We start from the raw sequence: 55,902 nt of genomic DNA, 5'->3' as shown, positions 1-55,902 counted from the left end.
TGCATTTGATTGCTCATACCCAGCCCCGAAGTAGCAAAACGCAACAGGTAGTACGCGCCTATCTCAAAGAGCACAAACAACCCCGCCCCGGTCAGGAAGGCCAACGGCCCTGATTTCTGCGATACGTCGGCCATAGAATAAGTAGTTGAGCAAGCGCAGTAAGTAAGCTGAATAATTGGGCGAATAATTACTTAGCTACTCTTCCGCAGTACTTCGGCCGTACGAGTGCGGATGTAGAGCTCTTCGACCTTGGCCCGTGCCCAGGGCGTGCGGCGCAGAAACGTGAGGCTGGATTTGATGCTGGGATTCACTGCAAAGCAATTGATACGGATGCGGCGGTCCAGCTCGGGCCAGCCGTAAGCCGCCACCAAATACTCTAGAATTTGTGCCAGCGTAACACCATGTAACTCACGGATCAGGTGGCCGGATTCGTCGCGGGCATCGGGGAGGTTGGGCAGATCGGGCATGAGGGCAGGTAACTTGTGTTGGTAAAAATGCGAAAAAGCCAGCGTCTTTTGGGTACATCGGCCGGGTGTGGGCACCACGCACCCTTGCCCGGGCGTTACCTTTGGCAACCTGCCACCACTTTTTATGACTGTTTCCCGCCGTTCTCGTTCCGGCTCCCGTTTGTTGTGGCGCCGGGCGCTTTTCTTGGCCGCGCTGGCTTTGTTGGTTGGTGGCCTAGCTTTTTACTGGCGCCACCAGCGGCAGTTGCACCGTTACATTCGCCGCACCTACGCCTCTCTCATCAGCCATCAGCTTACCGGCCGCGAGAAAACACCCCTACTGGCCGGCTACTCCGTTCACGGCATTGATGTATCGTCATACCAAGGCCGCATCGACTGGAAAGAGGTGGCCGAGCACCGGGTGCGCTTTGCTTTTATTAAGGCCACGGAAGGCGTAACCCTGCGCGACGCCCGCTTTAAGCGCAACTGGCAGGGAGCCCAGGCTGCCGGTATTTACCGCGGCGCCTACCACTACTTCCAGCCCAACTACGATGGGGCAAAGCAAGCTGACCTGTTTACCCGCACCGTGCCCTTGGCCCCCGGCGACCTTCCTCCCGTACTGGACGTAGAACACGCCGAGTTTCATGATGTGGCCCAGATGCGGCGCGGGGTGGCTATCTGGCTCCGGCTGGTGGAACGCCACTACGGCGTCCGGCCCATTCTCTATTCCAACTACAGCTTCTACAAACGCCACCTAGCCGGCCACTTCGATAAGTACCCGTTGTGGCTGGCCCACTACGAAGTGCCGCAGCCTTCCCTACCCCGTGAGAAGTGGATAATCTGGCAGCACTCCGATGAAGCCTACGTGCCCGGTATCCGGGGTACTGTTGACTTTAACGTATTTCAAGGCAACTTTCAGCGTTTGTTAGCCCTGCGCATTCCGCCGCGGGCTACCACTGCTCCCAACTAATTTGCCCGCTTTCATGCCTCTTTCCGCTCTGTTTTCCCGCTCTCAACTCTTCTGGCTCCTACCCCTTGCAGCGGCCGCAACCTCTTGTGCTGGTGGGCCCGGCGCTTACACCCAATCTGGCAAGGCCTCTTACTATGCCGATAAGTTTGAGGGCCGCAAAACAGCCAGCGGAACCGTATACCGGGCCGGCAAGCGCACCGCCGCGCACAATACGTTGCCCTTTGGCACCATCGTGCGGGTAACCAATCCACGCAACCACCGCTCCGTAAAGGTGAAAGTCACCGACCGGGGGCCGCACGCCAAGGGCCGCGTCATCGACCTTTCCCGTAAGGCGGCTCGTAAAATCGGTATCGTGGATGCCGGAGTTGCGCCCGTCGAGCTGAAAGTTGTTCGCAAAGCCCGCTAGCCCCTACCCCCTTCACTGCCGCCAACCTATGCGTATTCGTAAAAAAGTCCAGTGGATTATTCCGGTCGAGGCCGACCGTTTCGCTCAACTCGGAGCCTTTGTGAAAGCCGCCGAAACTCAAGGCTGGTCGGAAGCCGAAATTCAGTTTGTGATGGATGAGATTGTAGAAGCCCGCGACGAGGCCGAGGTAAACCTCATTTTCCAGGATTATACCCAGCCCATTCGGCGGTAACGCAAAGCGGGGCAGCCCGGCCTTTACTTGCCGCACTGCCCCGCCATCGGGATGTACTAAGCAGCCTGCAGGCCGCTAGTTCTTCTTTTTGGCTTTCATTTTCATCTTGCCGCCGTTTTTCGAGAGCTGCATCAGGCTGTCCTGCTCAGCTTTCATTGCCTTGGTGGTCAGCCGGCCGGTCAAGGACATATAATCGCCTTCTTGGAGGGTAGTGGTAGTGCCGTTGGCCATGGTTACAGTGCCATCGGCCATAATTTTAGTACCGTTTACGAGGGCTGTCTCAGTGGTCAGGGGTTCGGTATGGGCGTCGCGCGTTACCATCACCTTGCCTTCCTTCACCACAAATCCGTCCTTCATGGTTACGCCCGCAGGGGCGGCCGCTTTGGCGCGGGGCTGCACGGGGCGGCGGGGTGGCAGTTTGGTTTGAGCTTCGGCACTGAGGGTAGCGGCACCCGAAAAAAGCAAGGCCGCCAGTAGCATACGATAGACTTTCATAAAGGGGTAGAAGTAAGAGAAATGCAGGTGAAGTCATTTGGTTTTAATATACGGACTCTGCCCGGTATTTGGGTGTACCGCCCCGGTAACCCCGCCGGGTTTTGCTGCGTTTTACCAGATATCCTATAGCCTCGGCCGGTGCGTGCCGCGGGCTCTTTTTCCGTTTCCCCTCGCCCCGTGGATTACAAAGACTACTACCAGGTTCTGGGCCTTGAAAAAACGGCCACCAAAGACCAGATCAAGAAGGCCTACCGCAAGCTGGCCCGCCAGTATCACCCCGATGTGAACCCCAACGACGCGGAAGCCGAGCGCCGTTTTAAGGAAATCAACGAAGCACATGAAGTGCTCAGCGACGATGAGAAGCGTCAGAAGTACGATCAGTTGGGCGCCGACTGGCAGCGCTACCAGCAGGCCGGCGGCGGACGCGGAGGGCAAGGCGGCGGACGCGGAGGGCAAGGCGGAGGCGGCTTCGACTGGTCGCAGTACGCGCAGGGTGGTGGCTTCAGCAGCGGCACCGATGATCCGTTTGGGGGCGCGGGCTTCTCTGATTTCTTCAGTTCGATGTTTGGGGGCATGGGTGGGGGTAGCAGCACTCGTGCCCGCGCCGGCCAAGATTTCCAGACGGAGCTAGAGCTGACCTTAGAGGAAGCCTACCACGGCGGGCCTCGCACGCTCAACGTCAATGGCAAAAACCTGCGCATCACTATTCAGCCGGGGGTAGAAGACGGTCAGACCATCCGGCTGCGCGACCAGGGCGGACCCGGCCGCAACGGCGGCCCCAGCGGCTCGCTCTACATCACTTTCCGCATTCAGCCCGATGCCCGCTACTCCCGCACTGGCAACGACCTGACCATGGACGTGCCCGTAAGCATTTATCGAGCCTTGCTGGGCGGCGAGCAGGTAGTAGAAACCCTGTCGGGCCCAGTGAAAATTAACATTAAGCCCGAAACTCAGAACGGTACCAGGCTACGTCTGCGCGGCAAAGGCTTTCCGGTGTACCGGCAGCCCGGCCAGTTCGGCGACCTGTATCTGCGCCTGACCCTGACGCTGCCCCAGAATCTGTCGGAACAGGAGAGGACCCTGTTCCGGCAGCTAGCCGAGCTGCGCCCCTAATGCCGGAAGGTTAGCGCCTTCCTATCCCGAAACCGTCCTTCTCTTGCTATGGAAACGCATATTATCACCCTCACCTTCCGCCAGTGTGCTACCCAGTACGGCCTGAGCGAAGACGATGTGCGGGAGTTTGTGGACTTGGGCCTGCTCCATCCTGCCCCCGATGCCCCGGAGGTCCTGCACGAAGAGCCCGAGCACATTGCCCGCCTCGCCCGCCTGCACCAAGAGTTGGGTCTAAGCAAAGACAGCCTGGAGGTGGTAATGGCCTTGCGCCAACGCCTGGCACAGGCGCAGCTAGAATTGGCTCAACAGCGGGCCCGCGTGCGGCAACTGGAGTTGTTCCTGCGGGGCTCCAGCCCGTTGCTCGACATTGAAGCCCGGTAGATCCAAAAAAAGTTACACTACTGTTGAGCTTGGGCAGAACGTAGAAATACGGCGTTTTTGGCAGAATTTGAAGGCAACGTTGAACGAAGGCGGGCAACTTTTCCCATAAAGGCGGGTATAAAGTCCCAGTTTGGCCCCTGGTGCCACTCCCATCTGCCACCTTTTTTCACGTTTATATGCCTCCACGCATCCCCATCTCCAAGGTGCTTACGCTTGGGCTTTCGGCCTGGGCTTTGGCGCCACTGGCTTCGCACGCACAAACTGCCGACCGCAAAACGGCTATTGGCATCAATGTCAGTGCCATGCAGTACAAAGGCAACTTCGGCTCCGATTACTGGAACTGGAGCGAAAACAAGTACGCGCCCGGCATCACCATCAGCCAGTATCTGAGCAAAGGCCTTGACCTGCAGCTGAGTGGCAATTATGTGGAGTTCAAGAAGACTGCCCCCGCAGGTGCTCCTTACTTCGGGAGCAACTTCGCTACCAACGTGGTGAATGTGAACCTGGGTCTGAAATTCAAGCTGCTCAAAGAAGAGTCGTTCCTGCGCCCCTACCTGCTGGCTGCTCCGGGCTGGACCTACACCAGCCGTGAAGGCACCCTATTCCGCAACAACAGAACCGAAAATATTGCCAAGGATCAGAGCTACTTCGACCTGTTTGGGGCCGCTGGTCTTGACTTCCGCCTGGGCGAAGCCGTGCACTTGTTTGTCCAAACCGGCCAGCACATTCCGCTTAATGCCAACATTGATGGCGACCCTGCCCACGACGACAATGCGTGGGACGACAAGTTCCTGCAGCACACGGTGGGCCTGAACGTAGCGCTGGGTAAGGTAAAAGACGAAGACAACGACGGCGTACCCGACCGCAAGGACAAGTGCCCTGGCACGCCGGCTGGCGTAGCTGTGGATGCTAATGGCTGCCCCCTCGATGGTGACGGCGACGGTGTTCCGGATTACCAGGACAAGTGCCCCACCGAGAAAGGCCTGGCCGCGCTGGAAGGCTGCCCCGACCGGGACGGTGACGGTGTACGCGACGGCGACGATAAGTGCCCCGATACTCCTGGCAAAGCCGAACTGCAAGGCTGCCCTGATTCAGATAATGACGGAGTAATCGACCAGAACGATAAGTGCCCTGATACCCCCGGCGGCGTGAAAGTTGATGCCAACGGCTGCCCCATCGACTCTGATGGCGACGGTGTGCCTGATTACCAGGACCGCTGCCCGCAACGCCCAGGTCCGGCCTCAAACAAAGGCTGCCCTGAAATGAAGGTAGAGGAGAAGAAGCGCCTGCAGGAAGCCACCAAGTACATCCAGTTCGAGTTCAACAAGGCTACCTTGAAGCCGATTTCGTTCCCGACCCTCGACGGTCTGGTGCAAATCCTGAATGACTACCCGGATTACTTCCTCGGTATCTCGGCTCACGCCGATAACGTGGGCAACGACGACTACAACCTGCGTCTCTCGGATGAGCGTGCTGCTTCGGCTCGTGCTTACATGCTGCGCAAAGGCATTCCCGAGAACCGCATCGTGTCGCACGGCTACGGTGAAAGCAAGCCGATTGCTCCGAACACTACAGAAGCTGGTCGCGCCCTCAACCGCCGCGTAGAGTTTGATGTGTACCTGCCCGGTGACCCGAACCCTGCCGAAACCAAGTACGGCCCAGCTCCGGAAATTCCGGCTGCTCCGGTGAAAGCCGCCGCGCCAGCTAAAAAGGCTCCGGCTAAAAAAGCCCCAGTCCGTAAGGCTGCTCCGCGCAAGTAGTAACTTTCGGTTACAGATAACAAAAAGGGCCCGCTCAGTTGAGCGGGCCCTTTTTGTTATTGATCGGAGCACATTTCAAACCGAGTTCTTCATGCAGACGCCCCACAGAAGCTTATGTGCCAAGGTTACTATACTACCCCTAACCTTCGAGCTAAAGCATCAGACATACTTTGGATGACGGCTTTTTGCTGCTTGCTACTACCCTTTACACCCACTCAAAACAGAAGCAATAAGCAGAGCTTCCGGGTTGTAAAGTTTGCTACCCCACATCTACCAGCAAAGCCAGCATGAGCCCGGCGAGGGTTGCAACCAGCTTGCGCAGGTTGAGGCTATGGTCGGGGCTGGTTTCGAAGAGAATGGTGGTGGAAACGTGCAGGAAGTTGCCGGCTACCAGCCCCAGTAAGGCGGCATACAGGCCGCCCGTCAGGAGCTGCTCCAGCACCACGAAGTTGCTGACCACAATACCTGCTGGCCCGGCTACGGCAAATAGCAGCAGGTAGGGCAACGCCCGACGAAAAGAGCCCAGTCGCAGCAGCAAAGCTGCCATTAGGGCAAATGCGGCTGGAATATGATGCAGCGCTACCCCCGCCAGAATGGCGTAGAAATTCTGGCTTATGTCGCCAGCTGCGGGCGTCTTCACCAGAATGCTACCCTCCAGAAAGGAATGCAACACCAGCGAGAACAGCAGCAAAAAGGGCACGCGCCCAGCATGATCTGTGTGGTGGTGTACGTGCCCGTGCTCTACGCCTTGCGAGAAAACTTCCAGCAACATTTGTCCGAAGAACCCGGCCAGTACAAAATATCCTACCCGATGGCCGGGCAGCATCTGCAGGGCCTCGGGAAGCAGGTGAGTAACGGTAAGCGTGAACAGGTAAGCTCCGCTAAAGGCTAGCAGAGGCTTCATCCAAGTGGTGCGGGCGGTTGGAACCAGGCGGGTAAGCCAGCCGGCCCCCAGCACGGTCAGAAACAACGCAAAAACAGCAAACCACATAGAGCGTAAAGAGGGGAATAGGGTAGCAGAAGGAGAGGATGATCCACCGGAAGGCAGGAGCCCAGTGATACGAAGCAGTACAACAGCTGCTAACCCGCCGGGTTTATTTCTCGCATCACCACCTCAGGGCCATTCTCTTATTTTTTCAGCACGAAGATCATGCGGGGGCTGGTAGCGGCTTCAAAGGGCCTCAAGTGGTAGTCGCCCAGCACTTCTACCAGCCGTAGGCCCGCCATCTGGAAGTATTCTTCAAACTGCTCCCGGCTCAGGGCCCGCACCCGCTCCTCGAAATACTGCTCTTGCTGCTGCTCATCACGGAAACGAATTTCCTTCACGATAAAGCCCTGCTGGAAATGTCGGTAAAGCTGAAAGTCGGTGTCTTCTACACGCTTGGTTTCGTGGGCTACCAGCTGTTGCACCGTCAACTCAGTGTTCATAAAGTCAATAACCATCTTTCCTCCCGGTCGCAGGGCCGCGGCTGCATTGCGCAGGGCTACTACGTTGTCCGTTTCCTGCTCGAAGTAGCCAAAGCTGGTAAACAGGTTCAGCACAAAGTCAAACGGCCCCACAGACAGCGGCTCGCGCATATCATGGACCTGGAAGTGCAGGTGCTCGTGGGCAAATTGCCGGGCGTATCGGATGCTCGCGGCTGAGAGGTCTACCCCCGTTACGTCGTAGCCCTGTTCGCTGAGGTAGAGAGCATGGCGGCCCTTCCCGCAGGCCAGGTCCAGCAAGCGCGCTCCAGGCTTGGGATGCAGATACGTCAGCAGCTGAGCCAGAAAAGACCGCGCCTCCTCGTAGTTGCGGTTACGATATAACCGGTGGTAGTAAGGAGAGTCAAACCAAGTGCTGAACCATTCTGCGGGCGGAGCTGATGGCATAAGGAAGGGTAGGGAGTACAATAAAAAAGGGCGTATAAGCGCCCTTTTCACGGTGGTCAACAAAAGCAGAGAGCTCATATTTGCAACATTGTTGCAAATATGAGCTCTCTGCTTTTCAAATCAAAGCTCGGTGCTTTGCTTAGCGGCAGGGTTAGGCTCCAGGTCCATGTCGCAAACGGGGCACTTGCCGGGCTTGTCGCTGGCGCTACCCTCGCAGCCCATGGGGCAGATGTAAGCAGCGGCAGCCACAGGCTGAGCCGTGCTGTCGGCGGGAGCAGCCGTAGTTTCAGTGGCGGTAGCCTGCTCGGTAGGCTTGCTTTGGCAGCCCGCCAAGAGCATACCAGCGCTTACGAGTACAGCTCCTACCCCCGATTTCCAGGAAAACGTCATCATACCAACTAGAAACCCAGATTAGTGCTGAGGCTCAGCCGACTCCGACTTCTGGTCGCTGGTGGCCTTTTTGTCGGTGCTAATGGCTTCGGGGCTATCCGTATGGGTAGCATCCTTGGCGTTAGCCGTGCGGGCTTCTTCAGCCGTCACCCGGTCGCGCTGATTTGGCTCATCCAGGGTTACCTCCGAGCTGATGGGGCGCTCAATGGCACCGCCTTTCGACTGGTCAGCAGCTTCCGAGGTGTGCTGATCGAAGTTGTCGGAGGAGCGGCTGCCGGGCTCCACCATATCCAGCGACACTTTTTTATCCGGGCGCCAGTCCGAAGGTTCGCTGCTGCACGCGTTCAGGGCTAGCGTAGCCAGGGCCAGAGCGGAAAGTACGAGTTGCTTGCTCATGAGAAGGAAAAGTATTCTGTAGAAGAAGTAATGACGAAAAAACAAAGGCCGAAGTTAAGGCCGGGTATTATGCAGCGGCCGTGCCCCCGCCGGGCAGCAGGTTCTTACGGCGCAGCATGGCATCGAACAGCTTCTGGTCGTTGGGCGAGTTGAAGATGCGGTCCGGTACCTGCAGGAAGATGGGCGTATCGAAGGTTTTGGCCATCCATAACCGCCAGCCTTTCAGCTCCTGGGGAAGCTCTGGGGCGCGTAGGGAAAGCAAATAGCCATCGGCTTCCCGCTTTACGTCGCCAATCATGTCCCAGGTCAGGCGCATGCCTTCTTTTTCATTGCGCCGGAGTACAATCTGCTTGTTGTCGAACTCATAGCCCAGCTTTTCAAAGAGGGGCTTAGTTTGCTCCACCTGCGTCACGCCGGTTACCTGGGCCGAACGGAATAGCACGTACAGCAGCGTGAGGAGCAGGGCACCGGCCAGCCACCACCACGAGGGCCAGATAATAGCGGGCAGCAAGCCAATAACAAATGGAATGAGGGCATACCACCACTCCCGGCGCCACACCCGAGCCATAGCCAGTTTGGTGTAGGTGTCGGTATCGAGCTGGTGCTTTTTGGTGCGGATAGCCAGCGGCGAAGCGCCTTGCTGCTGTTGCTGCCGGTAACCGCCGCGTTGGTTGGGAAGTTGCATTGTAGTTAAGTTGTCAGTTGCCAGTTGGCGGTTGCCGGTTGTTAGTAAAGAAGCTACTGACAACCGGCAACCGCCAACTGGCAACTCATTAAAACGCTTTCAGGCTCATATCGAGGCTGCGGATGGAGTGGGTTAGTGCTCCTACAGAAATGTAATCGACGCCAGTAGCGGCTACGTCGGCAATCGTTTCTTCGGTGATGCCTCCACTGGCTTCCAGGGGGTAGCGCCCTGCCACCAGTGCCACCGCCTCGCGCAGCTGGGTGGGGCTCATATTGTCGAGCATGATGCGGTCAATGCCGCCAGTATCGAGGGCTTGCTGTACTTCGGACAGGTTGCGGGTTTCGATTTCAACGGGCAACTGCCGGCCGGTGCGAGCCAGGTAAGCACGCGAAGCCTCAATGGCTTCGCGGATGCCGCCGGCATAATCCACATGGTTATCCTTGAGAATAATCATGTCGAAGAGGCCGTAGCGGTGGTTTACGCCGCCGCCAATCAGCACGGCCCATTTCTCGCACATCCGGAAGTTAGGCGTTGTCTTGCGGGTATCGAGCAAGCGGGCCTTGGTACCAGCCAGCAGGCTGGTCAGGCGAGCAGTGTGGGTTGCAATGCCACTCATCCGCTGCATGCAGTTGAGCACCAGCCGCTCAGCAGTCAGGATGCTCTGGGCCCTACCCTCCACGGTAAAAGCAATATCGCCGTGCTTCACCCGGGCACCATCCTCCAGCCGGGGCTCAATATGCAGGTCGGCATCCACCTCTCGAAAAATGAGGCGGGCCAACTCTACCCCAGCCAGCACCCCTTCATCCTTGATAAGCAGGTGGGCACGGTTTCGCGCTTCAGCCGGGATGGACGACAGGGCCGAGTGGTCACCGTCGCCGACATCTTCGGCCAGCGCCGTGCGGATAAAGGTAGATAGAGCTTCCGGGGTGAGGTAGGGGGTTGTCTGCACGCGACAAAAATAGTCAAAAATGCCCCCACTTGCCCACTTGTCCTTTGGCACCTCGCGCAGCCGAAACTATTGCCGTGTAAGGGGTATCCATTCCCTGCTCTGCCAATCCGCCGTTGGGGCCACCGGCCCCGTGTGCCAGCCTTGCAAGCCCTACCGAAAACCTAACTCCCTACCCCCTGGCGCTAGTTAAACCATTCAGTAGGCTATTAGCACGAAGCCAGCCAATCAGGAGGCTGCAGCGAAGAGCAGGGCTACCAAAGTCTGGAGCACAAAAAAGCGCCACCCGGACGAATCCGCGCGGCGCTGGGAGAAACCAGTGGAAGGAGAAGTTAATTCTCCTTAGTAAAGTCGATGGTGGCAATTTTCATACTGCCGCCCGCCGATTTCATTTTCACGAACATGCGGTAGGCACCATCTTTTCCGGTGTATTTGCCCACGGCATAGGGCGTTCCTTCGTTGCTGCCGCCGTAGTGGATAAAGTCAAAGGATGCCGGTGAGTGTTTGGCGAAGAAGTCCTTCATCACAAACTCAGCCTGGGTAGCACTATAGCTCTGCTTGTCGCCGTCGAAGCTCAGCTCCACGCTCGGAGCAAAGAACTGGGCCAGGTCGCGGGAGGAGGAGCTGCGGATGGCATTGCGAACCGGCCCAAATGCTTCACCCTGGGCCAGGGCACCCACCGACAGCAACAAGCTCCACACTAGGGCGAAGGCTAAAAAGAAGTTGCGTTTCATGTTAGTGTAAAGAGTACATCATAGGCCTGCACTAAAACTATGCCAACCCTTCCCGGTTATAGAATTAGGTTATTTACAGGCAAGCCTGCCTGCCAAGTTAGGGAAAATGCGGGCGTTTCAGCCCATCTAGGCTATCTTTGCTGCCATGAACAAACAGGTATTGTTGGTGATTCTGGACGGCTGGGGTCTGGCGCAGAATAAGGAAGTATCGGCTATTGATCAGGCGCGTACGCCGTTCGTCGATTCACTGTTTCAGCGCTACCCCCATAGCCGCCTGCAAGCCTCCGGTGAGGCCGTGGGCCTGCCCGATGGGCAAATGGGCAATTCCGAGGTCGGCCATATGAACATTGGGGCCGGCCGGGTAGTGTACCAAGATCTGGTGCGCATCAATAAATCTATTCGGGAGCGGAAGTTGGGCAGCATGCCTGCGCTGGTGAAAGCCTTCGAATACGCCCGCCTCAACCAGAAGCCGGTGCACCTGATGGGTTTGCTCTCCGACGGCGGCGTACACTCCCACATTGAACACCTAAAAGCGCTGTGCACACTGGCCCACGATGCGGACGTGCACAACGTGTTCATTCACGCCTTCACCGACGGCCGCGATACTGACCCTAAAGGCGGCGTCAGCTACGTCAACGACTTAGAGCAGCACCTGCAGCGTGGAGCTAGCGGTAAAATCGCCTCCATTGTGGGCCGCTACTACGCCATGGACCGCGACAACCGCTGGGAGCGGGTGAAAATAGCCTATGACTTGCTGGTGAATGGCAAGGGCACTCCTTCCCAGAACCTCATTCAGAGTATGCAGGACTCCTATAAAGAAGGAGTAACCGATGAGTTCCTAAAGCCGATTGTAAAGGTAGGCGCTGACGGGCAGCCGCTGGCCACTATCAAGGAAGGCGACGTAGTGCTGTGCTTCAACTTCCGCACCGACCGGGGCCGGGAAATTACGCAGGCTCTAACCCAGCAGGATTTTCATGCTTTCGAGATGCGTCGGCTGAGCCTGCACTACCTCACCATGACCAACTACGACGCCACCTTTACTGGTGTCACACCCATTTTCGAGAAAGATAACCTAGAGGAAACCCTAGGCGAAGTGCTGGCGGCGAACCACAAAACCCAGATTCGCATTGCCGAAACCGAGAAGTACCCGCACGTTACGTTCTTCTTCTCAGGAGGCCGCGAGGTAGAATTTGAGGGGGAGAAGCGCATCATGCGAGCCTCGCCTAAAGTGGCTACCTACGATTTGCAGCCCGAGATGAGCGCCTACGAATTACGCGATGCACTGGTGCCGGAGTTGCAGGCTAAATCAGCCGACTTCGTGGTACTGAACTTCGCCAACACCGATATGGTAGGCCATACGGGGGTATTCGAAGCGGCGGTAAAGGCGGCCGAAGCGGTAGATGAGTGCACCCGGGGGGTAGTAGAAGCGGCTTTGGCCTCCGACTACGCCTGCATCATCATCGCTGACCACGGCAATGCCGATATGATGATTAACCCAGATGGTACGCCCAATACGGCTCACACTACCAACCTGGTGCCTTGTATTCTGGCCTCCAACGACTACCGCGGTGCCTTGGCTGATGGCAAGCTGGGCGATATTGCGCCTACCGTGCTGCAGCTTATGGGTCTACCCCAACCGGAGGTTATGGGCGGCCAAAGCCTGCTCCGCCCCGAAACCACCTCGCATGCGTAGCTCTTTCTGGATGGTTAGCACGGTAGTACTTCTCTCGGCCTGTGAGCCTGGCGAGGATGCTACCGTGCGCACCAACCCAGCTAACCGAAAACCAGAGTATTTCAACTTGCTGAGTTTCTTGGAAAAGCAGGAAGCTTTGCTAAACCAACGCAAGCCCGCCGTAGAGAAGCAGGTAGTCCTCCGCGACGGTCATCAGGAAACCACCCGCGTTGCTCAAACCGATTGGGTCAAAGAGCTGCAGATTTTTCAGCAGGCTGATATCAATAAGCCTGCCCTGCGAGGCTTATACAAGGTTGACTCCGTTACTACCCCTGAAGGATTAGTGCGACGTAGCTACCACCGGCAGCCAGGCACTGAACACCCCGTAGAGCAGCTCACGGTAGTTAGCCAAGGGGGTAGTGTACAGGAACTGACTGCCACCGTAGCCCAGGACAACCCGTTGGTGTACTCAGCCAAAACCATGACGCTACGCTGCCAAAATGGGCAAATCAGCAGCTACCAAGTCAGCGGCGTGCAGAAACTAGTGCTGTTCGATTCGGTGAGGTACGCGGTTCGGAGCCGGGTCCTGTAATATATGGATCTACTATATTACTGGACTAATTTCCATACTACTATTTACCTGCTAGCGGCCCCGTTAGCTATGCTCCTTAACAGAAAGCTGTCAGGAGGATTTCAAGGAGAACAAGCTATTATGAATCGCTTGTTTGCGGTGTCAGCTTTATATAGCCTAGGCTCTCTACTGTTCGAGATTTTCCGCGCTTGGTATTCGCAGATAGAATTCGAGCAGTACGCCTTCATTAACCGCGCTGCTGGCCCGTACTGGTGGGCATTTTGATCAATCCTTGTCGCCTACGGGCTGGCACAATTGTTCTGGCTGCGGAGGCTGCGGAATAGTAATGTAATAGCGGTGGCCTGTGTTCTATTACAGATGATAACTTTATTGTTCCCGCTGCTGATACGCTTTCTGCCAGGTCCCGACTACCTGCCCAGTAGTTGGATGATGTTTTCTTATACCCAACTATTTATAGCGCCTTTGGCTTTTCTTTTTCTACTGGAAGCTTGGCTCCTCCGCCGGCTTATAGCTTGGCTGCGACCTGTTCAATCCACGTAAGGCTCTACGTGTACTGCGCTCAGCTTGCCACTTTGGTAGATAACGGAAACGTAGTTGGTACGCTCTGTATCACCTATGCGCACTTTGTCGGTGGTAGCGGCGGCGGCGCGGCAGGCAGGCTCCAGGCGGGTGCGTAGACGGCGGCCGTAAGCGGGCTGGAAGTTGGTGATGGTGGCGTCGCGTAGCATATCTTTTTCCGGAGCCCGGTAGAACTCAAATACGTTGCCTTGGTGCCGCACCAGCAGAATAGTATCAATCTGTCCTGCTTCGTGCAGGTTTTTGAACGGCTTACGCCCTACTACCCGGCCGCCGGCGGCCAGTAGTTCTAATACAGTAGGTTCCTCGCCAAATGGCTGTCCTGCCAGCGAATCATTTGTCAGACGCACTACCCGGCTTGGTACTGGAGCAGTTGCGGCTGGCCGCGTTGTGCGGGGCTGCTGCCCAGCTGCCTTGCGCGTCGGTTTGCCCGTTCCTTCTGTATCGGTACCGCATGCACCCAACATCGCCGCATAGAGCGAGACGGCTGAAACAGCTTTGGCAGACGAGATAAGTAAGGCGGCAAACATGGTAAGCGGGCTTTCTGCCCTATACGCAAACTTCGGGCGCGCAGACTGATTATCAGTGCTTATTCCGTTCAATTTGTGCCATTTGCCTGCCAAAAGGCTTTATTTCCCCATAAGGGTAGCCAGCACCCAGCGTCGCCCGCCGTGGTTGCGATGCTCGCCCAAATAAATTCCCTGCCAGGTACCCAGCGCCAGCTCACCCTTGCTGATGGGCACACTCACGGCGTGGCCCAACAAGCTCGCTTTGATGTGCGCGGGCATGTCGTCGGGGCCTTCCAGAGTATGGCGGAAGTAGGGAGCATTTTCCGGCACCGCACGATTAAAGAACTGCTCGAAATCGTGGCGGACGGTAGGGTCCGCGTTTTCGTTGATGCTGAGGCTGGCAGAGGTATGCTGGATGAAGAAATGGGCAGTACCGACCTGTAGTTGCTCCAGCTCCGGCAGCTCGGCTACCAACAAATCCGTAATCAGGTGGAAGCCCCGGCTGACGGCCGGCAGGCGCAAACGTTTCTGAATAAACTGCATACACTGAGCTAACTACGGGTTCTTCCGCTCGAAGGCCCCGATATCGGCCGGGCTAAGGCGGGGGCGATTCAGCAAATCAATGGTGAGATTGGGCAATGCGGCGGCCTTGTTGCTAGCCGGCGAGAGAGTATCGAGCTGGTAGTCGTACGATTTGCCGCGCTTGCGGTAAAAAGTGCTCCGAAACAAATAGTTAGGCCCCTCCAGCGGGTTCAGAATGTTACCGTTCTTGTTCTGTGCCAATGGGCCGCTACCTGCATAAGCTTTGGTGCGTAACACGCTGTTGCTGATGCTAATATTGCCCGCGTACTGTTCGCCATTTCTAAAGATTAGTTCCTCACCGTTGAGGTCGTTTCCCCACACAATGGAGTTGCGCATCAGCAGGCGAGGTGCCAGGGGCGGGCGAGGCTCCTCATTTACCTCAATGGCATTAGACAGCCAAAATGTAGGCCGTTGCCGGTTAGCCTGAATGGTATAGTTGGCAATGGTGCAGTAATCAAATTGATACGTGCCTCCCTGAACGCCAAAAACTGCGTACTGTTCGCAGTTAGTGATAAGCGTATTACGGACTGTGTAATCGGCTGACACTCCCAGAATAGCGGCGCCCTCTAGCCCAAAAGTCAACCCGGAACTTGTGATGGCCTGCTTGGCGCTCGATATATTCTGAATGGTTGAATTCTCAATGGTGATGTTCGGGAAGGGGCGCTGGCTGTTGGGATTGATGGCCAACAGGCCGAATGTGCTGTTCTTGATTTCAGCGAAGCGCACCACGTTGTTCTGGCTGCCCGGCAGAAACCAGATGCCGCCCCACTGCCCAGGAGTGTTAGCATACATCTCCTCGCGCCGGTCGCCCTGAAAGCGCACGAAGTTGCGGTCATCAAGCTTCAGTTCGCCGGTGGGCTTGTAGTTGGGGTTCACTAGCAGCTGCCCTGCTACCAGCAAGGCCGCACCCGCATGAGAGTAGATTCGTGCCCCTGGCTCAATAGTCAGCGACTTACCTGCTGCTACCCGCACGTAATTGAAGATAACGTGGGGTTTATCGGACTTCCAGATCTTATCCTCTGTAATTTCTTCTCCATTGTGGAAGTAAGCATTCTGGCCGTAGCTCACCACTTTCACTTGCTGGTCGTTGCCGTTGGTGCGGAAGCGCAAGTCGTCTACCAGCAGGAAAGGTTTCAGGTCGTTGGGCGTGGGGTCGACGGTAGCACGAATCAGCACCAGCAGGCTATCCTTACCCCTGATTTCTACATCGCGCGCTGTACTACCAGCATCACCGTTGATAAGCAGACTGTAGGTGATGCCGGGCTGGTTCTGCAGGCTGATTTCCGACACGCGCACGGCCCGCGGGTTGCGGTTGTACACCCACAAACGCTTGCTTACCGTACCCACCGTCACGAAGACGGTATCGAACTTCACCGTATCGAGAGAGAACTCCAGGCGGGCGCTGCTGTCGGTAGTAACGATGTCTTCTTTCGGCTCGCAGCCGGGTAGCAACACCGTGGCAGCTGAAAGCAGCAGAAGCAGCGGGAGTAAAAAGCGCATAGCAGACAACCTATATAAAACAATATGCTGAGCTCCGGGCGGCCCCCTACCCCTCGCTACCCTTTGAAGGTAACAGGGAGGTAGAGAGGCCGTCCGGAGCTCAGCATAACGAACGTGTTAAAAACGCCTTTAGTACGATTACGCTACCCCTTCCTTCAGGCGCTCAGCGCTTTCAGCAATGCGCAGCTGCTCCACGAAGTCATCAATGTTACCGTCCATTACGGCACTCAGGTTGTACACCGTGTAGCCGATGCGGTGGTCGGTTACGCGGCCCTGAGGATAGTTATAGGTGCGAATTTTATCGGACCGGTCGCCGCCACCAATCATGCTCTTGCGGGCCGCGCCTTCGGCCTCGTTCTTCTTGGCCAGCTCGATTTCATACAAGCGGGAACGTAGTACCTGCAGGGCTTTATCGAAGTTTTTGAGCTGCGACTTCTGGTCCTGGCACTGGGCCACAATGCCGGTTGGAAGGTGGGTCAGGCGCACGGCCGAGTAAGTGGTGTTTACCGACTGTCCACCAGGTCCCGATGACATAAAGAGGTCTTTACGCACCTCATTCATGTCAATTTCTACGTCGAGCTCTTCGGCTTCGGGCATTACCACCACCGAGGCTACGGAGGTATGGATGCGGCCCTGGGTTTCGGTGGCCGGCACCCGCTGCACGCGATGCACCCCCGATTCAAACTTAAGCTTGCCGTATACGTCCTCGCCCTTCACGGCGAGGATAATTTCCTTGTAGCCCCCGGAGGTGCCTTCGGTGGCATCTACCAGCTCCATTTTCCAGCCCTGCTTTTCGGCGAAGCGCATGTACATGCGCTGCAGGTCGCCGGCGAAAATAGCAGCCTCGTCGCCACCAGCCCCAGCCCGGATTTCCATGATAATATCCTTGGAATCGTTGGGGTCTTTGGGAATCAGCAGCTCTTTAATAACAGACTCCAGACGCTCCTGCTCGGGGTAGAGCGTTTCCAGCTCATCCTTAGCCATCTGGCGGAAATCTTCGTCTTTCTCGGTAGCAATTACCTCCTTGGCGCCGTCGATATCGGCCAGCACCTTCTGGTAGGCCTTGTATTCCACGACGATTTTGTTCAGGTCCTTGTATTCTTTGTTGAGGGCCTTAAAGCGTTTCATGTCGCTCATGGCTTCGGGCTGGGTAAGCTGCTCGCTCACGTCCTCAAAGCGCTTTTGGATGGCCTCCAGTTTATCTAGCATCTTGGCTTCGGAAATTGTATTGGGAGTGCAAAGGTACGGAAACGAAGCTGACCATAAGCAGAGCTAAACCGCTTGGATTAGAAGCAATAATGCTTCCTCCAATCAGGCCAAGTTACAGCTATAATACTGCTCGGCAGTAGTTGGCCAGCTATACCGTTTTTTAGGAGATACTGTGTTGGTATCTCAAGCATAGCAACCCAAGCACTCTAGATTGAAAAATTAAATTATTTCTATCTTAAACACTTAGCCTTTAGAAAAATTCCTACTTTACCTCCTCAACCCGCACGTATGGTCCTCTGCCGAGTCCTTTTTGTTTCACCCCGCCCCATGGTGGCCTGCTTGGCTACCCTGACAGGAACAACCGTGACAACAACCCGCTAAGCGGGCTGCGGAACTCCTTACGCTTACATAACTCACGCAGCCCGCTTCGCCGGAAAGCCCCTACGGGAGCTACCGGGCCGATGCGGGCTTTTTCTTGTTCTTTTCTCTTGTCTTGTTATTGACTGGTATGCAGGTTCTTAAGTTCGGAGGTTCGTCGGTGGCTTCGGCCGATACTATTATGCGCGTACTGGAGCTGGCGCAGGCCGCCGCCCGCCACGAGCCAACAGTGGTAGTGGTATCGGCGCTGAGTGGCGTGACGGATGCCCTGATTAGCGCCGGACGGCTAGCAGCCGCAGCCGATGCCAGCTACCGGGAGCAGTTGCAGGAGTTGGAGCAGCGCCACCTAACGGTAGTGCGGGAGTTGCTACCCCTCACGGGCCAGAGTAGTTTACTGAGCTTTGTGAAGGCTCACTGCAATGAGCTAGAAAGCATTTGTAACGGCGTGTTTGCCCTCGGCGAGCTGTCGGCGCGCACCCTCGACCGGCTGGTGAGCTACGGGGAGTTGCTTTCGTCGGGGGTGGTAGCGGCGGGACTGGCGGCTCAGGGCACGGCCCATCAGTGGCTCGACAGCCGCCAACTGATCCGAACGAATGCCCGCTACGGTCATGCCGCCGTGGACTTTGCTACCACCAACCCCCAGATACAAGCCGCTGTGAACGGTGCCGAGGTGGCCCTGTACGTGGCGCCGGGCTTTGTAGCCGCGGCGCCAGATGGCAGCACTACCACGCTAGGCCGCGGGGGCTCCGACTATACGGCCGCCATTTTCGCGGGGGCATTGGGAGCCAGTCGGCTGGAAATCTGGACGGATGTAAGCGGTATGATGACTGCCGACCCACGCCTGGTGCGCGCCGCCCGGCCCATTTCGCGCATCAGCTACCAGGAGGCCATGGAGTTGTCGCACTTTGGGGCCAAGGTGCTGTATCCGCCTACTATTCAGCCGGTCATGCGTCAAGGCATTCCGCTCTGGATCAAAAATACATTCGTGCCCGAAGACGCCGGTACGCTGGTGGAAGTAGCGCCGCCCGCCAACCACGCCATCGTGCGGGGCATTTCCAGCATCGGGCCGGTGGCATTGCTACGGTTAGAGGGTAGCGGCATGGTAGGCATTCCGGGCTTCTCGCGGCGGCTATTTGCGGCCTTGGCTCAGGAACAAGTCAACGTGATTCTCATTACTCAAAGCTCATCAGAGCACTCCATTTCCGTGGCGGTGAGTGCGGCCGAGGCACTCCGCGCCCGCCAAGCTGCCGACGCAGAGTTTACTTCGGAAATAGCAGCCGGCCGCCTCGACCCACTGTACTGCGAAGATGAGCTGGCCATTGTGGCGCTGGTAGGCGAGCAGATGAAAAACCACCCTGGCATTAGTGGGCGACTATTTGGGGCGCTAGGGCAGAATGGGGTAAACATCAGGGCCATTGCTCAGGGCTCGTCGGAGAAGAACATTTCCACAGTTATTCGGCAGCAGGATGTGCGCAAAGCCATTAACGTACTGCACGAAACGTTCTTCGAGGCCACTACCCGGCAAGTGAACGTGGTAATAGCCGGGGTAGGCAATGTGGGCGGCAAGCTGCTGGAACAACTGGCCCGGCAACAGCCCTGGCTGCGCGAGAAGCTGCGCCTGAACCTACGGGTGGTAGGCTTAGCAAACAGCCGGCAATTTGTGCTCGATGAGGAAGGCATAAACCTCGCGAACTGGCAACCCGCCCTGGCAGCCGGTCCCGCGCTTGACCTGGCGGCTCTAACGCAACAGCTTTTGGCGCTGAACCTGCGCAACACGGTGTTTGTGGATGTGACGGCCAGCGCCGACGTAGCGCAGGTGTATGCTGATCTATTGGCCCGCAGTGTGGGGGTAGTAGCCTGCAATAAGGTTGCTGCCTCCTCAGAATACGAGAACTATGCTCAGCTTAAAGCACTGGCCCAGGAGTTCAACACACAGTTTTTGTTTGAAACCAACGTCGGCGCAGGCCTGCCCGTCATTGGTACGCTGGGCGATTTGCTGCGCAGCGGCGACGAGGTGCGGCGTATGGAAGCTGTACTGTCGGGCACGCTGAACTTCGTGTTTAATAACTACGATGGGTCGCGGCCGTTTGCGGAGGTAGTGCGCCAGGCCCAGGCCGAAGGCTACACCGAACCCGACCCGCGCCTCGACCTAACCGGCGTAGACGTGGCCCGCAAAATCCTGATTCTGGCCCGGGAAGCCGGCCACGCCCTAGAAATGAACGACGTCGAGAACATCTCCTTCCTACCCCCCTCCTGCCTGGAAGGCGACGTACCGGCCTTTTACGAGCAGCTGACGGTGCACGAGCCACACTTCCGCGCCCTGTATGACGCCGCCGCAGCCAACGGCGAAAAGCTTCGGTTTGTGGCCAGCTTCGTGGATGGAAAGGCCCAGGTAGGGCTGCAGGCCCTACCCCCCTCCCACGACCTATACTCCCTGCAAGGCAAGGATAACGCCGTGCTGTTCTACACCAACCGCTACGTGGAGCAGCCGCTGGTTATTAAGGGTGCTGGCGCGGGCGCCGAGGTAACAGCCTCTGGGGTCTTTGCCGATGTGCTCCGGGCCGTGCAGTCGTAACCATTGCCGGTCCATGCCTCGTTACTGAAGCACGCGTTGCGGTAACGCTTGCCCTCATGATGCGCAAAACCAAGGCTTTGCGTTCCATCTTTACTTCTGCTACATGCCTTTTTCCTTTGAACCCATCACGGTACTGGCCCCCGCCACCGTTGCCAATGTAGTATGCGGATTTGATGTGCTGGGGTTTGCCCTGGCGGAGCCCCACGACGTGATGCAACTACGCCTGACCGAGCAACCGGGTGTAGTGCTTATTCATGAAGATGACTTCGACCTACCCACCGAACCTTCGCGCAACGTGGCTGGGGCGGCATTGCTGGCCATGCTGCGGGCGGTGCCCGAGGAGGTTGGGGTAGAAGTGCGCATCCGCAAAACCATTATGCCGGGCAGTGGTATTGGCAGCAGCGCGGCCAGCGCCGCCGGAGCCGTAGTAGGCCTGAATACGTTGCTGGACAACCGATTCAGTAAGCCGGATCTGGTGATTTATGCCATGTACGGCGAGGAAGTGGCTTCCGGCGTCCGGCATGCCGACAATATAGCGCCGGCCATTTACGGGGGTGTCACTCTGATTCGGGCGACCATTCCGGCCCCTGATATTGTACCGCTGGATGCTCCGCCCCTATTCGTGACGGTGGTGCACCCCCAGATTGAAGTTAAGACCGCCGATGCCCGCAAAATTCTCAAGCAGGAAGTACCCCTACGCGACGCCATCCGGCAATGGGGCAACGTAGGCGGGCTGGTGGCCGGGCTGCTTCAGCACGATTATGCTCTGATTGCCCGCTCTTTAGAAGATGTAATTGTGGAGCCCGTGCGCAGTATTCTTATTCCTGGGTTTCAGGAGGTGAAGGACGGTAGCCGCGTGGCCGGAGCTCTGGGTGGTGGCATTTCGGGCTCGGGGCCCTCCCTGTTTATGCTAAGCCAGGATGAAGCCACCGCCCGCGCCGTGGAAAACGTGATGCACGCTACCTACCAGCGCCTCAGCCTGGACTACCACACTTACGTGACTACCATTAGCTCAACAGGTTGCCAAATCCTGACAGAAGCCCCTCAGGGTGTATGAGGTACACAGTCAACTCATGAGCCGTCATGCTGAACTTACCGGAACATCTCGCTTGAATCGTTGAGGTAGTTTGGCAACGTCAGCACGCGAGCTTTCTCGATGAACAGGAGGAGCAAGCGCAAGGCCTCGACCAGCCCGACATGATCATTCTGTCAGCGCCCATCTCACTACAGGGGTTGCTGCGCTTTCAGCTCTGAGTCACGTTCTTTTCGCTACCCCTGCCTGTTTCTTAAAGCCTCCGCTACCCCTCACCTCCTACCCCCTATGCGTTACTATAGCCTCAGCCGCCAATCAGATGTCGTTGATTTTCGGGCCGCTACGGTAGCCGGACAGGCCCCGGACGGAGGCTTGTATTTCCCCGAAACCATTCCGCAGTTTCCGGCTGGTTTTGTGGAACAGTTGCCCCGGTTGGAAGCGGCTGAAGTAGCATTTACCGTACTACAGCCTTATGTAGGCAGCACCATTCCGGAGGCGGAACTCCAGCGCATTTGCGCTGAAACCGTGAGCTTCCCGTTTCCGGTGGTTCAGGTGACGGAGCGCATCAATGCGCTGGAGCTGTTTCATGGCCCGACCCTAGCGTTCAAGGATGTAGGCGCCCGCTTTATGAGTCGCTGCCTGGGCTACTTCTCCCGACACGAAACCCGGCCTGTAACGGTACTGGTAGCCACCTCCGGCGATACGGGCGGGGCCGTAGCAAGTGGCTTTTTAGGCGTTCCGGGCGTTGAAGTGGTTATTCTCTACCCCTCCGGGCGCGTCAGCCCGGTGCAGGAGCAGCAGCTTACGGCACTGGGCCAGAACATTAAGGCGTTGGAGGTCAGCGGCAACTTCGATGATTGCCAACGGCTGGTAAAACAGGCTTTCCGGGATGCGGAGCTAATGGCCCGGCTGCGGCTTACTTCAGCCAATTCCATCAATGTAGCGCGCTGGCTCCCGCAGCAAGTGTACTACTGCTACGGCGTAGCCCAAACCCTGGCCAGCACAGGTCAGCCGCCGGTAGTGGCCGTACCCAGTGGCAACTTCGGCAACCTATGCGCTGGGCTGTTGGCTAACGTTTCGGGGCTGCCGGTGGCGCATTTCATAGCCGCCTGCAACGCCAACGCTGCCGTACCCGCCTACCTCGCCTCGGGCCAGTATGCCGCCCAGCCGGCTGTGCCTACCCTCTCCAACGCCATGGATGTAGGCGACCCCAGCAACTTCGGGCGTATTCTAGAGCTATTCCGCCACGAGCATCCAGTGATTCGGGAGCTCTTGACAGGCTATTCTGTTTCGGACACCGAAACCAGCGCTACTATTCGGCGGGTGCACACGCAAACCGGCTACCTGCTGGACCCCCACGGCGCCGTAGCTTTCTTTGCTCTTGAAGACTACCTCCGTCAGCACCCCGAAACTACCGGGCTTTTCCTGGAAACAGCCCACCCGGTTAAGTTTCCGGCTGCCGTGGAGCCAGCTACTGGTCAGCCCGTGCCGGTACCTACCGAGTTACAGGAGCTGATGCAACGACCAAAACGCAACATGCTGCTGGAGCCGGAGTACGAGGCCCTGCGCGCCTACCTCCTGACAACAGCCTAGCCTTTGGCAATAGAATCAGCGGGAACCGGGGCCACTTAAATCATCCGGTGGTATCTTTTGGTTGAATGGGCAGAAGTCCGTCCCTTTGCGTCAGTTCCGCTGTTCTTAAAGCTGCCTTACCATGCGTTTCCTCCTCCGTACCGCCTTGTTCCTGCTACCGCTTTCGGCCTGTAACTCTGATCAGGTAGAGCACCTGAGCAATACCAAGGAGCTAGCTATTGAAGCCGAGAACTGGCAGGTGAAGCGCATCATGCCCAAAGACTTGCTCCGGGCCACCCGCTGGGCCGGCGACTCACTTACTCGCACGGCGGAGCGGGAACTGCGCCAAGTGCTGGCTGCTAAGCTGGCGGAAGGGGGCGTAGCAGCGGCCTTACCTTACTGCCGTCCTGCCGCCCTACCCACCACCGATTCATTGGCGAAAGTGCTGCACGCTTCCTTGAGTTGGGTAAGTGCCCGCCCCCGCAGCCCCCGCAACCGCGCGGCTCTCTCCGCTGCCAACCTCAACCACACCGATACTACCCACCGGGTAGCCCGCCCGAGTACCGAGGAGTTCACCTACCAGCGCCCGGTAGTGCTTTCCGATGCGCTGTGCTTGCGCTGCCACGGCGAGGTAGGCAAGGATATTCCGGCCGCTGATTACGCCCTGATTCAGAAGCAATATCCGCAGGACCAGGCTACCGGCTACCGGCTGGGGCAGAGCATGGGCGTATGGCGCGCCAGCCTCAAGCGTCAGGGAGTGGCCGAGTTCTACACTATGAAAACCCGAAAGGTGATGAAAAAGCGCAAGCCCCTTTTCTAGCCTAGAAGCTACTACTAGCCCGCGTACCCCCGCCGGCTGCAGAGCCTCGTTGTTATTCTATGCCTACCCTCTATGTATTCCCGAAACCTGGTTTTCCTGCTCACTGGTGCATTATTTCTCCTGGTAAGCTTGCCTACCCTCGCTCAGCGGCCCGACTCCGTGAAAACTCAGGTGGCGACACGGCGGGTTAGTGTAAATCAGCCGTTCCGGATATTGGGGTCCGATAGTCTGGCTCTGTTCTATAACGCCGACTACGACCTGTGTCCGCCCGGTTGCGCGGCTATCCGGCGTCACGCTCGCCTCGACAGCACCGGCAATTTCTTCGGATACGTGCGCGACTTCTGGATGCATAACGCTCAACTCGCTCTGGTTGGCACCTACCGGAACGGGCTGAAGGATGGCACTTTTGAGGTATATCACCCAAATGGGGAGCTGGCTGTTCGGGCGTATTACCGGGGCGGAAAAGCCGTGGGCAACTGGGCGTACTGGTATCCGTCGGGTCAGAAGCGTCAGATTCTCAGCTTCGGCGCTGGAAACACCTTGCTCATTCAGGATTTTTGGGCCGAAGACGGACAGCAGCTGGTGCAAAACGGCCAAGGCACCTGGTACCGCGTTGATAGTGGCCTGCGGGTAGGAGGAGCCGTGGTAAACGGCCTACCCGACGGTCGGTGGCGGGTACAGGAAACCACCGCCAATCAGAAGGTTTTGGGAGAAGAAACCTTCAGCAAAGGCAAGTTTAAAGCTGGCAACTCCCGTCCTACTTGGCAGTATTACTACGATCAGTCGCGCATTTACATCACCGATCTGGACACCTATAGCCAAGCGGAGCAATTCGTGCAGCGCCCTACCTGTCCGCCAACGACCAAGCAGTAGCTAAGCCGCCCCTGATATTGCCTATACTAGAGGCGGCTCAGCTCGTGAGCCCAACCTTGGGGCAGGTTTTGGAGTTTGGGCAGGGTATGACTACTGCCGCTACTACTTCTGAATTGCCTGTTGTTATCATCGGGGCCGGCATGGCGGGCCTCGCCTGCGCCTGCTACCTGCACCGGGCCGGCCGATTGGTGTTAGTGCTGGAAGCCGCTGATGCCGTGGGCGGCCGCGTCCGGACCGATGTGACGGCGGAGGGCTTCCGCCTCGACCGGGGCTTTCAGGTGCTCCAAACCAAATACCCCGAGGTACAGCACCTCATTGACTATGGGGCGCTGCAACTGCAGACCTTCCGCTCGGGGGCCGTTATCCGCCTACCCAACGGGCAGCAGACAACCCTCGTGAACCCACTGCAGCAACCCACTGCTGCCTTCTCGGCGCTTACCTCGCGGGTGGGCACCCTGCCCGATAAGCTGCGCATCGCTAGTTTGGCTCAGCACGTTCGGGGCTTCACCAGCGGACAGCTCCTCAGCCGCAACAGCACCAATCAGTTAGACACAGCCACTTTTCTGCGGCAGTACGGCTGGAGCGAGCAAATCATCGACAACTTCTTTCGCCCCTTTTTCGGAGGCGTGTACCTCGACCGCAGCCTGAGCACGGCGGCTAACTTCTTTGAGTTCGTGTTCAAGCACTTTGTGGAGGGAGAGGTAGCCATACCGGCTTTGGGCATGCAGCAAATTCCGGAACAGTTGGCCGCGCGCCTGCCGCAGGGTTCCATTCGCCTGAATACGCCCGTGTCAGCTATCCGGGAACTGGAAGTTGAGCTGACTACCGGGGAGATACTAGCTGCCGCTACAGTGGTAGTAGCCACCGATGGTACCACGGCCGCCCACTTGCTGCCACCTGCCTCAGAACCCCTACCCCCGCAGTGGCGCCAAACTACCTGCACCTATTTCGCGGCTCCTGCCCCTGCGGCCCGCCCCGATAAGCTACTGCGCTTGAATGCGGCCCCGGATGCGCTGGCTCATAATGTGGCTTTCTCGTCGGATGTGTCTTCGGCTTATGCACCGGCCGGCCAGCAGTTGGTTTCCGTCAGCACCCACGGCGAGCATGGCTTATCGGAAGAGGAACTGACGGCCCGGTTGCGGCAGGAGCTGGCAGCCTGGTTTGGTCCGGCGGCATCCCAGTGGCAGCATCTGCGCACCTATGTAATTCCGCAAGCGCTACCAGTGTACGCGGCCGGTCAGCCAGCTCGCCAGCCCCTGAAACTGCACGACACCCTCTACCGTTGCGGCGACCATACGGCCTACCCTTCCCTCAACGCGGCTATTGCCTCAGGCCGGGAGGTAGCCGAGGCTATCCTGAGCGCCTGACCTATACACCTGCGCCCCGTGCTACCCCTCGCAAGGGCAAGCACGGGGCGCAGGTGTATGCTGCTTACTGCGTGTAGTTCTACGTCAGCACCAGTTGGGCCGGGCAGTGGTCGGAGTGCACCACATCGCGAAGCAGGTGAGCTTCCTGAATGCGGGGTTGTAGCACCTCATCTACCAGCAGGTGGTCGAGGCGCCAGCCCACGTTGCGGGCCCGGGCACCGGCCCGGTAGGTCCACCAGGAGTAGTGGCCAGTAGCGTCGCCGTGGTGATGACGGAAGGAATCGGTGTAGCCATCAGCCAGGAAGTCGCGAAACCACTGCCGCTCCTCCGGCGTGAAGCCCGGACTCTGCTGATTGGCCTTGGGGTTATGCAGGTCAATCTCGCGCTGACAGCAGTTGAAGTCGCCGCCAATAATCAGGGGTGGGGTGCCAGCTGCTTGCAGCTCACGCACATAGCGCCGAAAAAAGTGTAGCCACTCCACCTTGAACGCCTGCCGCTCCGGCCCGCTCGTGCCCGAGGGCATATACACATTCAGTACCGAATACTCCGGAAAATCGAGGCGCAATACCCGGCCTTCGGTATCATAAATAGCTGTACCGCACCCCTCTACTACTGCCAATGGCATCTGCTTCGAGAAGGTGGCAACTCCGCTATAACCGGGCTTCTGAGCGGGGTGCAGGTAGGCGTGGTAGCCCAGGGCCTCCAATGCGGAAACATCCAGTGGCTCCCGGCCGGCCTTAATTTCCTGCAGGCACAGCACATCGGGGTTGGCTTCCCGAACCCAATCAACTAGTCCCTTGCTCAAGGCCGAGCGCAGGCCATTCACGTTATAGGAAATAATATTCAAGGGTAGAAGCTAAGGAAGTTGGGTTTGTAATGGATTCCTCAATGAGATAAGGAAGCACCCTTGTGCCTCGTCATTGGACAGCCAGCAGCGCGGACCACGAAGCACAAGGATACTTCTCTACCCCTTCATCAGAGGCTAATCCTCAGAATCGAAGTATTCCAGGATGTGCCATTTCAGCATGCGCTCCTGCTCTTTCAGGTTAGCAAAGGGCACTGGGTTCACTAAGCGGTAGTGTGGCCAGCCATCTTCGTCCACGCTTTCCAGCTCGTAGTAGCCCGATATGCTGAACAGGCGGCAGGTAGCAATGTGCATTAGGTCCTGCTTTTGCTCCTTGGTAAACGGCCCGGCTCCTTGGCCGAGTTCCTGCACGCCAATGAGTAGCAGCAGCGCGTTCAGGTCGGGCTTTTTGCCGAACCGCTGCCGCATCTGGTTCATCAGCTCCCACCAGCGCTGCTCAAACTGAGCTTCGGTTTCCTGGGGGTCGAGCATGGCTAGGCGTCGTGGGAATGAGGAGGCGCCAGGGTTGCGGCTTCTTCTTTGAGCGCCTCCCAGTACTCCACCGCGCGGCGGAAGTGTGGAATCACAATGCTACCCCCAATTAGGTTGGCAATGGCAAACACCTCGTAAATCTCTTCGTCGTTGATGCCTTCCTCGTAGCACTTACCCAAGTGGTACTTAATGCAGTCGTCGCAACGCAGCACCATGGAGCAGGCAAGGCCCAGCATTTCCTTGGTTTTTACGTTGAGGGCACCCTCCTGGTAGGTGTTGGTATCGAGGTTGAAAAAGCGCTTGATAACCTTGTTATCCGCCGCCATGATCTTTTCGTTCATGCGCTGGCGGTAGTCGTTGAATTCAGTGACGAGGCTCATGGTAGGGCTGGTTGTAAACAGAGGAATATGGTTGACTTCCCGTGGGCTGATCAGAAAGTACAGCACCCAGTCTGCCGGCGTGCTCCAAAGCTGAGTTTGGCACCGGCATGAATTTTCAGGAGTCGGGTTTAAACCTTAAAATTAGGTAGAAGTTCGCCAGCACCGCTGTTTACCCCACACGAAGCCGGCAAGCTATTAAGCATCAACTACCTCCGTGTTCTATTCCTGATGCCGCTTCCTACCCTTCTAACCGATTTTATTGGCCTGCTATTCCCGCAAGTATGCCTAGCCTGCCAGGAGCCCCTGGCCCGGGGCGAAGACCATATCTGCACCGATTGTCGCGCCCAGCTTCCCTACACCGATTATCACCGTTTACCAGCCGCTGAGAACCCGCTGGCCCGACGGTTTTGGGGCAAGCTCCCTATAGAGCATACTTTCAGCTACATGCGTTTCCAGAAGCACGGCCGCGTGCAGCACTTGCTTCACCAGCTTAAGTACCGCAACCAGCAGGAGGTAGGCCAAGTTCTGGGCCGCTGGTTTGGCGCCGAGCTGGCCGCTGCTGGCTTCACCGATGCCTTCGACTTGATTGTACCCGTGCCACTGCACCCTCGCAAACTTGCCACGCGTGGCTACAACCAAGCCGACAGCTTTGCCGAAGGAATGTCATTGGGCCTGAGCTGTCACTGGCAAAGTGATGCCCTACGTCGAACCACCCAAACAGAGTCACAGACGCGTAAGAACCGGCTGCAGCGCTGGCAGAACGTAGCAGAAGTGTTTGAAGTAGCCCACCCGGAGCTAATAGCTGGGCGCCGCATTCTGGTAGTGGATGATGTGCTGACTACTGGAGCAACTCTAGAAGCCTGCGCCGCTGTGCTCCTAGCTGCCAGGGCCTCAACCGTCAGTGTCGCTACCATTGCCACCGCTGATAGGTAAGCTAATGCAATGTGCCAGAACGAAAAAAGCCGCCCCGGATGGAGCGGCTTTTCGTAAGCTATATAGTGAGCCTATTACTTGTTTGAGCCAGCGTTGATCATGGCGCAGCGGAAACCGATGGTAGCCGTTGCTGAGTCTTCAGCCATGAAACGACGCGTGCCGGGCGAGAGCCAGTAGGCTACGTCGCGCCAAGAGCCACCTTTGTACACCCGCACGTGGTCGTCGATGAGGGACTGGTAGCCTTTCTTGTCGTAACGCTCGGAGGGGTCTAGGAAGCCGTTGCGGCGGAAGGGGTTCAGATCTTCCACATCTTCAAACGACAGCGGACGGTAGATATCCTGTACCCACTCGTTCACGTTGCCCGACATGTTGTACAGGCCGTAGTCGTTTGGCGGGTAGTTGTAGATGTACTCCGTAATCATAGCGCCGTCGTTCAGGGCACCGGCAATACCGGCGTAGTCACCACGGCCACGCTTGAAGTTAGCAAGGAACTGGCCCATGCCTTTGCCATAGGGGTTACGCACTTGGCGGCCGTCCCAGGGGTAGATGCGCTTGTTCTCCTGGTTTTCGTTGCCGGTTTCCTGAGTACCCACGAGCGCCTGAGCAGCATATTCCCACTCTGCCTCGGTGGGCAGGCGGTAGTTGGGCAGGGTGTTGCCGTTTTCAATGGCAATTTTCACCTTGCCATCTTCCGAAGTTCCTTCGGCTGCGTCACCGCCTTTGTTTTTTTTCCGGCCGAACAGGCCACCTCCGCCACCGCTGCCACCTTCATCACCTTCGCTGGCCAGACGCTCGTTCACTTTAGCCGTGCGCCAAGTGCAGTAGTCATTAGCTTGCAGCCAGCTTACCCCAACTACGGGGAAGTAACGGAAGCCGGGGTAGCGCAGGTAGTAATCTACGTAGGGGTCGTTGAACGACAGCTCGCGAGCCCATACAGTAGTATCAGGCAGAGCCGACTGATAAAATTCTTCTGCCGAGTCTTTGCGTACGAAGTGCAGGTATTCGAGCCAGTGGATGTTGGCCACCTCGGCTTCGTCCATATAGAACGAGGCCAGCGTAACCGTGCGCTCGATGTTGTCGTGGGTCATGGCTACGTCTTCTTCGGCGGAACCTAGAACCGTGCGGCCACCTTCGATAAACACCAGACCGGGACCTTCCGGAATGCCTTTGTAATCAGACACCTTCATACCTTCCTCGGTGTTATACTCGATGCCTGTGGTCGAGCTATACTTACCGGGTTTGGTGGCGGTAGGAGGCCCTCCCTTACAGGCGGCCAGCGCGCAGGCTCCCACTACAGCAAAGCGCAAGTACTTGGAAAAATTCATGATCAAGTTGAAACTACCTGTTAGAAAAGCGTTTAGACAAGGCAAGTCGGCTGCAATAATACAAAAAATCAGAAGGCGGGGCAAGGAATTGGCGGGTAATTCCGTCGTTTCAGCCGGCGCCAGGCGGCTTCCAGCGAATCAAACTCCCGAAGGGCCAAAGAAATTTCATGCGCACCACCTAAATCTCGGCTGAACTGACTGAGGCTCACATCATAGCTATAACCGAGCCGAAAACTTCCGACCCCTACCCCCGCCAGGGCCGTCAGAACCTGTTGGGGCTTAGGAGCACCTGGCAGCGGCACCCCCCGATATACTGCCCCCACGGTGAGGGGCGTCGCGGTAAAGTACAGTCCGGCCTCAGCCCGTTGCGTTCCTCCCTGGCGGCTGTAGATAACTGTGGGCGACAGGCTAATTTCTCGGTACTCGCCTTTGGTGGTGGCCTGGGCAAAGTACTGTTTATAGCCTGCTTGCAAGTTAAGCCGCAGCGGCAGAGTAGTCTGCGTTACGAAAGCCAGATCGGGCTGGTTGAGGTGGTGAGCCGCCGCGCCCACCCAAAACCGGTCAGTATATAAAAGACCACCTACGCTGGCTGTTATATAATGTACAGGCTTGAAGTCTGCTACCTCCAGGCTATAGTCGCGGGCAATGCCGTCATCGGAAAGCTGATCACCGAAGACCAAGTTGCCGTAGCTCACGCGCTGCAGGCCGTAGCTCACCGAGGCCCCGCCGCTCAGGCCGAGCTGCTCAGTTAGCCGCAGGTGATGAGCATATACCCCCCCGGCCTGAAAGCGGGTGTAGCCTACCCCCCCGGTGCGGTCGTAGTTCACGAGCAGACCGGCGGCGCTGTGCTGGTTCTGGAAGCGGTAGTCGGCGGCTAGCTGGCTGCTTTGAAAGGTGCCGGCCAGGGTAGGAAACTGGTTACGGTAGCTGAGCGTGATGCTATAGTCGTCGAGCAGACCAGCATAAGCCGGGTTGAGCTGCAGGCGGTTGGCGTAGGGCTGCGCGAAGTATAGATCCTGCGCCTGGCTCGACAGCGACACGCCCACCGCCAAGCCCGCGGCCAACACCCACCGCCGCTTGGCAATGAGCCGCTGAGGATAAGGCAGATATGACGGGCGAAGCATCATCATAAGTAGGGTGCTAACGTTGCGGGCTTTCGTTTTGGTACGCACCAAGCGGCGGCGGTAAGACTAAATTGGGATTTTCTTTCCTGACTTATGGCACCAGCCGAGGGGTAGGGTGCGTTAGTAAACTCAACCTTGGCATTTTTTCGGGGTCTTTTCCTTGGTCCGGAGGGTTTCGCACTACTTTTGCCCGATACCTTGCGAGCTTGGCGCCTACCCTATTCGGTACGCCCAACCCTCTTCTTCGCCTTCCTTTTCTTCTTACTGTTATGCGCAAATTCTTTGTCGGACTACTGATTTTTCTGGTGGTGCTGATAGCGGGTCTGGCTTTGGCTCCGCTGCTGTTCAAGGATAAAATAAAGGCTGCCTTCGACCAGCAACTAGCCCAGCGGGTACGCGCCACAGTGCAGTACGACCCAGCCAATGTAGACGTAACTCTGCTCAGCTCCTTTCCTGATCTAGCCCTGCGCTTAGACCAGTTGCGGGTAATTGGGCAGGATTCCTTTGCTCGTGATACGCTGGCTTACCTGCCCCAGGTGCGGGTAGGGCTGGACCTCATGAGCGTAATCGGCGGCGACCAGATCAAGATTAAGAACATTACCCTGGAGCAGCCCGATATCAGCCTGCGAGTGTTGAAGAGTGGCCGCGCTAACTGGGACGTGTACGTGTCGGACTCGGCGGCGGCTTCGAAGGGACAGGATACGACGGCGCTGAACCTGGCTATTCAGGGTTGGAAGATCAACAACGGCCGCCTGCGTTATGAGGATCTGACAATTCCGTTCGGGATGCAGCTGCGGGGCGTGAACCACTCCGGCTCCGGCGACTTTGAGCAGAACGTTTTTGACATGGTGAGCCAGACGACTGCCGAGGGCCTCTCAGTGCAATACGCCGGCACCGAGTACGTGACCAACAAGAAGCTCGACGCCGACGTGACCCTGGCCATGAACCTGGAAAAGATGCTTTTCACCTTCAAAGACAACAAGGTGAAGCTGAACGATTTTCCGGCGACGTTTCAGGGCACCATTGGTCTGCCCAATGCCACCGACATTACCTACGACCTGACCTTCAAGGCCCTCGAAACCGACTTTAAGAATATTCTGAGCCTCGTGCCTGGCGCTTATACAGAGCAGTTTAAGGACATGGAAGCGGCTGGCAAGGTAGCCTTCGATGGGTACTTTAAAGGTGTACAGAACGCCGTGAAGATGCCCGGCTACGGCCTGAATCTGCAGGTGAAGGGCGGCAGCTTTAAATACCCCCAACTACCCCAGGCAGCCCGCAACATCAACGTGGATATGGCCGTGGACAACCCTTCGGGCTTCACGAACAATGTGAAGGTGAACGTGAAGCAGTTTCACCTCGACCTGGGCAGCAACCCCATTGACGGCAACGTGGCCATCGACGGTCTGGAGCCAATGAAGGTAGACGGCCGCGTGAAGGCGAACGTGGATCTTGCCGAAATGATGAAGGTGTACCCGGTGCAAGACCTGCTGCTGCGCGGTAAGCTGTTTGTGGATGGTACGGCCAAGGGCACCTACTCCAGCACCCAGATGCCGGTGGTGCAGGCTAAGCTGAACCTGACTAACGGCTACGTGAAGAGCAAGCAGTTTCCGGCCCCCATCGAGAACCTGACTATGGATGGCACCGTCACGAACCCGACGGGCCAGCTCAACGACACCCGCGTAGATATTCCGCAGTTTCGGATGCTGTTGGATGGCGAGCCGCTGGAAGGCCGCGTGGCTACCCAGGGGGTAGATAAGCTGCGCTTCGATACCGATGTAAAAGGCATCATTGACCTGACCAAGCTCACCAAGATATTCCCATTGCAGGGCATGACGGTAACGGGCCGCTTGAATGGCAATGTGGCCGCGAAAGGCAACATGGCCGACATTGAGGCCGGCCGCTACCAGACCGTGGTGGCCTCCGGCACGGTGAATGCTCAGAACATTACGTATAAGAGCACCGACCTGCCCCAGGGCATGAAGGTTACGCGGGCTACCGCTACGTTCAACAACGACAAGATTGTGCTCCAGAACATGGCTGGCTCGGTAGGCTCCTCCGACATTGCCGCCTCGGGCACCATCAGCAACTACATGGGCTACCTCTTCGTGCCGGGCCAACCCCTGCGCGGCAACCTAACCGTGAACAGCAACCGCTTCAACGTGAACGAGTGGATGGTAGATGAGGTGTCGCAGAAACCAACGGTTGCCACTACCGGCCAGGCCCCGGCCAAGGCCGAAGGCGTCCTCCAGATTCCGAAGGAGTTTGACCTGGTGCTGAATACCAACGTGAATCAGGTAGTATACGACAACCTTAAGCTGGACAATGTGAAGGGGGTAGTAACTGTGCGCGACCAGGCTGCCATCCTGAACGGCCTGACCTTTAATACGCTGGGCGGGGCCTTTTCTACCAGCGGCAGCTACAGCAGCAAGGACTTGGCGCACCCCAAGTTCAACTTAGGGCTGAACATCAAGAACCTGAACTTCCAGAACGCCTTCAACGCTTTCAATTCAGTGAAAGCCATGGTACCGCTGGCTAGCAGCCTAGAGGGTGTGTTCTCCACTAACTTCAACGTGAGCGGAGAAATGGGCCCCGACATGATGCCGAAGTACAGCACCCTTACAGGCAAAGGCTTGTTTGAGGTAGTGCGGGCCGCCGTGGCAAATTCGTCGGTGCTCAACAAAATCAGCTCGCTTACGCAGTTTCAGGAGCTGAAGAACTTCGCAGTTGATAATAAGGACGTAGCGGCCGAAATCATCAACGGCAACTTCGTGGTAAAGCCCTTCGACCTGACCGTGGGCCAGATCAAGATGACGGTGGGCGGCTCCAACAACATCAGCACCGGCGGCCTGGAATATGTAACGGCCCTGAATGTGCCCACCGGCAAGCTTGGCAACCAGCTCAACTCCCAGCTTACCCGCCTGACGGGCGTGCAGAACCTGCAAGGCACCGACCGCGTGACGCTGGGCCTCACAGTGGGCGGCACCATTACGAACCCTCAGGTAAAGCTCACAACGGGCAGCGTGAAGGCCCAGGCCAAAGACCTGGTAGGCAATATTGTGCAGGCCAAGGTGGACGACGCCAAGCTGAAGCTGCAGGCCCAGGCCAAGGTAGCTCAGGACAGCCTGCAGAAGGAGCTGCAGCGCAAGCAGCAGGAACTGACTCAAAAAGCCCAACTGGAACTGGAAAAGAAGCGCCTGGAAGCCCAGGCCAAGCTGCAGGACAAGGCCAAGCAGGGCCTTAATAACCTGATTTTTGGCAAGCCGAAGCCACAGCCAGCCAAACCTGCCGAGCAACCCAAAGCACCTGAAACAGCCCCCACGGATAGCACAAAAGCGGGAGGGTAGGCTTTCTTTTATTTCGCGCCGGCAAAAGTTGGCTAACTTCTTGCCCGAACGGAGCAGCTGGTTCTACATAGTAGGCTGGCTGCTCCGTTTTCGTTTACCACAACCCACAACGTTCCCATGCAATTTGCCCGTCTCCTACCCCTTGCACTCCTGGCAACCCCGCTGGCCCTGGCCAGCTGCAGCAACGACAACGACTCCGATTCAACCTCTTCCTCGAAGCTGGAAGTGCGCCTGATGGATGCCCCCGGCGACTTCCGCACGGTGGTGCTGGACGTGCAGAAAATAGAGGTACACCTGAAAGACGAGAAAGACCCCGAGGTGTACCAACTGCTACCCTTCAAGCCCCAGACCATTAACGTACTGGATTATGTGAACGGCAAGTCGGCGCTGCTGGTGAGCACCGATTTTACGCCCGGCGACCTGTCGGAAATTCGGCTGCTGCTGGGACCCGACAGCTACGTGATAGGCAAGGATGGACAGACATATGCCTTGAAAACACCGAGCGGGCAGAGCTCAGGCGTGAAACTGAAGCTGGATAAGGCTACGCTGCGGGCCCGGGAAACCTTCCAGCTTCTGCTCGACTTTGACGTCGCGAAATCCATTGTGGAGCGCGGCAACTGGAAGCCTAACAACGACAAGAAGGAGCGTTATCTGCTTAAGCCCGTTATCAGGGTAGTAGCCCAGGAGGTAGCTGGCGGGCTGCGGGGCACCGTCACGCCGGCCGCCGCGCTACCCCAGGTACTGGCTATCCGCTCTTCCATCACCGTACCCGACACGTTCAGCACCGCCGCCGATGCCTCCGGGGCTTACCAGCTCAGTGGCCTTCCGGCCGGCACGTACCGGGTAGAGTTTTTCCCGACGACTACGGCCCCTACCGGCCAGCCAGCCTACCGCGTGGTTACCCGGCCGGGCATCACCGTTACCAACACCCAGGTAGCCGAGTTGGGCCAGACAACCCTGAACTAGATTACCTTAACCATTAACCATTAACCACAAAAAAGCCCTGACTGTGTAGTCAGGGCTTTTTTGTGGTTAGCCGGAAGCCGGAGTTACTGCTTCACGATGCGCTGGGTGAAGTGGGCGTTGGTGCCGCGCACCACCAAGGTGTAGATGCCGCTGGGCCAGGTGCCCGTTGGCAGGGGCCGCAACTGCCCGCCACTTACCGCGCTGCTGAATACCACCCGACCGGTAGCATCAATTACTGCTACCTGATAGGTACCAGCCGGCAGGGCCGACAGATCTAGGGTAGCGCTGCTGGTGAAGGGGTTAGGAACTACTGTTACCTGTGCAGCCAGAGCAATGCTGCCCGTCAGTGCTACCGTACGAACTGGGCTATACTCTGCCTGGCCGTTGGTATCTACCTGCCGGAGGCGATAGTACACCGTACCGGAATGAGCTGGCAGGGCTTTGTCGGTGAAGGCATAGGTAGCACCCGTGTTGGTAGTGCCGCCACCTTGCACCTGCCCAATGCGCTGGAACTGCTGGCCATTAGTGCTGCGCTCTACCTCGAACCGGTCGTTGTTCAACTCCACGGAGGTATTCCAGTTTAGCTGCACGGCAGCTCCGGTAGCCTGAGCGGTAAAGCCTACCAGCGTTACGGGCAGCGGACCAGACACCGGCAGCACATAGCTAGCCATGTTGGAGTTGCCGCCCAGGTTGTCGGTGGCAAAATAGGTGAAGATGAACTGGCCGGTTTCTGTTTTCGGCGTGTAAGCCAGTTCGCCTGCCTGCTCCGGCCGAATGCTTTGCCCGGCAGATACTAACACCCCATTCAGGGTCAGGTTTCCTTTAGTAGGGAGGGTAGCAATTGTATAGGAAGCAATCCAACCATCCGCGTCCGTCGACTCTAAGGAGTTGAGGGGGGTAGTGCCGGTAGTGTTGCGCATAGCCTGCGCCCGCTTGTTGATGGATACCGGCATCTGGTTGCCAATTGGAATGGTATAGATAGCCGTATTTGAGGTATTATTCTCGTTATCAACCGCGTAGTAGTTGAACACCACATTGCCGGCGTACATGCCTGAGGGGTCGTAAGAGAGCTGAGCTAGCTGGGTTGGCAACACCTCGCGGGGTAGGGCAGTTAAGGCGGTGCCATTCATCAGCAAGGTACCTGCCTGGGCGTTGGGCAAGCTAGTAATGACATACTTCACAATAGTACCGTCGCCGTCGGTGGCTACCAGCGGGTTGATGGCGGTAGCGGCGGCAGTGTTGGAAATTGGAGTAGTCGTTACGTTTTGAGCCAGCGGGGCAGTGTTACCCACCGGAATGGTGTAAATGGCCGTGTTGCTGACGGAGCCCGTGTTATCAGTGGCGGAGAAAGTGAAGGTAATGTTGCCGTTGCGCACGCCACTGGGGTCAAACGTCAGGCGCTGGTTGTCGGCCGGAAGCACTACCTGACCCAGTTGGGCAGGTAGCCCATTCACGTAGAGAATTCCAGCCTCCGTGGGGGGTAGGGATACCAGCGTAAAGGAGGCAATGGTGCCATCAGCATCGGTAGCATCCATGGCCACAATGGTGGTAGCGGGGGCAGTGCTCGGAATGGGGCTAGCAGCGGTGTTGTTAGCTACAGGCACCGCGTTGCAGGTTCCGAAGTAAAGGTCATCAATACCGATGTCGTTGCCGCCGGCAGCCAAGGTCAGGTTCCGGATTTCGAAGGTTGCGGTGGTGTTGTTACCGGAGTACCATACGTCGGAATACTGCTGCCACTCGTCGGGGCTTTTGGGTACCAGGAAGGTAGCGGACGTTGATTCGCCGTTGATAACAAAGCCTACCTCGGGGTCCACGCCACCAGTACCTTCCTGCAGCAGGTTATTGAAGAAAGCCGAGAACGTGTAGTAGCGGTTCGGCTGCACCTTAAAGGTTTGGGTGTACAGGGTGCGGATAGCCGAAGTGGCATTCACCATCATGAAGTTGTTGGCAACATCAGCACTGCCACCCCGGCCGTAGCCGAAAAAGTTGTTGTGGTAGCTCTGGGCGTCCGGGCCAATGGCGTAGGTAGTCTCCGGCCGCAGCTCTGCATTCCCGGCCTCATCGGCCTTGTACACGTAGTTGGTGTTAAAACCTACGTTACCTTGCTCAAAGCTGGAGTTTACCAGCAGGTTTGGTCCTGTGGTCGCAATGCAATAGATGGCTGGGTCGTAGACATTCAGGTATACGGTGGCTCTGCTGCACTGCGGAACAGTCACTTTATCGCAGGCCTCATACACAAAGCTGTCCGGTCCCACGTACCCTTGGTTGGGAGTGTACGTGTACGCTCCGTTAGAGTTCAGCACCAACTCGCCATGGGCCGTTTTGGAAACTACACTGACCGTGAAGCCTGTGTTGTTGGGGTCAATATCATTCAGAATGACGTTACCCCTGGCTACCGTGTTCTTTTCTACCTCGTTGCTGTCGTTGTAGGCCGTTGTGACGTTGCTCACCGATACCTGAATAGAGGCCGGATTGGAAGTCAGGCCTAGGTTGTCGCGGACGGTGTAGGTAATGGTAGTGGTGCCGGCGTAGTTGTTCACCGGAACAAACGTTACTACCCCCATTGCTGATACAGTAAATGTACCCTGGTTAGCAATCGTGCGCGTGCTCTGGATACCATCCAGTCCAGGGTCCAAGTCCACGGTATTTTTGGCAACCGCACCGTCGCCATCAGTATCGTTGGCTACCACGTCAATAGTAGCCGACTGGTTTCGCGCCACTACTACCAGAGGGTCGTTGACGGCTACTGGGGGTACGTTGGCCACCGGGATGGTGTAAGTAGACACCATAGATTCCAAGCCACTGTTATTAGTAGCTGTGGTGTTATTCGTGGCGGTGTAGGTGAAAGTAAAATCGCCGGAAGTGTTGCCCGCGGGGTCAAAGCGCAGCTGGCCAGCCTCGGCGGGGGTAAAGGAGCGCAGTGCCGTTACTGCCGTGCTATTTAGGTATAGAGTTCCGCCCGCCGGGAGGCTTTTCAGGGTGTAAGTAGCTACGGAGCTACCTGCCGGTGCAATAGCCGACAAAGCAGAAATATTCGTGACGATATCACTACTCAACATGGCAGCCGTCCGGACATTGCTGGCCGAGGGCGGTGTGCCCACCCGAATGGTGTACGTAGCAGGCGCAGAAGTTAAGTTACCGCCATCCGTGACGGTATAGGTCAGGGCGATATTGCCAGTAAAACCAGCCACCGGCGTAAACTGCAACTGGCTGAGTTCAGCAGGGGTAAGCTGGGCTGTAGCAGTGCCTAGTACCACAGGCTGGCTGCCTTTAATCAGCGTACCCTGCGCGGCAGTGGGCAGCCCGCCGGTAATGGTGTAGTACTTCAGATCACTCTCGGCATCAGTAGCCGAGAAAGTGGGCGCCAGCGTAGCCGTGCCGGCCGTACTGCGCATCATATTACCGGTTGCCGTCGCAGCCGTTGGTGCGTTGTTGGTAATACTAATAGTGAACATAGCTACTGGGGTGTAACCACGTCCTGAAAGGATGCCATAATCAGAGCCTACAAACTGAAAGGTAACGGTACTTCCAATTGCCCCAGCACCCGAAGGCGTGAAACGCAACTGAGGAGCCGCATTAGGAACTACAGTCGAGCCAGTGTAGGTGGCTCCGGTGGCGGCAACAGTACCTACTGGCGTCTGGTTAGTTCCGACAAACAGATTACCAACCGTGGTAGGCGTATAAGAGGTGATGTAGTAGTCATCGGCACTTTTTAAACCACTGGCGGCAATTGCAGGCAGCGTAATATTTGCCCGAACAGCATTGTAAGGCACCGAAGCCGAGCTGTTTTCACCTAGCGTCTGGCCCAAAGCGCTTAAGGGAGCCGCTGCGAACAGTGCCACTAAGGGAGGTAAGGCGCGTAAGAGTGCTTTCATAGAAAATTGAATTAATGAGATACTCAACAGCAGTTACAGCCTGTCACTGAAGCCAACCACCTACACAAAGCTAATACTCATTATATAATTTTTTTTATTTATGCTGAATTTCAAACAACACTCAATACATCGACATAACAATTACTTAAACAATTTTTAAGGCACTTTTCCCAATTATAGAAAACAATCCTAATATGAATCTTCCTATTTGTTTAGATTCCCATTATGAATACACGGTTTACCTCGCTTCGTTATTCAAGCCACTATTTTTTGCACTTTTTCCTTAACAAAAAAATTGCCTACCCCTCTATTATTTCTGAAGTTCAGAGATAACGGAGGGGTAGGCAAACCGGAATTCGGAAGTTCAGTCTAAGCAGAGGTAGCTTACACCATGGCTTGGAGTAGGGGTAGCAATTCTAGCTGGGTGCTGCGGGTCTTATCTTTGGCATACCAACCGTGGAGCTTCTCGGCAAACTCCTCGAACCCTACACCCTGAGCTTTCATTTCCAGAAACAGATCCTGGGCAGGAGAAGGGCGCGGGCCCCACTGGGAAGCTTCTGTGAGGGTATCGGCGTGCAGAATCACCAGCTTCGGGATAGAGCGGCCACCGTTGGTGAGGTACTGGTCCATCAGGTCCAGGTTTTCGTCGCGCAGGAGGTAGCGGGTAGTAAGGCGGCCGTTGCTAGCCTGAGCCACTTTCTCCAGCACGGGCACAATCTGCGCTGCGTCGCCGCACCAGCCTTCCGTAAGAACCAACCACACATAATCTTGCTGAATGCCCGCGAGGGCTGCCTGCACCTCAGGCAGTAGCTCCGTCTTCTTATCGAGGCGCTCCATGCGCTGCACATTCAGGCGGGTGTAGTTGGTCAGCATTTCCGACTGGTTAGGGCCGGTGGTTTTGCCTTCGGCCTGCAGATCATCAATCAGGCGGCGGTAGGCAGCGTAAGTGTAGGCACCGGCCAGGCGCTCGGGGCTCAGAACCGGAGGAATGGAGTGAGTGGCTGTCATGGGGTAGGTAGCTAAAGAGAATTCAGTGGGTAAAAACAAAACCCTTCCCGCGCCACGAAACGCGGTGCAAGAAGGGTTTAACAAGCCAACTGGGGCTGAAGTTACAGGCTGGGCACGTCGGCGGCCTCCGCTTTGGCCGACAGCTCGCGGCAGTAGGTAATGAAGTCGGTGTTGATGGGCTCCAGGCCGGCAGCACGCAGCTCTTTGGCCACCTGGGCACGGTGGTAGTTGCCGTGCACGGGTACGTGGGTCAGGATGTCGGAAATCTGGCTGGTGTAGCCTTCGCCAATGGAGTTGGTGTAGGTAATCAGGCGCTGCATCTCGGTGTCATCGGCCTGAATGCCATACTGGTGGAAGCGCTCCGACGTCTGCTCGTGCCAGTGGTGCAGGGTAGCCAGGTCGTGCTCCTGCCACACCTTAACGGGGCTAGGCGTGTTGGTCATGCGGCCCAGCCAGATAGCTTGCGCGTTCAGAACGTGGCTGAACAGACGCAGAGCACTGGCCGGAATGGTAGCACCCTCAGCTACCAGCCCATCGAGGTGGCGGAGGAGCGTTTCGTTGGCCCACACGGTGTAGGCACCCAGCTTTTCAATGGTGTTGATCATGAGTAATCAGTGGAGCTTCGTGCCTAGTGCGTAGTACTTGGGTAGAAGCGGTGGTCGAAACAACTACTTGAAGCCTGAGCACTACGCCCCAGGTACCAAGCACAAAATCATTAGCGAGGGTCTTGCCAAACCAGCTTTTCTTCGGTTCGTTTTTTCGTGAAGTCCGGGCAGTTCCCGTCGCCTTTGCCGGTGAGGCCGCCGTCGGGGTGGCAGAGTAGCTTACCATCGGCGGCGTAGAGGTTGGTGAACTGGTCGCAGCAGGGGCTGCTTTCGTAATACACCGTGGCTCCGTCGTACTGGTAGCTATAGATGTGGATGGGCGGGTTCTGCTTTTCGGCGTTCAGGTGCCGCTGAATCCGGTCGGCCAACCACTTTGGGCGGGCGCTGGCATCAAACACGGCATCAGACTGGGGAGTAGGCTCAATGGTGTTGGCTGAGGTAGGCACGGGCGTGGAAACGTTGCCAGCCATACCAGTTTGAGGCGCATCGGTGGGGGTAGTAACGGCCACGTTGCGCTGGCAGGCCGCCAGTTGCAGCAGAACTGCCAAGGCGGGAACGAGAAGCAGGGAAGAACGCATAAGCGAGCAGGGTTGAAACTCTCCCCGCGCCGTAGGGCTGAAGGGGCGGCAAATATGCACACAAAGCTTGGTTACGCAGCCCGTCGTCAGTAGTTCTGCTACCCCGCCGTTACCAGCCAAGCGCCGCCCACAGCCGCGGCCCGAAAATCAGTAGCCCAACCGCCAGCGCCGCTAGGGCCATCACCAGTACGGCCCCCGCCGCCACGTCTTTGGCGCGGCCCGCCAGCGGATGAAACTCCGGCGACACCAAGTTCACGACGGCCTCGATGGCCGTATTCACGAGCTCGGCGCACCACACGGCCCCCACGGCCAAGGCCACCGCTACCCACTCCCAGCGCGCCAACCCGACGTACAGCCCCAGCCCAACCACTACCACCGTAGCCGCGGCATGAAACCACAGGTGTACCTCGGTGCGCAAAGCCGCCCACACGCCCCGAAAGGCATAGCCAAAGCTGGCGGCCCGGCGACGTAACAGGTTTGGAGGCCGGCGGGGGGTAGGGACCTGAGGCTCAACCACGGGCGTCGAACTGCTGGAAGATGGTGTGCCGTAGTTGGTCCCACTCGGGCTTCAGGATGCTGAAGTACACCGAGTCGCGGCGGAGGTTACCCTGGGTTTTCATATGGCTGCGCAGAATTCCTTCCTCAGTAGCCCCCATGCGGCGCATGGCCTCGCGGCTCTGCCAGTTGCGGGCGTCGGTTTTTAGCTCTACCCGCTCGCAGCCCAATTCTCCGAAGGCGTACTTCAGCAGCAGGTGCTTGGCGGCGCGGTTCAGGCCGGTGCGCTGGTAGGCGCGGCCCAGCCAGGTCCAGCCAATTTCCAGGCGGCAGTCATCCAAAGCAATATTGCCGTAGCTAGTGCTGCCCACCACCCGGCCACTTTCCCGGTCAATGATGGCAAAGGGGTAGCGCCGGCCCGCTTCCCGGTCGCGCACACTTTGGGTGAGCCAAGCGGCCAGCTCCACGCTATTCTGGGGCATGGGGGTGGTAGTGAACTGCCAGATGGCTGGATCAAAGGCTACCTCCTTCAGGTCGTCGAAGTCGGTGAGGTCGAGGGGTCGCAGGCGGACGCGGCTATTTTCCAGGGTAATGCAGCGGGCAAAATCCATGAGCAGGCGGAGAGGGGAACAGGCGTCAAAGATAAATCACAGATTCACGCTGATTTACATGATTGCGCAGATTAGCCGCTAGTAGCCCAGGCCTTGCAGGAGCAGCGCGTAATCGGCGGCCGAAAGGTGGCCACCGCTGGCTTGGGGGTGGCCGTGGGCAAAATTGGCGGGCGGGGTAGCTCCTACCCGGGCAAAGGCCGCGCGCAACAGGTCCGGAATGTGCAGGTTGCCGGCGGCCCGACCGGAAATAGCTACCATGCCATCGGGCAAGTAACCGAGGTTGGCACACAGCACTACCCGGTCGGATAACCGAGAAATCCACTGCTGGGCAATAAGCGGATGGATTTGGCAGGCCGAGTTGATGGTGACGATGGCCACGGGAGCGGCCTCGGGGCCTTTGGGCGGAAACTTGGGGGGTAGCTTGCGGGCCGCCGCCAGGGCAGTAGCTACCTCGGCCCGGTAACCAGCCAGTACTTCATCCTGAGCTAGGCCGCGCGGATTGTCATCGTGGAGGAGGTAGCGCAGGGGCCGGTCGAGGTCAAACTCTCCGGCCCGGCGAGCGGCGTTGCACATGGCCACCGCTTCTTTGAGCCACTTGGCCGTGTATTGCTTTTTGACTGCCGCCAATGGATGCCAGGCGGCTTGGTCGCCGAGGTCTGAGAGAACCCCAATGGCCGCTACCCACTGCAAATCCGTCATGTCAGCTTCGGCGGCCAGCAACTCATACGCTAGCCAAGCCGAGCAGGGCACGGGGTCTAGCCCGTACCCGGTTAGCACGGTGCCACCAGCCGGGGGCTCGCCTTCCGGGATGTGGTGGTCGACGTAAAGAACCGGTACGCCGTGCCCTTCCAGGGTGCCGTGGGCATGCACGCCCAAATCGGTAACTATCAGGGCATCGGGCTTTCGGGCCAGCAGACGCTCGTGGGCGCTGGGCGTCAGGAAAGCGTTTTCGCCCTTGCCCGAGGGTACTACCTCTACCTGCCAGCTCGAATTGATCCGATTCAGGCCGCGCCCAAACAGGGCCCCGGCTGCCAACCCATCGGCATCGAAATGGCAGAACACGATAAGGCGGCCACCTTCTGGCACCTGTTCCAGGAAAGCACGAAAGGGCGCGACAAACTGCGGATAAGCGGGCATGAAAACGGGCAGCCCGCATGGTAGCTGGCTGCCCGTTGTTCGTAAACTAAGCGGTGGAGGTTGTAAGCTCCTAAACTATTAAGCTATAACTAGCTCCCCCTCCTCAGATGAGGAGGGGGAGCTAGTTCTCTAGCGTCGGCACTTACTTTTTGATTTCGCCTACCATGTCCTCCGGCTTGAGCCACTCGTTGAACTGCTCCTCGGTGAGGTAGCCCAGTTGCAGAGCGGTTTCCTTGAGGGTAGAGCCGTTTTTGTGGGCCGTCTGGGCAATTTCGGCGGCTTTGTAGTAGCCGATGTGGGGGTTCAGGGCCGTAACCAGCATCAACGACGAATCGACGTGCTTCTTGATGTTGGCTTCCAGAGGCTCGATGCCTACGGCGCACTTGTCGTTGAACGACACGCACACGTCGCCGATGAGGCGGGCCGAGTGCAGGAAGTTGTAGATCATCAGGGGCTTGAACACGTTCAGCTCGAAGTGGCCGTTCATGCCGCCAATGTTGATGGCTACGTCGTTACCCATCACCTGCGCCGCTACCATGGTCATGGCTTCCGACTGGGTGGGGTTTACTTTGCCGGGCATGATGCTGGAGCCGGGCTCATTATCGGGAATGTGCAGCTCGCCGATGCCGGCGCGCGGGCCCGAAGCCAGCAAACGGATGTCATTGGCAATCTTCATCAAGGAGGCAGCAACGGTCTTCAGAGCGCCGTGAGCTTCCACGATGGCGTCGTGGGCAGCCAGGGCCTCAAACTTGTTTTCAGCCGTGATGAAGGGTAGGCCGGTGAGGTCGGCAATGTGCTTAGCTACGTTTTCGGAGTAGCCGGGAGGCGTGTTGATGCCGGTGCCCACGGCCGTGCCACCCAAAGCCAGCTCCGAAAGGTGAGCCAAGGTGTTTTTGATGGCGCGCAGACCGTGGTCGAGCTGCGACACGTAGCCGCTGAACTCCTGCCCTACCGTGAGGGGGGTAGCATCCATGAGGTGGGTGCGGCCGATTTTCACGATGTGCATGAACTGCTCCGACTTCGCTTTCAGCGTATCGCGCAGCTTCTCAATGCCGGGTATCGTCTTCTCTACCAGAATCTTGTAGGCCGCAATGTGCATGGCCGTCGGGAAGGTGTCGTTCGAGCTCTGCGACTTGTTTACGTCGTCGTTGGGAGCCAGAAACTTCTTCTCGTCGGAAAGCTGACCGCCGTTCAGGACGTGGCCGCGGTAGGCGACTACCTCGTTCACGTTCATATTGCTCTGGGTGCCCGAGCCGGTTTGCCACACCACCAGCGGAAATTCTGCGTCGAGCTTGCCTTCCAGGATTTCGTCGCAGACGCGGCCAATCAGCTCGGCTTTCTCGTCCGACAGAATGCCGGCGTCGCGGTTGGTGAGGGCGGCGGCTTTCTTCAGGTAGGCGAAGGCGCGGATGATTTCCTTGGGCATCTTGTTGATGTCCTGGGCAATCTGGAAGTTATCGATGGAGCGCTGGGTTTGGGCGCCGTAGTAGGCGTCGGCCGGCACCTGCACGGTGCCCATGGTGTCTTTCTCGGTGCGAAACTGAGTCATGCTTCTAGTGGGTGAGAAGAGAATAAGGTGACAAGAAAGCGCGCGGCAAGCCGGCACGGCGCAAAAGTACACAACAGCCTACCGCCTGCCACCCCTACCCCAAAATTCTGCCTTTACTTAATCTGGCCCTGGGGCGGTAGGCTGCGTATAGCCTAGCTCAAGCATTCTACCTAGCTACTCCACGCCATGAACAAGACTTTTGAATCTGAATCCGACGCTCTGTCCGTGCAGCCCGAAACGCCCACCACGTCACAGCCTTCCGCGGTAACACCGCCCGCCCAGGAGAACACCGCTCCCACGCCCCCCTCGGCTCATGCCAGCTCCAGCTCCGATAACGAAACCCCGGTGCCCCTAGCTGGCAACGGTGCCCCCGACTACAGCCAGGTTGAAGTGAAAACCGAATCTGACCTGCCTACCCCCGACAAAGCCGGCGGCAGCGCCACCGAACCTGAAAGCGGCGGCGGCTACAGCAATTAGCCGAGCTATAGCGAATGAGTGAAGCACTATTGCGGGCATAGCGTGTATCAGGCCAATGCCGAAGCAACGTTTTCGCTCTTTTGCTTGAAGCCTGGTAAAGAGAGAAGCCCTTGATGTTCGCACATCAAGGGCTTCTCTTATTTCTAAGGGGTAGTAGAAGGAGGGATGGCTTTGGCTCCGACTCGTCAGGACACGCAGCTTTTACCGGTCTTCTATCTTGAACGGCACCGTAATTTCGACGGTGTGGGCGGTGCGGCGGCCGTTCTGAATGGCGGGAAACCAGGCGGGGCCTTCCTGCAGTAGCCGGATAGCTTCGGCGTCGCACTCCTCCGAAAGCTTCTTCACTACTTTGATATCCGACAGCTTACCATCGACGCCCACTACAAACCGGAGTTTTACGTTGCCTTCGCGCCGGTCTTCGAGGGCTTTTTCGGGGTAGTCGAGGCTGTCGCGCAGGTATTTCTTGAGGCCGGTGTAGCCCCCGGCGGGCATGGCCCCTACCGACATGGGGGCCGGCGGGGCGTCGCGGCGCACGACCACTACCTCGCTGAGCTGCCGGGAGTCGGGGGCTAATGCCAGGGCTAGGTTGGTAGGCTCGGCCGGAACGGGCACTGCCTGCGCCGCATACCCCACGGAGCTGACCAACAGTTGTTTCGCCGTAGCGGGTACAACCAGACTAAACGACCCATCGGCCGCTGTTACGGTGCCCGTGGTAGTGCCCTCAACCAGAACGGTAGCCCCAGCCATTCCTTCTCCCGAAGATTTATCAGTAATACGTCCCTGCACCAGCCTGGTGCCAGCTACCATTGGGGCCGCGGCCGAAGCCACAGCCGCTATTTTCCGCCTCGCCGCGGCTGGAGAAGCAGCTATGGGTAGGGCGGTTGGTGGTGCAGCTACGGCGTACTCTTTGGCTTTAGAGGAAGACGTAGTGCTGACAGAATCAGGCGCCGTAACGGTTACCGGGGCCGTAGCTACGTCAGCTGCTCCTTTCTCCGCGGCCCAGCCCTGATCTGCTCCCAGACCGGCTAACTCGGCCGGGTTATCCATGTCGCCTTTTACAGTTGATGGGGCCTGGCTTCGGGTTATGCGCCTAACGGAGCGGCGCAGGGGCCAGGATGTACGGGAGGAAGTAGCCGGTTCTTCAACAATAGCTGCTACTTCTGGAGCGCTGGCAGCAGAAGTAGCAGCTTCTGGTGTTATCAGCTTTGGAGTAGTAGGGGCGATGGGAGCCGTAGCAATTGCTGCGCGCTGCCCAGCTAATGGCCGCGAGGCCGTGTTCAGCGGGGCCGGGCGCAGCAGGGCAAACCACACCACGGCAGCCCCGAGGGTAAGTAAGAGCACGGCCGCGGCGGCCAGCTGCTGCCAGGCCAGACCCAGGGCCGGCTTGGGCTTCGACTCCGTGGCGAGTTCCTCCACGCGGGCCCCGAGGCGCCGGCGCAGGTCAGCCATACTTGCATCCGTAACGGCGGCGGGCTGCAGCTGCAGGCCTTCCAGGATGTCGGCGCAATGGGTGCAGTCAAGGGTATGGGCTTCTACCTGGTGCTGCTCGGCGGGCGTTAGGGCCCCGGCCGCGTACTGGCGCAGCACCTCCACCGACAGGTGCCGGCTGGCGGGAGGGGTAGGCTCAGAAGCAAGGTTAGGGCGAAGCATTGGAGGCAGCAGTGGTTTCGAGGTGACGGCGCAGGTTGCGCTTGCCGTTTTGAAGGTGACTTTTCACCGCGTTCAGGTCAAAGCCCGTGAGGTCGGCAATGTCGCGGTAGCATTTCTTTTCGAGGTAAAACAGCTCCAGACATCGTCGTTGGCCCGGAGGTAACTCGGCCAGGGCGTGCTCCAGTTGCTGGAGTTGCTGTTCGTGAAGGTCGGCTTCGGCGGGGTCATCTTCTGCCAGATGCCGGGCCGCGGCCGATTCCATACCGGCGGCATCGGGAAAGTGCACCACCAGCGCCCCACCCGCCGCGGGGCCAGCCCGCTGCCGGGCCCGTAGCACCATCAGGCAGTGGTTGCGGGCCGTGGCGTGGAGCCAGGGCGCGAAGTTTTCGACCTCATGCTGGCGCAACTTACTTACCAATTGCTCAAAGAGTTGCATCACAGCATCCTTGGCATCTTCCTCGTCGCGGAGGTAGCGGCGGCTAATGGCCAGCACCTCGGTCATGTGCCGGTCGTAGAGCGCGCCCAGGTCGTGCACGTCGCCCTCGGCATGGTAGCGCCGGAGCAGCTCCGCATCGGAGAGCTCGGCAGCAGGCGCAGGACGGCGGGAGCGACGAAAGAACATACCAGGGCAAGAGGGCCAGAACCGAAAGCTACGCTTTCAGGCCGGAAAAGCATGGGGTTGCCCACCCGGAAACCCCAATCGGGAGCCGAAAAGAAAAGCCCAGAAAAATATTTTTTGGCAGCCGTGTGGAATCCGTTGGCGGGCTGCATCTGAAAGGCAAGCTGCTACCCTCACGCCCCGGCTATGTCGCCTCACTATCCTTTTCTGCTTAGCTCAACGCTGGTTCTGCTGCTCAGCCAGCCGGTACGGGCTCAACTCCCTACCCCGCCCGACACGCTGAACTCTTTAGCCCCAGCAACAGCTGCCCGCCCTTCGCCGGTGCTGCCGTGGTGGCTGCCCAACGCCCAGGAGTGCGCCGGCATCCGGGCCGAAGAAGCCCGCACGGCGCCCCGCCAGGCCCAGCGCCGGGAAAAGAAGCTACGGCGTTGGGCCGCAGAACAGCCCGAACCAACCAGAGCACCCGAACACTAATGGCTTCTGACTTGGCTGAGGCCATTATGCCGAGGCCTTTCACTTTGCTGTTTCGCCCTCGGTAGCAGGTCCTGAGTCTGTCGTCGATATCTATTCTTTCACTTCTATTCCTACCAGCCATGCACCGTTTCCTGTATTGCACCGTGGCGGCCAGTCTGCTCATCGGTTTACCTGCTCAAGCTCAGCAGACTGCTCCCGCGCGCTACCACGTACAGAATCCTGCAACCCAATCTTTTGTGGAAGGCCAGGTGATTGATGCCCGCACGAAAAGAGGGTTACCGGGCGTCACAGTACTGGTAAAAGGCACTCGAAACGGGACTACTACCACCCCGAAAGGATATTTTCAACTGGAGTTAAAAGCGGAGCACCAAGTGCTGGTTTTCAGCTCAATCGGCTACGTAACGCGGGAGCTACCCCTGCGTCCGGGCCAAACGAAGCTGCCTACCGTAGCACTCCAGCCAGATAAGCGGCAGCTCAACGAAGTAGTAGTTACCGGCAAAGCCAAGTCACGGGATACCCGTCCGGCTTCACCGAAAAGCCGCAGGCAACAGACCGAAACAGTAGTCGGCAACATGGATATTCCGGCCGACCTCAGTGGATTGGGGTCGAGTGCAGGTACTGCGCCCGTAGATTATGCCCTGCAAGGCCGTGTAGCTGGCATAGCTATCAGCCCGAGCGGCGGGTACCTACCTGCCCGCCCCGAACCCGGCGCCGGCGAAACCTACGCCTCTATAGCTGAAAGCGGCTTTCACAACGCCACAAAAGACCCGCTGAGCACCTTCAGTATAGATGTAGATGCGGCGAGCTACAGCAACGTGCGCCGCTTTCTGCAGCAGGGCCAGCTGCCTCCGCACGATGCGGTGCGCACCGAGGAGCTGATTAACTACTTCCAGTACGACTACCCCGCCCCGGCCCCTACCTCATCTGAGCCTTTCCGGGTAGTTACGGAGCAGGCCCAGTGCCCCTGGAACCCCGAGCACCAGCTGGTGCAGGTGGCCCTGCAGGGCCGCCGGGTCGCTACTGAGAAGCTGCCGCCTGCCAACTTGGTATTCCTGGTAGATGTGTCGGGCTCGATGATGGGCGAGGACCGGCTGGGGCTGGTGCAGCAGAGCCTGCGGCTACTGACCAAAGAGTTGCGCCCCCAAGACAAGGTAGCGCTGGTGGTGTACGCCGGAGCCGCCGGGCTGGTGCTGCCCCCTACCCCCGGCTCTCGCCGCGCCGATATTCTCGCAGCCATCGACCAGTTGCAGGCGGGCGGCTCCACGGCCGGCGGGGCTGGTTTGCGCCTAGCTTATCAGGTAGCCCGACAGAACTTTAATAAGGAAGGCAACAACCGGGTTATCCTCTGCACCGACGGCGACTTCAACGTGGGCGAACAAAGCGACGCAGCCATGGAAAGCCTGATTACCCAGGAGCGCGAAACTGGCGTGTTCCTAACGGTGCTAGGGGTAGGCGAAGGCAATTACCAGGACAAGAAAATGGAGCTGCTGGCCGACAAAGGCAACGGCAACTACGCCTACCTCGATAACCTCGACGAAGCCCGCCGGGTGCTGGTCCGGCAGTTCGGCGGCACGCTGTTCGCCATTGCCAAGGACGTGAAGCTGCAGGTGGAATTCAATCCGGCCCTGGTGCGGGAGTACCGCTTGGTGGGCTACGAAAACCGCCTGCTGGCCGCCGAGGACTTCAACAACGACCGCAAAGACGCTGGCGAATTGGGCGCAGGTCACACCGTGACAGCCCTTTATGAGGTAGTACCCGTGGGAGCCCGCGCCACCGTCGATCCACTCAAATACCAGTCGGTGCCCACGGCTAAGGGTAGCGCCTCCGCTGAGGTACTGACCGTGAAGCTGCGCTACAAAGAGCCCCAGGGCAGCAAAAGCCAATTGCTAGAACAGCCGCTCACGGGCGCCCCTCATCCGATAGCCGAAGCTAGTGAGAACCTGCGTTTCGCGGCGGCGGTGGCTCAGTTCGGGATGCTGCTGCGCCAGAGTGACTACCGCGGCGCAGCCACCTGGGAATCAACGGCCCGCCTAGCGGAAGGTGCCAAGCGCTTCGACCCCGATGGCTACCGCGCCGAACTGGTGCGACTGATTAAGCTGGCAGAAGGCCTGCACCCTACCTCCGTGGAAGTTGGCATCCGGTAATAAGCCAAATACGCACGAGAACAAAAATCTTATTATCAATACTTTGCAACCTATTCAACCCACCCTATCTCTTCCCTACACCATGCGTTTATGCGGGTAGTTTCGGGCGTTTTGCTGCCGCTCTTCCTACCCCCCGAAGTCGGCCCAACCCCACTCACCAGCGGCTAGGCGGTGCCGGTTGCAGACGCGCCGCTGTAAGCGCCGCCGGGCCGACTTCGGCTTTACAGCTGATTGCCGTGCTTTATTCTTACGCTTGTATTTCTTGTGCCTATAAAAAAAGGCCCCACCGATTTTCGGTGGGGCCTTTGTGCAGGGAATAGGTAGTGGGAGAGAGAATTAGAACGAGTAGTTGACGGACGCCTTAATCACGCGGTTCTGGGCGTCGAAATTATTGTTTTTGTCCAGGGAAGAGAGGCCGTAGTCGTAGCCGGCGCTCAAGCCCAGGCCGTTCTGGAACTGGTAGCCCAGGCCACCCGTCACCGAGAAATCTACTTGGCGGAACTGGTCTTTGATATCAAAGTTCTCATTGAAGGCCGAGAAACCCAGGGCGCTGGCATTCACGCGGGCCTTACCCGAAAGCAGCACCGAAGCCTGCGGACCGGCAAACACGTAGAACCCATCGGTAAGGTAGCCTTTGGCCAGCAGCGGAATATCGAGGTAGGCCATGCGGGCAGTGGCTTTCACTTTGGCATTCAGGAAATCGAACTGCTCCAGCGGAATACGGCCCGTGAGCACGGTACCTTTCTCGGAGTAGCTTACTCCCGGCTCAATGGCGAAACGCGGGCCCAGGGGCAACGAGGCGTATAGGCCAGCATGGAAGCCAGGTTTCATTTCCTTGGTTATGGCTCCGTTGGTATAGTCGGCCAGGTCCATCACGCTGTTCACCGCATCCCCCGACCAGTCTGAAACGTTTACGCCGGCCCGGATGCCAAACTTGACCCCATCGGTAGCAGAAGACGAGGAGGAATAAGAAGTAGTAGAGCGAACCGGGCGGGCCTGGGCTTTGCCGGTGTAAGCCGGTACGCGGTGGGGCTGAATCTGCGCCTCGGAGGCGGTAGCAAATGCAGTAACAAAAAGGGCAGCAGCGGCCAGGCGGCCGAAAAGTCGCTTCGTATTCATGGCAGGAAAGGTTGGAAGGAAGGGCCGGCTACCAGAGGTGCGCAGCGGGTGGCTGCCGGCTTCAGAGAGGGTAGTATTACAAAACCGTGCCAACTTTCCTGACAGCGCTTTTAAATTGGTTGTAACAAGGCTCGATATATAACTCAAAAATTAAACTCAATACACTGTATTGCAGTGAATTATATTCATGAACAGCTTCCAATATTGACTACCCTATTGCATGGCCTTTTCATGTTGACGAGCGTCTGCTTCCAAACGTTTGTTCGTGTAAGCCGCCAAAAAATTAATTTGGAATTGCCGCAGATGTGCTTCACCTTGCTGGCACAAAGCACCTGATTTTCCATGCTTCAGCACACCGGCCGTTTCTTTTTTAGCTACTACTTCTACTACGTCACCACGTAGTCGAGCGGCCCTCCTGTAGCTTCCCCAACCGAAACATACAGCGCCTCTCGACAACCTCGGGAGGCGCTTTTTTTACGCTCACGCACTGCTGCTCATGCTCACCTCGGCTTTCTTTTATTACGGCTACCATCACTTCTTTTTTACAAAGAAGCCGGGCCTGATTTGCCGAAGCTGACCTGAAGCAGCTACTACCGCAAAACCAAGGCCCCGCACTCCGGAGGCCTTTTTTAATACCTTTTCATTACCAGTACCATGCTCCCAACCGTTGCCATTCAGGGTTTCGAAGGCAGTTTCCACCAGATAGCCGCCCGACGCTTCTTTAGCCCCGAGGTGGAGGTAGTGCCGTGCGCCACGTTTGGGGAGGTAGTGAATTCGGTGGTGCGGGGCACGGCCGGGGCGGCGGTTATGGCCATCGAAAACTCCATTGCCGGCAGCATTTTGCCCAACTACACGTTGCTGCGGAAGTCGGGCCTGCGGGTGATGGGCGAGACGTATCTGCATATTCGGCAGCACCTGATGGCCCTGCCGGGGCAGCGGCCAGAGGATATTACCGAAGTGCACTCCCACCCCATGGCCCTGCTGCAGTGCGCCGACTACCTGAACCGCTACAAGCACTGGCGGCTCGTGGAAACCGAGGACACGGCCCTGAGCGCCCAGCGCATCCGGGAGGGTAGCCGCGCGGGCATAGCGGCCGTGGCCGGCACGCTGGCCTCAGAGTTGTTCGAGCTGCCCATTCTGCAGGCCGATATTCACTCCGAGAAAAAGAACTACACCCGCTTTCTGGTGGTAGCCCGCCCCGAAAACACTCGGGAGGTAACCCTACCCAATAAAGCCTCGCTCTACTTCCATACTGCCCACGAGCAAGGCAGCTTGGCGCGGATTCTGGTGCGTATTGCCGAGCTGGGCATTAACCTCTCCAAGCTGCAGTCGTGCCCCAAACCCGGCAGCACCTGGCATTACTACTTCCACGCCGACTTGGAATTTGAGGAACCCGAGCAGTTGCAAGCCGCCCTCCAGGCCATTACCCCACTCACCGAAGGACTGGAAGTGCTAGGGGTTTACCACAAAGGCGACACGCACTAAAGTATAAACCTCACTTTGTCATCCTGAGCAGCCTACCCCATGCAAGTTTCCGTAGCCAGCCGCCTTCAGCACACCCAGGAATACTACTTCTCGCAGAAGCTGCGCGAAATTGACGGCCTCAACAAAGCGGGCAAGCAGATTATCAACCTGGGTATTGGCTCCCCCGATTTGCCACCCCACCCCAGGGTAGTAGCGGCTCTCACGCAAGCGGCCCAACAGCCGAATACCCACGCCTACCAGAGCTACAAGGGGGTGCCGGCCCTGCGCCAGGCCATGGCCGGCTGGTACCAGCGGCAGTACGGCGTAACGCTGGATCCGGAAGCGGAACTCCTGCCCCTGCTGGGCTCCAAGGAGGGCATTATTCATGTGAGCATGACGTTTCTGGAAGCCGGTGACGAGGTGCTGATTCCGAACCCCGGCTACCCCGCCTACCGGGCCGCGGCCCACCTAAGCGGCGCTACCCCCCTCGAGTACGACCTAACGGCCGAGAACCACTGGCTGCCCGACTTGGAGGCCCTGGCCCAGCGTGACCTAAGCCGGGTGAAACTGATGTGGGTAAACTACCCCCACATGCCCACCGGAACCGCCGCCGATGCGGCTTTCTTTGAGAGACTAGTGGCCTTTGCCACCGCCCACAACATCCTGCTGGTACACGACAACCCGTACAGCTTTATTCTGAACACCGAGCAGCCCCAGAGCCTGCTGGCAGTAGCGGGGGCGCGGGAAGTGGTGCTGGAGCTGAACTCCCTGAGTAAGTCGCACAACATGGCAGGCTGGCGCGTAGGAATGCTGGCAGGCCGAGCCGATCTACTGCAGGAGGTGCTGCGCTTCAAAAGCAACCTCGACTCAGGCATGTTTCTGCCAGTGCAGCTGGCCGCCGTGGAAGCTCTCAACCTGGATGCTACCTGGTACCAAGAGCTGAACGCGCACTACGCGGCCCGCCGCCAGCTGGTGTTTGAGCTGCTGGATACTATTAGCTGCACCTACAGCCGCAATCAGGTGGGCTTGTTTGTGTGGGCGGCGGTTCCGGCCGACTATGCCGATGGCTACGCTCTCAGCGACGAGCTGCTGTACCAGGCCAATGTGTTTATTACGCCGGGCGGCATTTTCGGCAGCAATGGCAACAAGTTCATTCGGGTAAGCCTGTGCCAAACCACAGAAGTCCTGTACGCCGCGCTCAGCCGCATCAAAGCCGCCCGAGAAACGCCTGCTACCCTACCCGCCTAATTAAACCCGGCAGCAGCTGGGCCCCTTTTGACCCTAGACCGAAACTCACCAGTTCACCATCTCACCACATGGTAGTCACCATCATCGGAATTGGCCTGATTGGCGGCTCTCTGGCCCTTAGCCTCAAGGAAACCGGCCTGGCTCATCATATCATCGGGGTGGACCGCAGCCCCGAAAACCAGCGGCAGGCCATAGCCTTGGGCCTGGTTGATGAGGTAGCAAACGACTTAGCCGCAGCCGTGCAGCGTGCCGACTTGGTGGTGGTGGCCGTGCCCATGGACGCTATGCTGGGTGTGCTACCCCAAGTACTGGACGCGGCCACCGACCGCCAAGTGGTGATTGACGTTGGCTCCACTAAGGCTACCCTGCTGGCGGCCGTAGAGGCCCACCCCCACCGCACCCGATTTGTGGCCGTGCACCCCATGGCCGGCACCGAATACTCGGGCCCTTCGGCGGCTGTGCCGGGTTTGTTTAAGGGCAAAACCCTGGTTATCTGCGACGCGGCCCGCAGCGCCGAGGACGCCGTGGCCCGGGTGGAGGCCGTATTCGGCCGCCTGGCCATGCAGCTGGTGTACATGGATGCCACGGCCCACGACCTGCACACGGCTTACATCTCGCACATTTCGCACATTACCTCTTTCGCGCTAGCCCTCACGGTGCTAGAGAAGGAAAAGGAAGAACAGCAAATCTTCGCTTTGGCCAGCGGCGGCTTTGAATCGACGGTGCGCCTGGCCAAAAGCTCGCCGGATATGTGGGTGCCCATCTTCCGTCAGAACCGCGTGAACGTGCTGGACGTGCTCGACGAGCACATCCACCAGCTGCAGCATCTGCGTGAGCTGATCCATCAGGAAGACTACTCAGCTGTTTATCAACAAATCGAACAGGCCAACCTGATCAAGAAAATTTTGAAGTAAGAACTAAAGCTAGAAAGCTAGCTCCTCTCCTTATCTAAGGGGAAACTAGTTTTAGTCAACTTCCCTACCCCCATCACAGAAACAAAACCTCAACATACTCATGGAACAGCTTCTCACTTCTCCTGCCGACGCGGCTGAGCACCCGAAATTCCTTGCCAAAAAGCCGCTTATCATTTCCGGGCCCTGCTCGGCGGAAACCGAGGAACAACTTATTGCTACCTGCACTCAGCTAGCCGCCACCGGCAAAGTAGATATGCTCCGGGCCGGCATCTGGAAGCCCCGCACTAAGCCTGGTCTGTTCGAGGGCATTGGCACCAAGGGCCTACCCTGGCTGCAGCGCGCCAAGCAGCTGACGGGCCTGCCCACCACCGTGGAAGTTGCTACCCCTAAGCACGTAGAAGACGCCTTGGCCTTCGATGTGGACGTGCTCTGGATTGGGGCCC

The 55,902-nt window shown here is 57.9% G+C and carries 54 protein-coding genes (2 of these 54 only partly in view); 24 read left to right on the top strand and 30 right to left on the bottom strand.

All coding sequences use genetic code 11. The annotated features are described in order from the left end of the window. Both DNI29_RS00980 and DNI29_RS00975 read right to left on the bottom strand, forming a co-directional pair. Window positions 1–134, bottom strand: partial view of a hypothetical protein gene (locus DNI29_RS00980; protein ID WP_110976203.1) — the beginning only. It extends 190 nt beyond the left edge of the window; only the first 134 of its 324 coding nucleotides appear in the window; it begins with the start codon at window positions 132–134; its stop codon lies beyond the left edge, outside the window. A gap of 57 nt (window positions 135–191) precedes the next feature. Beyond that, a complete protein-coding gene (locus DNI29_RS00975; protein WP_110976202.1) occupies window positions 192–467 on the bottom strand; it encodes a VF530 family protein in 276 nt (91 codons plus the stop codon). A 124-nt stretch (window positions 468–591) separates the two neighbouring features. Between DNI29_RS00975 and DNI29_RS00970 the strand changes: the two genes are divergently transcribed. From DNI29_RS00970 to DNI29_RS00960, 3 genes are read left to right on the top strand one after another with little or no spacing between them, the layout of a single operon-like run. Then, window positions 592–1,416, top strand: coding sequence for a glycoside hydrolase family 25 protein (locus DNI29_RS00970; RefSeq protein WP_110976201.1), 825 nt, complete (start codon window positions 592–594; stop codon window positions 1,414–1,416). A gap of 13 nt (window positions 1,417–1,429) precedes the next feature. Continuing rightward, window positions 1,430–1,822 (top strand): septal ring lytic transglycosylase RlpA family protein, encoded by a 393-nt coding sequence (locus DNI29_RS00965; protein ID WP_110976200.1) that lies wholly within the window; start codon window positions 1,430–1,432, stop codon window positions 1,820–1,822. Window positions 1,823–1,850: 28 nt separating this feature from the next. After that, window positions 1,851–2,054 (top strand): hypothetical protein, encoded by a 204-nt coding sequence (locus DNI29_RS00960; RefSeq protein WP_110976199.1) that lies wholly within the window; start codon window positions 1,851–1,853, stop codon window positions 2,052–2,054. A gap of 75 nt (window positions 2,055–2,129) precedes the next feature. Here the strand turns inward: DNI29_RS00960 and DNI29_RS00955 are convergent, their stop codons facing one another. Then, window positions 2,130–2,549, bottom strand: a complete 420-nt coding sequence (locus DNI29_RS00955; protein WP_123823020.1) for a DUF6799 domain-containing protein — start codon at window positions 2,547–2,549, stop codon at window positions 2,130–2,132. Window positions 2,550–2,726: 177 nt separating this feature from the next. Between DNI29_RS00955 and DNI29_RS00950 the strand changes: the two genes are divergently transcribed. The 3 genes from DNI29_RS00950 to DNI29_RS25220 all read left to right on the top strand — a co-directional run bounded on the left by DNI29_RS00950 (window position 2,727) and on the right by DNI29_RS25220 (window position 5,803). Continuing rightward, complete coding sequence (locus tag DNI29_RS00950; protein WP_110976197.1) at window positions 2,727–3,662, top strand: DnaJ C-terminal domain-containing protein; 936 nt, start codon at window positions 2,727–2,729, stop codon at window positions 3,660–3,662. A gap of 48 nt (window positions 3,663–3,710) precedes the next feature. Beyond that, window positions 3,711–4,043 carry a hypothetical protein gene (locus DNI29_RS00945; RefSeq protein ID WP_110976196.1) on the top strand — a complete coding sequence of 111 codons (333 nt, stop codon included), beginning with the start codon at window positions 3,711–3,713 and terminating at the stop codon, window positions 4,041–4,043. Window positions 4,044–4,219: 176 nt separating this feature from the next. Then, window positions 4,220–5,803, top strand: coding sequence for an OmpA family protein (locus tag DNI29_RS25220; RefSeq protein ID WP_110976195.1), 1,584 nt, complete (start codon window positions 4,220–4,222; stop codon window positions 5,801–5,803). A 259-nt stretch (window positions 5,804–6,062) separates the two neighbouring features. On the opposite strand, the gene DNI29_RS00935 is transcribed toward DNI29_RS25220, so the two are convergent. The 7 genes from DNI29_RS00935 to DNI29_RS00905 all read right to left on the bottom strand — a co-directional run bounded on the left by DNI29_RS00935 (window position 6,063) and on the right by DNI29_RS00905 (window position 10,826). After that, a complete protein-coding gene (locus tag DNI29_RS00935) occupies window positions 6,063–6,794 on the bottom strand; it encodes a ZIP family metal transporter (RefSeq protein ID WP_110976194.1) in 732 nt (243 codons plus the stop codon). Window positions 6,795–6,931: 137 nt separating this feature from the next. Next, window positions 6,932–7,675, bottom strand: a complete 744-nt coding sequence (locus tag DNI29_RS00930; RefSeq protein WP_110976193.1) for an SAM-dependent methyltransferase — start codon at window positions 7,673–7,675, stop codon at window positions 6,932–6,934. Window positions 7,676–7,795: 120 nt separating this feature from the next. Beyond that, on the bottom strand, window positions 7,796–8,068 hold the full coding sequence (locus DNI29_RS00925) for a heavy metal-binding domain-containing protein (RefSeq protein ID WP_110976192.1): 273 nt from the start codon (window positions 8,066–8,068) through the stop codon (window positions 7,796–7,798). An 18-nt stretch (window positions 8,069–8,086) separates the two neighbouring features. Next, on the bottom strand, window positions 8,087–8,461 hold the full coding sequence (locus tag DNI29_RS00920) for a hypothetical protein (protein ID WP_110976191.1): 375 nt from the start codon (window positions 8,459–8,461) through the stop codon (window positions 8,087–8,089). Between the two features lie 67 nt (window positions 8,462–8,528). Continuing rightward, entirely contained in the window at window positions 8,529–9,146 is a 618-nt protein-coding gene (locus DNI29_RS00915) for a hypothetical protein (RefSeq protein ID WP_110976190.1), read from the bottom strand. Between the two features lie 88 nt (window positions 9,147–9,234). Then, window positions 9,235–10,095 (bottom strand): carboxylating nicotinate-nucleotide diphosphorylase, encoded by an 861-nt coding sequence (gene nadC / locus DNI29_RS00910; RefSeq protein ID WP_110976189.1) that lies wholly within the window; start codon window positions 10,093–10,095, stop codon window positions 9,235–9,237. 329 nt (window positions 10,096–10,424) lie between these two features. Continuing rightward, entirely contained in the window at window positions 10,425–10,826 is a 402-nt protein-coding gene (locus DNI29_RS00905; protein ID WP_110976188.1) for a DUF4783 domain-containing protein, read from the bottom strand. 145 nt (window positions 10,827–10,971) lie between these two features. Between DNI29_RS00905 and gpmI the strand changes: the two genes are divergently transcribed. Next, window positions 10,972–12,519, top strand: a complete 1,548-nt coding sequence (gene gpmI, locus DNI29_RS00900; RefSeq protein WP_110976187.1) for a 2,3-bisphosphoglycerate-independent phosphoglycerate mutase — start codon at window positions 10,972–10,974, stop codon at window positions 12,517–12,519. Continuing rightward, window positions 12,512–13,090: a hypothetical protein gene (locus tag DNI29_RS00895; RefSeq protein ID WP_123823019.1), complete on the top strand. Its 579-nt coding sequence runs from the start codon at window positions 12,512–12,514 to the stop codon at window positions 13,088–13,090. The genes gpmI and DNI29_RS00895 overlap by 8 nt, the downstream gene beginning before the upstream one ends. A gap of 527 nt (window positions 13,091–13,617) precedes the next feature. Here DNI29_RS00895 and DNI29_RS00885 read toward each other — a convergent pair. The 4 genes from DNI29_RS00885 to prfA form a co-directional block, all read right to left on the bottom strand. After that, on the bottom strand, window positions 13,618–14,196 hold the full coding sequence (locus DNI29_RS00885; protein ID WP_123823018.1) for a hypothetical protein: 579 nt from the start codon (window positions 14,194–14,196) through the stop codon (window positions 13,618–13,620). Between the two features lie 99 nt (window positions 14,197–14,295). Continuing rightward, window positions 14,296–14,718: a secondary thiamine-phosphate synthase enzyme YjbQ gene (locus tag DNI29_RS00880; protein ID WP_110976183.1), complete on the bottom strand. Its 423-nt coding sequence runs from the start codon at window positions 14,716–14,718 to the stop codon at window positions 14,296–14,298. A 12-nt stretch (window positions 14,719–14,730) separates the two neighbouring features. Further along, window positions 14,731–16,257, bottom strand: coding sequence for a right-handed parallel beta-helix repeat-containing protein (locus tag DNI29_RS00875; protein WP_110976182.1), 1,527 nt, complete (start codon window positions 16,255–16,257; stop codon window positions 14,731–14,733). A 138-nt stretch (window positions 16,258–16,395) separates the two neighbouring features. Beyond that, entirely contained in the window at window positions 16,396–17,466 is a 1,071-nt protein-coding gene (gene prfA, locus DNI29_RS00870) for a peptide chain release factor 1 (RefSeq protein ID WP_110976181.1), read from the bottom strand. 508 nt (window positions 17,467–17,974) lie between these two features. On the opposite strand from prfA, the gene thrA reads away from it, so the two are divergent. The 6 genes from thrA (at window position 17,975) to DNI29_RS00840 (ending at window position 26,084) form a co-directional block, all read left to right on the top strand. Next, window positions 17,975–20,419, top strand: a complete 2,445-nt coding sequence (gene thrA / locus DNI29_RS00865; RefSeq protein ID WP_110976180.1) for a bifunctional aspartate kinase/homoserine dehydrogenase I — start codon at window positions 17,975–17,977, stop codon at window positions 20,417–20,419. A 103-nt stretch (window positions 20,420–20,522) separates the two neighbouring features. After that, window positions 20,523–21,476 (top strand): homoserine kinase, encoded by a 954-nt coding sequence (locus tag DNI29_RS00860; protein ID WP_110976179.1) that lies wholly within the window; start codon window positions 20,523–20,525, stop codon window positions 21,474–21,476. Between the two features lie 264 nt (window positions 21,477–21,740). Continuing rightward, window positions 21,741–23,045: a threonine synthase gene (gene thrC, locus DNI29_RS00855; protein ID WP_110976178.1), complete on the top strand. Its 1,305-nt coding sequence runs from the start codon at window positions 21,741–21,743 to the stop codon at window positions 23,043–23,045. 121 nt (window positions 23,046–23,166) lie between these two features. Next, window positions 23,167–23,844 (top strand): c-type heme family protein, encoded by a 678-nt coding sequence (locus DNI29_RS00850; RefSeq protein WP_110976177.1) that lies wholly within the window; start codon window positions 23,167–23,169, stop codon window positions 23,842–23,844. A gap of 72 nt (window positions 23,845–23,916) precedes the next feature. After that, the gene (locus tag DNI29_RS00845; protein ID WP_110976176.1) at window positions 23,917–24,717 is read left to right on the top strand and encodes a toxin-antitoxin system YwqK family antitoxin; all 801 of its coding nucleotides are present in this window, start codon (window positions 23,917–23,919) and stop codon (window positions 24,715–24,717) included. A gap of 17 nt (window positions 24,718–24,734) precedes the next feature. After that, the gene (locus DNI29_RS00840) at window positions 24,735–26,084 is read left to right on the top strand and encodes a protoporphyrinogen/coproporphyrinogen oxidase (RefSeq protein ID WP_238387969.1); all 1,350 of its coding nucleotides are present in this window, start codon (window positions 24,735–24,737) and stop codon (window positions 26,082–26,084) included. Between the two features lie 79 nt (window positions 26,085–26,163). Here DNI29_RS00840 and DNI29_RS00830 read toward each other — a convergent pair whose 3' ends face one another. The 3 genes from DNI29_RS00830 to DNI29_RS00820 form a co-directional block, all read right to left on the bottom strand. After that, window positions 26,164–26,931 (bottom strand): exodeoxyribonuclease III, encoded by a 768-nt coding sequence (locus tag DNI29_RS00830; protein ID WP_110976173.1) that lies wholly within the window; start codon window positions 26,929–26,931, stop codon window positions 26,164–26,166. A 135-nt stretch (window positions 26,932–27,066) separates the two neighbouring features. Further along, the gene (locus DNI29_RS00825) at window positions 27,067–27,420 is read right to left on the bottom strand and encodes a hypothetical protein (protein WP_110976172.1); all 354 of its coding nucleotides are present in this window, start codon (window positions 27,418–27,420) and stop codon (window positions 27,067–27,069) included. Between the two features lie 2 nt (window positions 27,421–27,422). Further along, window positions 27,423–27,800, bottom strand: a complete 378-nt coding sequence (locus DNI29_RS00820; RefSeq protein ID WP_110977251.1) for a carboxymuconolactone decarboxylase family protein — start codon at window positions 27,798–27,800, stop codon at window positions 27,423–27,425. Between the two features lie 228 nt (window positions 27,801–28,028). Here DNI29_RS00820 and DNI29_RS00815 point away from each other — a divergent pair, with 228 nt between their 5' ends. Next, the gene (locus tag DNI29_RS00815; RefSeq protein ID WP_110976171.1) at window positions 28,029–28,733 is read left to right on the top strand and encodes a ComF family protein; all 705 of its coding nucleotides are present in this window, start codon (window positions 28,029–28,031) and stop codon (window positions 28,731–28,733) included. 74 nt (window positions 28,734–28,807) lie between these two features. Here the strand turns inward: DNI29_RS00815 and gldJ are convergent, their stop codons facing one another. Together gldJ and DNI29_RS00805 are read right to left on the bottom strand one after the other, a co-directional pair. Further along, on the bottom strand, window positions 28,808–30,058 hold the full coding sequence (gene gldJ, locus DNI29_RS00810) for a gliding motility lipoprotein GldJ (protein WP_202910351.1): 1,251 nt from the start codon (window positions 30,056–30,058) through the stop codon (window positions 28,808–28,810). Between the two features lie 68 nt (window positions 30,059–30,126). Then, window positions 30,127–31,188, bottom strand: a complete 1,062-nt coding sequence (locus DNI29_RS00805) for a PorP/SprF family type IX secretion system membrane protein (RefSeq protein WP_123823017.1) — start codon at window positions 31,186–31,188, stop codon at window positions 30,127–30,129. 263 nt (window positions 31,189–31,451) lie between these two features. Here DNI29_RS00805 and DNI29_RS00800 point away from each other — a divergent pair, with 263 nt between their 5' ends. Together DNI29_RS00800 and DNI29_RS00795 are read left to right on the top strand one after the other, a co-directional pair. Then, a complete protein-coding gene (locus DNI29_RS00800) occupies window positions 31,452–34,526 on the top strand; it encodes an AsmA-like C-terminal region-containing protein (RefSeq protein ID WP_110976169.1) in 3,075 nt (1,024 codons plus the stop codon). 117 nt (window positions 34,527–34,643) lie between these two features. Beyond that, on the top strand, window positions 34,644–35,492 hold the full coding sequence (locus DNI29_RS00795) for a DUF4382 domain-containing protein (RefSeq protein ID WP_110976168.1): 849 nt from the start codon (window positions 34,644–34,646) through the stop codon (window positions 35,490–35,492). A gap of 83 nt (window positions 35,493–35,575) precedes the next feature. Here DNI29_RS00795 and DNI29_RS00790 read toward each other — a convergent pair whose 3' ends face one another. The 8 genes from DNI29_RS00790 to fumC all read right to left on the bottom strand — a co-directional run bounded on the left by DNI29_RS00790 (window position 35,576) and on the right by fumC (window position 45,350). After that, a complete protein-coding gene (locus DNI29_RS00790; protein ID WP_110976167.1) occupies window positions 35,576–39,367 on the bottom strand; it encodes a cadherin-like domain-containing protein in 3,792 nt (1,263 codons plus the stop codon). Between the two features lie 384 nt (window positions 39,368–39,751). Continuing rightward, window positions 39,752–40,375, bottom strand: coding sequence for a thioredoxin family protein (locus DNI29_RS00785; RefSeq protein WP_110976166.1), 624 nt, complete (start codon window positions 40,373–40,375; stop codon window positions 39,752–39,754). Window positions 40,376–40,476: 101 nt separating this feature from the next. Further along, on the bottom strand, window positions 40,477–40,980 hold the full coding sequence (locus tag DNI29_RS00780) for a DinB family protein (protein WP_110976165.1): 504 nt from the start codon (window positions 40,978–40,980) through the stop codon (window positions 40,477–40,479). 110 nt (window positions 40,981–41,090) lie between these two features. After that, the gene (locus tag DNI29_RS24800; protein ID WP_238387968.1) at window positions 41,091–41,558 is read right to left on the bottom strand and encodes a DUF6970 domain-containing protein; all 468 of its coding nucleotides are present in this window, start codon (window positions 41,556–41,558) and stop codon (window positions 41,091–41,093) included. A 109-nt stretch (window positions 41,559–41,667) separates the two neighbouring features. Then, a complete protein-coding gene (locus tag DNI29_RS00770) occupies window positions 41,668–42,075 on the bottom strand; it encodes a diacylglycerol kinase family protein (protein ID WP_110976164.1) in 408 nt (135 codons plus the stop codon). Further along, on the bottom strand, window positions 42,068–42,664 hold the full coding sequence (locus DNI29_RS00765) for a GNAT family N-acetyltransferase (protein ID WP_110976163.1): 597 nt from the start codon (window positions 42,662–42,664) through the stop codon (window positions 42,068–42,070). Before DNI29_RS00765 ends, DNI29_RS00770 begins: the two co-directional genes overlap by 8 nt. 78 nt (window positions 42,665–42,742) lie before the next feature. Continuing rightward, window positions 42,743–43,801, bottom strand: a complete 1,059-nt coding sequence (locus tag DNI29_RS00760; protein ID WP_110976162.1) for a DHH family phosphoesterase — start codon at window positions 43,799–43,801, stop codon at window positions 42,743–42,745. A gap of 142 nt (window positions 43,802–43,943) precedes the next feature. Next, window positions 43,944–45,350 carry a class II fumarate hydratase gene (gene fumC / locus DNI29_RS00755; RefSeq protein WP_110976161.1) on the bottom strand — a complete coding sequence of 469 codons (1,407 nt, stop codon included), beginning with the start codon at window positions 45,348–45,350 and terminating at the stop codon, window positions 43,944–43,946. Between the two features lie 186 nt (window positions 45,351–45,536). On the opposite strand from fumC, the gene DNI29_RS00750 reads away from it, so the two are divergent. Further along, on the top strand, window positions 45,537–45,827 hold the full coding sequence (locus DNI29_RS00750; protein ID WP_110976160.1) for a hypothetical protein: 291 nt from the start codon (window positions 45,537–45,539) through the stop codon (window positions 45,825–45,827). Window positions 45,828–46,028: 201 nt separating this feature from the next. On the opposite strand, the gene DNI29_RS00745 is transcribed toward DNI29_RS00750, so the two are convergent. Both DNI29_RS00745 and DNI29_RS00740 read right to left on the bottom strand, forming a co-directional pair. Continuing rightward, a complete protein-coding gene (locus DNI29_RS00745; protein ID WP_110976159.1) occupies window positions 46,029–47,477 on the bottom strand; it encodes a TonB family protein in 1,449 nt (482 codons plus the stop codon). Then, window positions 47,464–48,099, bottom strand: a complete 636-nt coding sequence (locus DNI29_RS00740) for an RNA polymerase sigma factor (protein WP_110976158.1) — start codon at window positions 48,097–48,099, stop codon at window positions 47,464–47,466. Before DNI29_RS00740 ends, DNI29_RS00745 begins: the two co-directional genes overlap by 14 nt. Window positions 48,100–48,282: 183 nt before the next feature. Between DNI29_RS00740 and DNI29_RS00735 the strand changes: the two genes are divergently transcribed. Both DNI29_RS00735 and DNI29_RS00730 read left to right on the top strand, forming a co-directional pair. Further along, on the top strand, window positions 48,283–48,570 hold the full coding sequence (locus tag DNI29_RS00735; protein WP_110976157.1) for a hypothetical protein: 288 nt from the start codon (window positions 48,283–48,285) through the stop codon (window positions 48,568–48,570). Window positions 48,571–48,689: 119 nt separating this feature from the next. Further along, window positions 48,690–50,714, top strand: a complete 2,025-nt coding sequence (locus DNI29_RS00730; protein WP_110976156.1) for a vWA domain-containing protein — start codon at window positions 48,690–48,692, stop codon at window positions 50,712–50,714. A 336-nt stretch (window positions 50,715–51,050) separates the two neighbouring features. Here the strand turns inward: DNI29_RS00730 and DNI29_RS00725 are convergent, their stop codons facing one another. After that, window positions 51,051–51,833, bottom strand: a complete 783-nt coding sequence (locus DNI29_RS00725; protein WP_110976155.1) for a porin family protein — start codon at window positions 51,831–51,833, stop codon at window positions 51,051–51,053. 654 nt (window positions 51,834–52,487) lie between these two features. Here DNI29_RS00725 and DNI29_RS00720 point away from each other — a divergent pair. The 4 genes from DNI29_RS00720 to DNI29_RS00705 form a co-directional block, all read left to right on the top strand. Further along, window positions 52,488–53,318: a prephenate dehydratase gene (locus DNI29_RS00720; RefSeq protein ID WP_110976154.1), complete on the top strand. Its 831-nt coding sequence runs from the start codon at window positions 52,488–52,490 to the stop codon at window positions 53,316–53,318. 39 nt (window positions 53,319–53,357) lie between these two features. Continuing rightward, window positions 53,358–54,545, top strand: coding sequence for a pyridoxal phosphate-dependent aminotransferase (locus DNI29_RS00715; protein WP_110976153.1), 1,188 nt, complete (start codon window positions 53,358–53,360; stop codon window positions 54,543–54,545). 68 nt (window positions 54,546–54,613) lie between these two features. Beyond that, window positions 54,614–55,459 carry a prephenate dehydrogenase gene (locus DNI29_RS00710; RefSeq protein WP_110976152.1) on the top strand — a complete coding sequence of 282 codons (846 nt, stop codon included), beginning with the start codon at window positions 54,614–54,616 and terminating at the stop codon, window positions 55,457–55,459. A gap of 100 nt (window positions 55,460–55,559) precedes the next feature. After that, a protein-coding gene (locus DNI29_RS00705; RefSeq protein WP_110976151.1) for a chorismate mutase crosses the window boundary here: on the top strand, window positions 55,560–55,902 show its beginning. 764 nt of this gene lie beyond the right edge of the window; the window shows 343 of its 1,107 coding nt (coding positions 1–343); it begins with the start codon at window positions 55,560–55,562; its stop codon lies off the right edge, out of view.

Origin of the sequence: Hymenobacter sediminis (assembly GCF_003231285.1) — a bacterium.
GTDB classification, from domain to species: domain Bacteria; phylum Bacteroidota; class Bacteroidia; order Cytophagales; family Hymenobacteraceae; genus Hymenobacter; species Hymenobacter sediminis.
Note: the sequence above shows the minus strand (reverse complement) of the source record. Positions and strands in the feature narration are given on the sequence as shown.

Bases quoted from the DNA above. Each gene is read 5' to 3' on its own strand.
- DNI29_RS00975 (WP_110976202.1), bottom strand. From the start codon at position 467: ATGCCCGATCTGCCCAACCTCCCCGATGCCCGCGACGAATCCGGCCAC.
- DNI29_RS00970 (WP_110976201.1), top strand. From the start codon at position 592: ATGACTGTTTCCCGCCGTTCTCGTTCCGGCTCCCGTTTGTTGTGGCGC.
- DNI29_RS00965 (WP_110976200.1), top strand. From the start codon at position 1,430: ATGCCTCTTTCCGCTCTGTTTTCCCGCTCTCAACTCTTCTGGCTCCTA.
- DNI29_RS00960 (WP_110976199.1), top strand. From the start codon at position 1,851: ATGCGTATTCGTAAAAAAGTCCAGTGGATTATTCCGGTCGAGGCCGAC.
- DNI29_RS00955 (WP_123823020.1), bottom strand. From the start codon at position 2,549: ATGAAAGTCTATCGTATGCTACTGGCGGCCTTGCTTTTTTCGGGTGCC.
- DNI29_RS00945 (WP_110976196.1), top strand. From the start codon at position 3,711: ATGGAAACGCATATTATCACCCTCACCTTCCGCCAGTGTGCTACCCAG.
- DNI29_RS25220 (WP_110976195.1), top strand. From the start codon at position 4,220: ATGCCTCCACGCATCCCCATCTCCAAGGTGCTTACGCTTGGGCTTTCG.
- DNI29_RS00935 (WP_110976194.1), bottom strand. From the start codon at position 6,794: ATGTGGTTTGCTGTTTTTGCGTTGTTTCTGACCGTGCTGGGGGCCGGC.
- DNI29_RS00930 (WP_110976193.1), bottom strand. From the start codon at position 7,675: ATGCCATCAGCTCCGCCCGCAGAATGGTTCAGCACTTGGTTTGACTCT.
- DNI29_RS00925 (WP_110976192.1), bottom strand. From the start codon at position 8,068: ATGATGACGTTTTCCTGGAAATCGGGGGTAGGAGCTGTACTCGTAAGC.
- DNI29_RS00920 (WP_110976191.1), bottom strand. From the start codon at position 8,461: ATGAGCAAGCAACTCGTACTTTCCGCTCTGGCCCTGGCTACGCTAGCC.
- DNI29_RS00915 (WP_110976190.1), bottom strand. From the start codon at position 9,146: ATGCAACTTCCCAACCAACGCGGCGGTTACCGGCAGCAACAGCAGCAA.
- DNI29_RS00905 (WP_110976188.1), bottom strand. From the start codon at position 10,826: ATGAAACGCAACTTCTTTTTAGCCTTCGCCCTAGTGTGGAGCTTGTTG.
- gpmI (WP_110976187.1), top strand. From the start codon at position 10,972: ATGAACAAACAGGTATTGTTGGTGATTCTGGACGGCTGGGGTCTGGCG.
- DNI29_RS00895 (WP_123823019.1), top strand. From the start codon at position 12,512: ATGCGTAGCTCTTTCTGGATGGTTAGCACGGTAGTACTTCTCTCGGCC.
- DNI29_RS00885 (WP_123823018.1), bottom strand. From the start codon at position 14,196: ATGTTTGCCGCCTTACTTATCTCGTCTGCCAAAGCTGTTTCAGCCGTC.
- DNI29_RS00880 (WP_110976183.1), bottom strand. From the start codon at position 14,718: ATGCAGTTTATTCAGAAACGTTTGCGCCTGCCGGCCGTCAGCCGGGGC.
- DNI29_RS00875 (WP_110976182.1), bottom strand. From the start codon at position 16,257: ATGCGCTTTTTACTCCCGCTGCTTCTGCTGCTTTCAGCTGCCACGGTG.
- prfA (WP_110976181.1), bottom strand. From the start codon at position 17,466: ATGCTAGATAAACTGGAGGCCATCCAAAAGCGCTTTGAGGACGTGAGC.
- thrA (WP_110976180.1), top strand. From the start codon at position 17,975: ATGCAGGTTCTTAAGTTCGGAGGTTCGTCGGTGGCTTCGGCCGATACT.
- DNI29_RS00860 (WP_110976179.1), top strand. From the start codon at position 20,523: ATGCCTTTTTCCTTTGAACCCATCACGGTACTGGCCCCCGCCACCGTT.
- thrC (WP_110976178.1), top strand. From the start codon at position 21,741: ATGCGTTACTATAGCCTCAGCCGCCAATCAGATGTCGTTGATTTTCGG.
- DNI29_RS00850 (WP_110976177.1), top strand. From the start codon at position 23,167: ATGCGTTTCCTCCTCCGTACCGCCTTGTTCCTGCTACCGCTTTCGGCC.
- DNI29_RS00845 (WP_110976176.1), top strand. From the start codon at position 23,917: ATGTATTCCCGAAACCTGGTTTTCCTGCTCACTGGTGCATTATTTCTC.
- DNI29_RS00825 (WP_110976172.1), bottom strand. From the start codon at position 27,420: ATGCTCGACCCCCAGGAAACCGAAGCTCAGTTTGAGCAGCGCTGGTGG.
- DNI29_RS00820 (WP_110977251.1), bottom strand. From the start codon at position 27,800: ATGAGCCTCGTCACTGAATTCAACGACTACCGCCAGCGCATGAACGAA.
- DNI29_RS00815 (WP_110976171.1), top strand. From the start codon at position 28,029: ATGCCGCTTCCTACCCTTCTAACCGATTTTATTGGCCTGCTATTCCCG.
- gldJ (WP_202910351.1), bottom strand. From the start codon at position 30,058: ATGAATTTTTCCAAGTACTTGCGCTTTGCTGTAGTGGGAGCCTGCGCG.
- DNI29_RS00805 (WP_123823017.1), bottom strand. From the start codon at position 31,188: ATGATGATGCTTCGCCCGTCATATCTGCCTTATCCTCAGCGGCTCATT.
- DNI29_RS00800 (WP_110976169.1), top strand. From the start codon at position 31,452: ATGCGCAAATTCTTTGTCGGACTACTGATTTTTCTGGTGGTGCTGATA.
- DNI29_RS00795 (WP_110976168.1), top strand. From the start codon at position 34,644: ATGCAATTTGCCCGTCTCCTACCCCTTGCACTCCTGGCAACCCCGCTG.
- DNI29_RS00790 (WP_110976167.1), bottom strand. From the start codon at position 39,367: ATGAAAGCACTCTTACGCGCCTTACCTCCCTTAGTGGCACTGTTCGCA.
- DNI29_RS00785 (WP_110976166.1), bottom strand. From the start codon at position 40,375: ATGACAGCCACTCACTCCATTCCTCCGGTTCTGAGCCCCGAGCGCCTG.
- DNI29_RS00780 (WP_110976165.1), bottom strand. From the start codon at position 40,980: ATGATCAACACCATTGAAAAGCTGGGTGCCTACACCGTGTGGGCCAAC.
- DNI29_RS24800 (WP_238387968.1), bottom strand. From the start codon at position 41,558: ATGCGTTCTTCCCTGCTTCTCGTTCCCGCCTTGGCAGTTCTGCTGCAA.
- DNI29_RS00765 (WP_110976163.1), bottom strand. From the start codon at position 42,664: ATGGATTTTGCCCGCTGCATTACCCTGGAAAATAGCCGCGTCCGCCTG.
- DNI29_RS00760 (WP_110976162.1), bottom strand. From the start codon at position 43,801: ATGCCCGCTTATCCGCAGTTTGTCGCGCCCTTTCGTGCTTTCCTGGAA.
- fumC (WP_110976161.1), bottom strand. From the start codon at position 45,350: ATGACTCAGTTTCGCACCGAGAAAGACACCATGGGCACCGTGCAGGTG.
- DNI29_RS00750 (WP_110976160.1), top strand. From the start codon at position 45,537: ATGAACAAGACTTTTGAATCTGAATCCGACGCTCTGTCCGTGCAGCCC.
- DNI29_RS00745 (WP_110976159.1), bottom strand. From the start codon at position 47,477: ATGCTTCGCCCTAACCTTGCTTCTGAGCCTACCCCTCCCGCCAGCCGG.
- DNI29_RS00740 (WP_110976158.1), bottom strand. From the start codon at position 48,099: ATGTTCTTTCGTCGCTCCCGCCGTCCTGCGCCTGCTGCCGAGCTCTCC.
- DNI29_RS00735 (WP_110976157.1), top strand. From the start codon at position 48,283: ATGTCGCCTCACTATCCTTTTCTGCTTAGCTCAACGCTGGTTCTGCTG.
- DNI29_RS00730 (WP_110976156.1), top strand. From the start codon at position 48,690: ATGCACCGTTTCCTGTATTGCACCGTGGCGGCCAGTCTGCTCATCGGT.
- DNI29_RS00725 (WP_110976155.1), bottom strand. From the start codon at position 51,833: ATGAATACGAAGCGACTTTTCGGCCGCCTGGCCGCTGCTGCCCTTTTT.
- DNI29_RS00720 (WP_110976154.1), top strand. From the start codon at position 52,488: ATGCTCCCAACCGTTGCCATTCAGGGTTTCGAAGGCAGTTTCCACCAG.
- DNI29_RS00715 (WP_110976153.1), top strand. From the start codon at position 53,358: ATGCAAGTTTCCGTAGCCAGCCGCCTTCAGCACACCCAGGAATACTAC.
- DNI29_RS00710 (WP_110976152.1), top strand. From the start codon at position 54,614: ATGGTAGTCACCATCATCGGAATTGGCCTGATTGGCGGCTCTCTGGCC.